The organism is Variovorax sp. Varisp85 (genome assembly GCF_047304045.1).
Lineage (GTDB): Bacteria > Pseudomonadota > Gammaproteobacteria > Burkholderiales > Burkholderiaceae_C > Variovorax.
Window position 1 is genome coordinate 1 of the sequence record NZ_JBGLYN010000029.1, and the last position, 56,274, is coordinate 56,274.

49 protein-coding genes, 4 tRNA genes and 1 riboswitch (1 of these 54 only partly in view) are annotated in these 56,274 nt (G+C 67.0%); of the genes, 20 read left to right on the top strand and 33 right to left on the bottom strand.

Annotated elements, in window-relative coordinates:
• Positions 1-111 precede the first annotated feature (111 nt).
• The 7 genes from cobO to ACCC97_RS13605 form a co-directional block, all read right to left on the bottom strand.
• Positions 112-681: a cob(I)yrinic acid a,c-diamide adenosyltransferase gene (cobO, locus tag ACCC97_RS13575; protein ID WP_007829710.1), complete on the bottom strand. Its 570-nt coding sequence runs from the start codon at positions 679-681 to the stop codon at positions 112-114.
• A gap of 79 nt (positions 682-760) precedes the next feature.
• On the bottom strand, positions 761-1,543 hold the full coding sequence (locus ACCC97_RS13580) for an ABC transporter ATP-binding protein (protein ID WP_413333299.1): 783 nt from the start codon (positions 1,541-1,543) through the stop codon (positions 761-763).
• A complete protein-coding gene (locus tag ACCC97_RS13585; RefSeq protein ID WP_413333358.1) occupies positions 1,540-2,565 on the bottom strand; it encodes a FecCD family ABC transporter permease in 1,026 nt (341 codons plus the stop codon). The genes ACCC97_RS13580 and ACCC97_RS13585 overlap by 4 nt, the downstream gene beginning before the upstream one ends.
• Positions 2,562-3,434, bottom strand: a complete 873-nt coding sequence (locus tag ACCC97_RS13590) for an ABC transporter substrate-binding protein (RefSeq protein ID WP_413333301.1) — start codon at positions 3,432-3,434, stop codon at positions 2,562-2,564. Before ACCC97_RS13590 ends, ACCC97_RS13585 begins: the two co-directional genes overlap by 4 nt.
• Positions 3,431-4,030 (bottom strand): bifunctional adenosylcobinamide kinase/adenosylcobinamide-phosphate guanylyltransferase, encoded by a 600-nt coding sequence (locus ACCC97_RS13595; protein WP_413333303.1) that lies wholly within the window; start codon positions 4,028-4,030, stop codon positions 3,431-3,433. Before ACCC97_RS13595 ends, ACCC97_RS13590 begins: the two co-directional genes overlap by 4 nt.
• Complete coding sequence (locus ACCC97_RS13600) at positions 4,014-5,423, bottom strand: cobyrinate a,c-diamide synthase (protein ID WP_413333305.1); 1,410 nt, start codon at positions 5,421-5,423, stop codon at positions 4,014-4,016. Before ACCC97_RS13600 ends, ACCC97_RS13595 begins: the two co-directional genes overlap by 17 nt.
• A complete protein-coding gene (locus tag ACCC97_RS13605; RefSeq protein WP_413333307.1) occupies positions 5,408-7,324 on the bottom strand; it encodes a TonB-dependent receptor domain-containing protein in 1,917 nt (638 codons plus the stop codon). Before ACCC97_RS13605 ends, ACCC97_RS13600 begins: the two co-directional genes overlap by 16 nt.
• Before the next feature lie 87 nt (positions 7,325-7,411).
• A riboswitch (cobalamin riboswitch) is annotated at positions 7,412-7,672 on the bottom strand.
• Positions 7,673-7,727: 55 nt separating this feature from the next.
• Between ACCC97_RS13605 and ACCC97_RS13610 the strand changes: the two genes are divergently transcribed.
• The 5 genes from ACCC97_RS13610 to ACCC97_RS13630 all read left to right on the top strand — a co-directional run bounded on the left by ACCC97_RS13610 (position 7,728) and on the right by ACCC97_RS13630 (position 11,730).
• On the top strand, positions 7,728-9,449 hold the full coding sequence (locus ACCC97_RS13610) for a ClcB-like voltage-gated chloride channel protein (RefSeq protein ID WP_413333309.1): 1,722 nt from the start codon (positions 7,728-7,730) through the stop codon (positions 9,447-9,449).
• Between the two features lie 103 nt (positions 9,450-9,552).
• A complete protein-coding gene (locus ACCC97_RS13615; RefSeq protein ID WP_007829722.1) occupies positions 9,553-9,777 on the top strand; it encodes a hypothetical protein in 225 nt (74 codons plus the stop codon).
• Positions 9,774-10,106, top strand: a complete 333-nt coding sequence (locus ACCC97_RS13620; RefSeq protein WP_007829725.1) for a cell division protein ZapA — start codon at positions 9,774-9,776, stop codon at positions 10,104-10,106. The genes ACCC97_RS13615 and ACCC97_RS13620 overlap by 4 nt, the downstream gene beginning before the upstream one ends.
• 293 nt (positions 10,107-10,399) lie before the next feature.
• Positions 10,400-11,227 carry a sulfite exporter TauE/SafE family protein gene (locus ACCC97_RS13625; protein ID WP_007829727.1) on the top strand — a complete coding sequence of 276 codons (828 nt, stop codon included), beginning with the start codon at positions 10,400-10,402 and terminating at the stop codon, positions 11,225-11,227.
• Between the two features lie 77 nt (positions 11,228-11,304).
• On the top strand, positions 11,305-11,730 hold the full coding sequence (locus ACCC97_RS13630; protein WP_007829729.1) for a universal stress protein: 426 nt from the start codon (positions 11,305-11,307) through the stop codon (positions 11,728-11,730).
• A 12-nt stretch (positions 11,731-11,742) separates the two neighbouring features.
• Here the strand turns inward: ACCC97_RS13630 and ACCC97_RS13635 are convergent, their stop codons facing one another.
• Positions 11,743-12,705: a helix-turn-helix domain-containing protein gene (locus ACCC97_RS13635; RefSeq protein ID WP_413333310.1), complete on the bottom strand. Its 963-nt coding sequence runs from the start codon at positions 12,703-12,705 to the stop codon at positions 11,743-11,745.
• Positions 12,706-12,895: 190 nt separating this feature from the next.
• On the opposite strand from ACCC97_RS13635, the gene ACCC97_RS13640 reads away from it, so the two are divergent.
• Entirely contained in the window at positions 12,896-13,918 is a 1,023-nt protein-coding gene (locus ACCC97_RS13640; protein WP_413333312.1) for a carbon-nitrogen hydrolase family protein, read from the top strand.
• A 17-nt stretch (positions 13,919-13,935) separates the two neighbouring features.
• Positions 13,936-15,000: a phenylacetaldoxime dehydratase family protein gene (locus ACCC97_RS13645; protein WP_413333313.1), complete on the top strand. Its 1,065-nt coding sequence runs from the start codon at positions 13,936-13,938 to the stop codon at positions 14,998-15,000.
• A gap of 6 nt (positions 15,001-15,006) precedes the next feature.
• Here the strand turns inward: ACCC97_RS13645 and ACCC97_RS13650 are convergent, their stop codons facing one another.
• From ACCC97_RS13650 to ACCC97_RS13680, 7 genes are all read right to left on the bottom strand, one after another.
• Positions 15,007-16,545, bottom strand: a complete 1,539-nt coding sequence (locus ACCC97_RS13650; RefSeq protein WP_413333315.1) for a malonate--CoA ligase — start codon at positions 16,543-16,545, stop codon at positions 15,007-15,009.
• A gap of 17 nt (positions 16,546-16,562) precedes the next feature.
• Positions 16,563-17,339: an enoyl-CoA hydratase/isomerase family protein gene (locus ACCC97_RS13655; RefSeq protein ID WP_413333317.1), complete on the bottom strand. Its 777-nt coding sequence runs from the start codon at positions 17,337-17,339 to the stop codon at positions 16,563-16,565.
• Positions 17,336-18,322 carry a Bug family tripartite tricarboxylate transporter substrate binding protein gene (locus ACCC97_RS13660; protein ID WP_042672844.1) on the bottom strand — a complete coding sequence of 329 codons (987 nt, stop codon included), beginning with the start codon at positions 18,320-18,322 and terminating at the stop codon, positions 17,336-17,338. The genes ACCC97_RS13655 and ACCC97_RS13660 overlap by 4 nt, the downstream gene beginning before the upstream one ends.
• Positions 18,323-18,407: 85 nt before the next feature.
• Complete coding sequence (locus ACCC97_RS13665; RefSeq protein ID WP_056592479.1) at positions 18,408-19,874, bottom strand: malonyl-CoA decarboxylase; 1,467 nt, start codon at positions 19,872-19,874, stop codon at positions 18,408-18,410.
• 46 nt (positions 19,875-19,920) lie between these two features.
• Entirely contained in the window at positions 19,921-20,589 is a 669-nt protein-coding gene (locus ACCC97_RS13670; RefSeq protein ID WP_007829742.1) for a GntR family transcriptional regulator, read from the bottom strand.
• 119 nt (positions 20,590-20,708) lie between these two features.
• Entirely contained in the window at positions 20,709-21,539 is an 831-nt protein-coding gene (lgt, locus tag ACCC97_RS13675) for a prolipoprotein diacylglyceryl transferase (protein WP_413333319.1), read from the bottom strand.
• A gap of 133 nt (positions 21,540-21,672) precedes the next feature.
• On the bottom strand, positions 21,673-22,632 hold the full coding sequence (locus ACCC97_RS13680) for a LysR family transcriptional regulator (RefSeq protein WP_413333321.1): 960 nt from the start codon (positions 22,630-22,632) through the stop codon (positions 21,673-21,675).
• Positions 22,633-22,733: 101 nt separating this feature from the next.
• Between ACCC97_RS13680 and ilvD the strand changes: the two genes are divergently transcribed.
• A complete protein-coding gene (gene ilvD, locus ACCC97_RS13685; RefSeq protein ID WP_007829745.1) occupies positions 22,734-24,428 on the top strand; it encodes a dihydroxy-acid dehydratase in 1,695 nt (564 codons plus the stop codon).
• Between the two features lie 113 nt (positions 24,429-24,541).
• Here ilvD and ACCC97_RS13690 read toward each other — a convergent pair whose 3' ends face one another.
• Positions 24,542-24,793 (bottom strand): TIGR04438 family Trp-rich protein, encoded by a 252-nt coding sequence (locus tag ACCC97_RS13690; RefSeq protein ID WP_007829747.1) that lies wholly within the window; start codon positions 24,791-24,793, stop codon positions 24,542-24,544.
• Positions 24,794-24,898: 105 nt separating this feature from the next.
• On the opposite strand from ACCC97_RS13690, the gene ACCC97_RS13695 reads away from it, so the two are divergent.
• On the top strand, positions 24,899-25,213 hold the full coding sequence (locus ACCC97_RS13695) for a c-type cytochrome (protein WP_007829749.1): 315 nt from the start codon (positions 24,899-24,901) through the stop codon (positions 25,211-25,213).
• A 12-nt stretch (positions 25,214-25,225) separates the two neighbouring features.
• On the opposite strand, the gene ACCC97_RS13700 is transcribed toward ACCC97_RS13695, so the two are convergent.
• Together ACCC97_RS13700 and acs are read right to left on the bottom strand one after the other, a co-directional pair.
• Positions 25,226-25,726, bottom strand: coding sequence for a LapA family protein (locus ACCC97_RS13700; protein ID WP_413333323.1), 501 nt, complete (start codon positions 25,724-25,726; stop codon positions 25,226-25,228).
• A gap of 141 nt (positions 25,727-25,867) precedes the next feature.
• On the bottom strand, positions 25,868-27,865 hold the full coding sequence (gene acs, locus ACCC97_RS13705; protein WP_413333325.1) for an acetate--CoA ligase: 1,998 nt from the start codon (positions 27,863-27,865) through the stop codon (positions 25,868-25,870).
• Between the two features lie 146 nt (positions 27,866-28,011).
• Between acs and ACCC97_RS13710 the strand changes: the two genes are divergently transcribed.
• Positions 28,012-28,647, top strand: a complete 636-nt coding sequence (locus tag ACCC97_RS13710) for a YqhA family protein (protein ID WP_007829761.1) — start codon at positions 28,012-28,014, stop codon at positions 28,645-28,647.
• Here ACCC97_RS13710 and ACCC97_RS13715 read toward each other — a convergent pair.
• Positions 28,644-29,552 carry a LysR family transcriptional regulator gene (locus tag ACCC97_RS13715; RefSeq protein WP_413333327.1) on the bottom strand — a complete coding sequence of 303 codons (909 nt, stop codon included), beginning with the start codon at positions 29,550-29,552 and terminating at the stop codon, positions 28,644-28,646. The genes ACCC97_RS13710 and ACCC97_RS13715 overlap by 4 nt on opposite strands.
• A gap of 114 nt (positions 29,553-29,666) precedes the next feature.
• On the opposite strand from ACCC97_RS13715, the gene ACCC97_RS13720 reads away from it, so the two are divergent.
• Complete coding sequence (locus tag ACCC97_RS13720; protein WP_413333329.1) at positions 29,667-30,284, top strand: NAD(P)-dependent oxidoreductase; 618 nt, start codon at positions 29,667-29,669, stop codon at positions 30,282-30,284.
• A 122-nt stretch (positions 30,285-30,406) separates the two neighbouring features.
• On the opposite strand, the gene fumC is transcribed toward ACCC97_RS13720, so the two are convergent.
• Positions 30,407-31,804 carry a class II fumarate hydratase gene (fumC, locus tag ACCC97_RS13725; protein ID WP_413333331.1) on the bottom strand — a complete coding sequence of 466 codons (1,398 nt, stop codon included), beginning with the start codon at positions 31,802-31,804 and terminating at the stop codon, positions 30,407-30,409.
• A 498-nt stretch (positions 31,805-32,302) separates the two neighbouring features.
• Here fumC and proV point away from each other — a divergent pair, with 498 nt between their 5' ends.
• The 6 genes from proV to ACCC97_RS13755 are packed head-to-tail and all read left to right on the top strand — an operon-like array spanning position 32,303 to position 39,009.
• Positions 32,303-33,556 (top strand): glycine betaine/L-proline ABC transporter ATP-binding protein ProV, encoded by a 1,254-nt coding sequence (gene proV / locus ACCC97_RS13730; protein WP_413333333.1) that lies wholly within the window; start codon positions 32,303-32,305, stop codon positions 33,554-33,556.
• A 21-nt stretch (positions 33,557-33,577) separates the two neighbouring features.
• Positions 33,578-34,738 (top strand): glycine betaine/L-proline ABC transporter permease ProW, encoded by a 1,161-nt coding sequence (proW, locus tag ACCC97_RS13735; RefSeq protein WP_413333335.1) that lies wholly within the window; start codon positions 33,578-33,580, stop codon positions 34,736-34,738.
• 23 nt (positions 34,739-34,761) lie between these two features.
• Entirely contained in the window at positions 34,762-35,766 is a 1,005-nt protein-coding gene (gene proX, locus ACCC97_RS13740) for a glycine betaine/L-proline ABC transporter substrate-binding protein ProX (protein ID WP_413313860.1), read from the top strand.
• A 57-nt stretch (positions 35,767-35,823) separates the two neighbouring features.
• A complete protein-coding gene (locus ACCC97_RS13745; protein ID WP_007829775.1) occupies positions 35,824-37,377 on the top strand; it encodes a fumarate hydratase in 1,554 nt (517 codons plus the stop codon).
• A gap of 58 nt (positions 37,378-37,435) precedes the next feature.
• Positions 37,436-38,224, top strand: a complete 789-nt coding sequence (gene murI, locus ACCC97_RS13750; RefSeq protein ID WP_413333337.1) for a glutamate racemase — start codon at positions 37,436-37,438, stop codon at positions 38,222-38,224.
• A gap of 5 nt (positions 38,225-38,229) precedes the next feature.
• On the top strand, positions 38,230-39,009 hold the full coding sequence (locus ACCC97_RS13755; protein ID WP_007829777.1) for a hypothetical protein: 780 nt from the start codon (positions 38,230-38,232) through the stop codon (positions 39,007-39,009).
• A 6-nt stretch (positions 39,010-39,015) separates the two neighbouring features.
• Here the strand turns inward: ACCC97_RS13755 and ACCC97_RS13760 are convergent, their stop codons facing one another.
• From ACCC97_RS13760 to tig, 9 genes are all read right to left on the bottom strand, one after another.
• Positions 39,016-40,320: an MFS transporter gene (locus tag ACCC97_RS13760; RefSeq protein ID WP_413333339.1), complete on the bottom strand. Its 1,305-nt coding sequence runs from the start codon at positions 40,318-40,320 to the stop codon at positions 39,016-39,018.
• A 24-nt stretch (positions 40,321-40,344) separates the two neighbouring features.
• Positions 40,345-40,977, bottom strand: coding sequence for a DUF6806 family protein (locus tag ACCC97_RS13765; RefSeq protein WP_007829779.1), 633 nt, complete (start codon positions 40,975-40,977; stop codon positions 40,345-40,347).
• Positions 40,978-40,997: 20 nt separating this feature from the next.
• Positions 40,998-41,089: transfer RNA gene (locus ACCC97_RS13770), tRNA-Leu, on the bottom strand.
• 99 nt (positions 41,090-41,188) lie between these two features.
• A tRNA-Cys gene (locus tag ACCC97_RS13775) sits at positions 41,189-41,262 on the bottom strand.
• A 63-nt stretch (positions 41,263-41,325) separates the two neighbouring features.
• Positions 41,326-41,401 (bottom strand) — tRNA-Gly (locus ACCC97_RS13780).
• Between the two features lie 61 nt (positions 41,402-41,462).
• On the bottom strand, positions 41,463-43,904 hold the full coding sequence (lon, locus tag ACCC97_RS13785) for an endopeptidase La (protein WP_413313857.1): 2,442 nt from the start codon (positions 43,902-43,904) through the stop codon (positions 41,463-41,465).
• Between the two features lie 23 nt (positions 43,905-43,927).
• The gene (gene clpX / locus ACCC97_RS13790) at positions 43,928-45,193 is read right to left on the bottom strand and encodes an ATP-dependent Clp protease ATP-binding subunit ClpX (RefSeq protein ID WP_007829783.1); all 1,266 of its coding nucleotides are present in this window, start codon (positions 45,191-45,193) and stop codon (positions 43,928-43,930) included.
• Positions 45,194-45,303: 110 nt separating this feature from the next.
• Positions 45,304-45,912: an ATP-dependent Clp endopeptidase proteolytic subunit ClpP gene (gene clpP, locus ACCC97_RS13795; RefSeq protein WP_007829785.1), complete on the bottom strand. Its 609-nt coding sequence runs from the start codon at positions 45,910-45,912 to the stop codon at positions 45,304-45,306.
• Positions 45,913-46,024: 112 nt separating this feature from the next.
• Entirely contained in the window at positions 46,025-47,341 is a 1,317-nt protein-coding gene (gene tig / locus ACCC97_RS13800; RefSeq protein ID WP_007829791.1) for a trigger factor, read from the bottom strand.
• 267 nt (positions 47,342-47,608) lie between these two features.
• Here tig and ACCC97_RS13805 point away from each other — a divergent pair, with 267 nt between their 5' ends.
• Positions 47,609-48,529, top strand: a complete 921-nt coding sequence (locus ACCC97_RS13805; protein WP_413333340.1) for a hypothetical protein — start codon at positions 47,609-47,611, stop codon at positions 48,527-48,529.
• 84 nt (positions 48,530-48,613) lie between these two features.
• On the opposite strand, the gene ACCC97_RS13810 is transcribed toward ACCC97_RS13805, so the two are convergent.
• The 4 genes from ACCC97_RS13810 to ACCC97_RS13825 form a co-directional block, all read right to left on the bottom strand.
• Positions 48,614-48,700: transfer RNA gene (locus tag ACCC97_RS13810), tRNA-Leu, on the bottom strand.
• Between the two features lie 101 nt (positions 48,701-48,801).
• Positions 48,802-51,963, bottom strand: coding sequence for an efflux RND transporter permease subunit (locus ACCC97_RS13815; protein ID WP_413333342.1), 3,162 nt, complete (start codon positions 51,961-51,963; stop codon positions 48,802-48,804).
• Positions 51,960-53,159 carry an efflux RND transporter periplasmic adaptor subunit gene (locus tag ACCC97_RS13820; protein ID WP_007829802.1) on the bottom strand — a complete coding sequence of 400 codons (1,200 nt, stop codon included), beginning with the start codon at positions 53,157-53,159 and terminating at the stop codon, positions 51,960-51,962. Before ACCC97_RS13820 ends, ACCC97_RS13815 begins: the two co-directional genes overlap by 4 nt.
• Positions 53,160-53,252: 93 nt before the next feature.
• Positions 53,253-55,097: a potassium transporter Kup gene (locus tag ACCC97_RS13825; RefSeq protein WP_413333360.1), complete on the bottom strand. Its 1,845-nt coding sequence runs from the start codon at positions 55,095-55,097 to the stop codon at positions 53,253-53,255.
• A gap of 151 nt (positions 55,098-55,248) precedes the next feature.
• Between ACCC97_RS13825 and hpnC the strand changes: the two genes are divergently transcribed.
• The gene (gene hpnC, locus ACCC97_RS13830; protein WP_413333344.1) at positions 55,249-56,163 is read left to right on the top strand and encodes a squalene synthase HpnC; all 915 of its coding nucleotides are present in this window, start codon (positions 55,249-55,251) and stop codon (positions 56,161-56,163) included.
• Positions 56,160-56,274 carry the 5' end (the start) of a presqualene diphosphate synthase HpnD gene (gene hpnD / locus ACCC97_RS13835; RefSeq protein ID WP_007829807.1) on the top strand. Its footprint extends 725 nt past the window's final position, so the window shows 115 of its 840 coding nt (coding positions 1-115); the start codon lies at positions 56,160-56,162; its stop codon lies beyond the right edge, outside the window. The genes hpnC and hpnD overlap by 4 nt, the downstream gene beginning before the upstream one ends.

Below are 56,274 nucleotides of genomic sequence, written 5' to 3' on the forward strand. Positions count from 1 at the left end.
GCCTTGCGCAGCGAAATAAAGGAGGAGGCCGCAGGCCGGGGGACATTCGCGGAGCAAGGTACCCCGTCGGCGTGATCACGCCCCGAACGACGACGACGACAGCTATTCACCTCAGTCCTCGATGCCGCGCTGCGCCGGGATGCCCGCCTTGAAGGCATGCTTGACGAGCGTCATCTCGGTCACGGTATCGGCCAGCTCGATGATCTCCGGCGGGCAGCGCCGCCCCGTGAGGACCACATGCACATGCTTGGGCCGCGCTCGCAATGTTTCGAGCACGCCTTCGAGCGGTAGCCAGCCATAGATCAGCGGGTAGGTGATTTCGTCGAGCACCACGAGGAAGTGCTCGCCCGACAGGATCGCCGCCCTGGCCTTCTCCCAGCCGTCGCGCGCGAGCTGGCCCGAACGTTCGAGGTCCTGGCTCTTCCAGCTGAAGCCGTCGCCGAGGCCTTCGATCGGGATGCCGATCTGTTCGAACATGCGGTGCTCGCCGAAGCGCGCCGATGGCACCTTCATGAACTGGTAGATCTTCACGGCCTTGCCGCGGCCGTGCGCGCGCAGCGCAAGGCCGAAGGCCGCGGTGCTCTTGCCCTTGCCGTCGCCGGTGTTGACGATGACGAGGCCGCGGCGTTCGCCTTCGGGCTTCTCGTAGGGCTTCTCGCTGGGAGGGGCTTCTATTTGCATGGGTTCTCTTGTCAGTTTCGGGGCTGCTGTTTCGGGGTGTGCGCGCACCCCGAACAACGCGCAAAAAACACAGCGCACGTCATAGCGGCAACGCAATCCACTGGTCCGCCACCCGGTGCACGCGGATGCGGTGGTCGAACACCTGTTCCAGTGCGGCGTGAGTAGTGGGGTCGCCGCAGCCGCCATGATGAACCACGCGGCCGCGGTCCATCACGACGAGCTCGTCGGCGGCCAGTGCCATCGGCAGCTCGTGCAGCACGCTGACCACGGTGCGGCCTTCGGCGACAAGCGCGCGCGCAGTCTGCATCCAGTCCGCCTGGTGCGGCGGGTCGAGGTTGGCGAGCGGCTCGTCCATCAGCAGCAGTTCGGCCTCGACCGCGAGCGCGCGCGCCAGCAGCACGCGCTGGCGCTCGCCACCGGAAAGCTGGCCCAGCGGACGATCGCGCCAGTCCCAGGCCTGCGTGCTGCGCAGGGCACGCTCCACGGCCTCGCGGTCGGCGGTACTGGGCGCAGCCAGCCAGCGTTGGTGCGGCAAGCGGCCGAGCATGGCGACGTCGTAGACCATCAGGTCGTCGGCGCTGCCCTCGCCCGTGCCGCTCTGGCCCAGCCACGAGAGGCGCTGGGCGCGGATGCGCGCCGGCACCTTGCCCTGCGCCTCGCCGAAGAGCCGCACTTCGCCGCGGTGTGTGAGCAGGCCCGCGAGCGCCTTGAGCAGCGTCGACTTGCCCGCGCCGTTCGGGCCGACGATGCTGGTCCAGCGGGCGGTGGACAGCTGCAGGTCGATGTCGTGCAGCACCTCGGTAGCGCCCAGCGTAGCGCTCACGCGGCGTGCTTCGAGGGCCGGTGTGTGCCGCTCGCTCATGCCACGCCACTCCGCGCGCCGCGTCGGTGCATCAGCCACAGCAGGTAGCTGCCGCCCAGCACCGCCGTGAGCACGCCCACCGGCAGTTCCTGCGGCGCGATCAGCCAGCGCGCCAGCAGGTCGGCCGCCATCAGCAGCAAGCCGCCCATCAGCGCCGACAGGACGATCAACCGCGCGTGCGTGGTCTTGACGACCGAGCGCACGAGGTGTGGCGCGGCCAGGCCGACGAAGGCGATCAACCCGGTCTGCGCCACCGCCGCACCCGTGGCCAACGCCAGCACCACGACCAGCGCCGCGCGCATCGCGCCCAGCGGCAGGCCCAGGCTGCGCGCCGTGGCCTCGCCGAGCGCGAGCCCGTCGAGCACCGGCGCCAGCGCCCAGGCCAGCAGCAGGCAGACCGCGCCGACCATGGCCATCACCGCGCAGGCGCTCCAGCCGACGAGGCCGGTGCTGCCCAGGATGAAGCCCTGGATCGCCTGCAGGATGTCGGCCGAGGCGATGGTGATGAGGTCTTTCGCGGCGCCGAGCACCACGCCGACGATTACCCCGGCCAGCAACAGCCGCAGCGTCTGCTGCACGCCGCGCGCCAGCATCAGCGTGAGCATCACCGCCAGCACCGCACCGAGGAAGGCCGCGCCGGTCAGCCCGAGCCGCATCACCCACTGCGTGCTGGCGGCCGAGCCGCCGAACATCAGCAGCGCCAGTGCCACGCCGAGCGAAGCGCCCGAGGCACTGCCCAGCAGGTACGGATCGGCCAGCGGGTTGCGGAACAGCCCCTGCGCGACCGCACCCGCCAGCCCCAGCAGCGCGCCGGCCAGCCATGCACCGAGCGTGCGCGGCAGGCGGATCTCCCACACGATCTGCAGCGCCACCGGGTCGTGCCGCGCCGCGAACAGGCTTTCGAAACCGGTGCTGCCGATGCCCAGCCCCAGCGCCATCAGCACCGCGCCGAGTACCAGCAGGCCCGAGCCGAGCAGCAGGACGCGGCGCAGGTGGGCCGTATGCCTGAGCGCCGCGTTCACCGCTTGCCGCCCTTGTCGCTCAGGCACTGCGCCATCAGGCGCGCAGCCTCGTCCATGCGCGGGCCGGGACGCACGAGCACGTCGGATTGCGCAGCGTCGAAGCGGCAGATGCGGCCTTCGCGCACCGCGCGGATGCCGGCCCAGCCGGGGCGCTGCTCCAGCCCTTGCGCACTGCGCACGCTGACCATGATGAGATCGGGATTCGCGCGCACCACGTACTCGGGGTTGAGCTTGGGAAACGGCCCCAGCGATGCCGGCACGATGTTCTTCTCTCCGAGCCGCTTGAGCGTCTCGCCGATGAACGACGACTCGCCCGCCGCATACGGCGCGCTGTTCACTTCGAAATACACGCGCAACCCCTTCGCACTCGCGGGCACCGACTGCGCGGCGGCCGACACGCTGGCATCGATCACGCGCCAAACCTTGGGCGCTTCATGCGTGCCGAGCACCTGGTCGAGCTTGTCGAGCACGCGCTGCACATCGGCGTGGCTCTTGGGTTCGAGCACCAGCACCTTCAGGCCCAACGCTTCGAGCCGCTGCGTGACGCGCGACGACTTGGCGAGCAGCACCGCGTCGGGCCTGAGCGCGGCGATGGCTTCCACGTTCGGGTCGATGCCGCCGCCGAGCTGGGGCAGCGCCCTCACCTGTTCGGGCCAGTTGGAGTAGCGGTCGACGCCCACCAGCCGGCCGCAGGCGCCGAGCGCGCAGACCGATTCGGTCAGCGCCGGCAGCAGCGAGACGATGCGCTGCGGTGGTTGCGGGAGGCTCACGGTTGCGCCACGTTCGTCGATCACGTCGAGGGCGTGCGCGCCAAGCGCGAACAGGGCCAGGCCCAGCGCAGCCAGTGGAATGCGGATCGTCTTCCTCATGCAGCGGGCGCTTTCAGGCTCAACGGCAGTCCGGCCGCCATCAGCGTGACGCGACCGCAGGCGGCGGCCACGTCCTGGTTGAGCCGGCCGAGTGCGTCGACGAAGGCGCGCGTCTCGCGGCCCAGCGGAATCACGCCCAGTCCGATCTCGTTGCCGACCAGTACCACCGGCCCGCGCGCCTCGCGCAGCGCGGCCAGCAGCATCGCCACGTGCGTTGCCGGGGTGCGTTTCACGGGCCGAGCGTCTTCAGAGGGCATCGGCATCAGCAGGTTGGTGAGCCACAGCGTGAGGCAGTCGATCACGACCAGCGTCTCGGGCGAACTCTGCGTGACGACGGCGCGCGCGAGTTCGATCGGCTCCTCGATGGTGCGCATGCCGGGCACGCGCTCGGCACGGTCGGCCTGGTGGCGCACGATGCGCTCCAGCATCTCGTCGTCGTAAGCCTGCGCGGTGGCGATCAGCACGGCGCGGTGCGTGCGAGGCTCGGCGGCGAGCCAGTCGATGGCGCGCTGCTCTGCCCGACGCGACTTGCCGCTCTTCTGGCCGCCCAGGATGAATTCGTGCTCGGCGGTCTTCGGCTTACTCGGTTGCGGCATGGCTCTCCAAATCGATGGGCATGGCGCCGAAAAGGCGGGCCGTGGCTTGCGGACTGGAGGCAAACCACGCGTGGAAATAGCTCGCGCGCACCGGGCCGCGCACGTACAGCGCCTCGCCGCTGCGCGCGCCCACGGCCTGCGTTGCGCCGGGCCGGGCCGTGTGGGCGGCAGGCGCGAGCGTCGTTTCGCAGCGCGAATAGTGGAAGGTGTGGCCGCGCAAGGTGTCGCTGCCGAGCGTGAGCTGCTGGGGTCCGAGGCCGGCGAGCCGCTTCTGCATCGTCACGCGGCCGGGCAGCAGGCCCCAGAGACGGTGGACCTGTGCATCGTCCTGCGTGGCCAGTTCGTCGAACAGCGCCATCATGCCGCCGCACTCGGCCCAGACCGGCTTGCCCAATGCAGCATGCGCGGCGAGCGATTCGCGCATCGTTGCGCAGGCGGCCAGCGCTTCAGCGTGCAGCTCGGGATAGCCGCCGGGCAGCCAGACGGCGTCGCAGGCCGGCAGGGCATCGCCCGCAAGTGGCGAGAAGAAGGAGAGCCGCGCGCCCAGCGCAGTGAGCACGTCGAGGTTCGCGGGATAGATGAACGAGAAGGCCGCATCGCGCGCGATGGCGATGGTGCGCCCGGCCAGCAACGCCGGGATCGCTGCTTCAGGTTCAGTCGCTTCGAAGCGCACCTGCGGCAGCTGACTGGCCTGCATCCGGCCGAGCGGCGTGGCGGCCAGCACATCGGCCGCCGCATCGAGCCGCGCCATCGCATCGCCGAGTTCGGTGGCGGCAACGAGGCCCAGGTGCCGCTCGGGCAGCGTGAAGCCTGCGTCGCGCGGCAAGGCGCCGAGCCATTGCGAAGGCTCGCGCAATGCGTCCTTCAGCATGCCCGCATGCCTTTCGCTGGCCACCCGATTCGCCAGCACGCCAGCCCACGGCAATCCGGGCCGGAAGTTCTGCAGCCCGTAGGCCAGCGCGCCGAAGGTACCGGCCATGGCGTGCGCATCGATCACCGCGAGCACCGGCAGGCCGAAACGCTCGGCAAGGTCGGCCGCGCTGGGCGTGCCGTCGAACAGACCCATCACGCCTTCGACGATCAGCAGGTCGCATTCGGCCGCTGCGGCGCGCAGGCGCGCCCGGCAATCGGCCTCGCCGGTCATCCAGAGGTCGAGCGAATGCACCGGCGCGCCGGTGGCCAGCGCCAGCCAGTGCGGATCGAGGAAATCGGGCCCGCACTTGAAAGCGCGCACCCGGCGGCCCTGGCGCGCATGCAGCCGCGCGAGCGCCGCCGCGACGGTGGTCTTGCCCTGCCCCGAGGCCGGGGCAGCCACCAGCACGGCGGCGCACGAGGCCGCCTCGGCACCGGCGGCGCCGCTTCGTGGCGAGGGTTGGCTTAGTGAGGCGTCCACTTGAGACCGACGTACGCAGTGCGGCCGGCATTGGCGTACAGCCGCGCGTACTGGTAGTCCTTGTTGCCCACATTGTCAACGCGCGCCACGAGGTTGAGGTCACGCGTGATCTGCGTGGAGGCCGACAGGTTCAGCACGGTGTAGCCGCCGAGCTTCACGCTGTTGGCTGCATCGTCGTAGCGGCGGCTCGATGTCTGCACCTCGGCGCCCAGCGTCCAGCCGGCAATGCGCCAGTCGGCGCCCAGGGTGGCGTGGCGCTGCGCGCGGCGGGCCAGCAGGTTGTGGGTGGCGAGGTCGCGCGGGTCCTGGAAGTCGAACGAACTGCGCAGCGTGACGTCGCCCAAGCGCTGGCTGCCCGACAGCGTGACGCCCTGGTAGCGGGCGCGCGCGGTACTCGAGTAGCAGCCGAACGAGGAGGCGCAGCCCTTGGCCGTTCCATCGAACCCGATCAGGTTGCGCACGCGGCTGCTGTAGACGACGATGCCCGCCTGCGTGGCGCCTTCGGTGTACTGCAGGCCCAGCTCGACGTTGCGGCTCGATTCCGGCTTGAGCGTGGCCAGGCCGAATTCGCTGAAGCGCTGATACAGCGTGGGCACGCGGAAGGCCGTGCCCGCAGAAGCCGTGAAACGCAGCGATGGCGTGATGGCATAGCCGTAGGCCGCGCTGCCGGTGGTCTTGCCGCCGAACTCGCTGTCCTTGTCGTGGCGCACGTGCAGCTGCAGCGAATGCGGGCCCTGCACGAAGCCGTAGCCGAGCGAAATTGCATCCTGCGAACGATCGCGCGACAGCAGCTTGGATGTAGTGGTGGGCGCGTTTTCGAGTGCGTCCTCGCGGCGTTCGAGCGTGGCCGTCACCAGGTGCGGGCCGAAGCGGAACTCGTTCTGGAACAGGTAGCCGCGCAGGTTGGTTTCGGTGCGGTAGAACGAAGGCTGCGTCTTGTAGACCGACTGCGAATCGGTCACCTGCACGCGGGTGCTGTAGACGTCGTTCCACTTGGCCGACCAGGTCAGGCCGGCGGTGCGCAGGGTATTGGTCGACTCGTCGTCGCGAAACAGGATCGGCGGCCTGGTCCTGTAGGATACGGCGGCGTCGTAGCCGGCCTTGGCCTCGCTGGTGAGCAGCGTGGCATCGATGCGCTGGTCGGGCGTGATCTGGAAGCCCAGCTTCACGTTGCCCGAGGTGCTGGTGTAGCCGTCGCGGTCGGGGCTGGCGTAGCCGTCCTTGACCACGTTGCGCTTGTTGGCGGGCTGCACGTTGTAGCCCTTGCTTTCTTCATGCGCCACGCCGAACGAATAGTCGAACAGGCCCGACTTGCCGCTCACGCCGCCTTCGATCTTGCGCAGGCCGTTGCTGCCGAAGCCGATGCCCGCGTAAGGCGCCACACCCTCTTCGCCGCGCCTGGTGAAGAGCTGGATCACGCCGCCGATGGCATCCGAGCCATAGACCGCGGCGGCCGGGCCGCGCAGCACTTCGATGCGGTCGATCTGCGAGAGCGGAATGCCTTCCCAGCCGGCGCCTCCGGTCGATTGCGAGTCGATGCGCACGCCGTCGAGGTAGACCGCCGTGAAGCGCGTTTCCGCGCCGCGGATGTACAGGCTGGTGGCGTTGCCCAAGCCGCCCGAGCGCGAGATCTCGATGCCGGGCAGGCGCGAGAGAACGTCGGCCACGCCGGTCGCGCCGCTGCGCTCGATGGTTTGCCGGTCGACGATGGACACGTCGCCCACCAGGTCCGACAGCGCCTGCGGCGTGCGGTTGGCCGTGACCACCGTTTCGCCGAGCGTGGGGGCCTCCTGTGCATGGGCCAGGCCGCCGAAGGCGGTAGCCAGCGCCAGCGGCAGGCAGGCGTGGCGGAAACGGCGCGCAGGAGCGCGGCCGCGAGAAAAGCAAACGTGGGAAATCATGGAATGAGCCGAACGAACGTCAATACCCCTCGCCGGCCTCCCCGCCGGCGCCTGGGCGCCATGGCCGCCCCATGCAACGATCACGCATGCGGCAGCCGCCTTGTTGGCCGGTATCCGGGCTGGCAGAACGACCCCTGCCGCCTTCCCAGGCGCCTGTTTCAGGGCACCCAGTGGCTTCGATGGAAAGGGGTTGGCGCCTTGCGGCGCCGTCTGCTTGACCGTTGCGGGGGCAGCGCAGGCGGCTTCGGCCTTGTTCCGACCTGATGAGGTCGGGGGCTTCCACTCCTGCTTCCCGTTGAACCGCGGCGCGTGAACCACGCCGCAGGCACCAACGGGCAGGATTTTAGAGCCTGCCGGCGGCGGGTTAATTCGAAAGTTGCGGTCGCCGCTAACATCGGCGGCCATGATGCGGCCCGCCTCGGTTTTCCTGGATCTTCGTTCAGCGCTGCAGCGTCTCTTCGGCATCTCGGGCTGGCAGTCGATGCTGCTGTGGTCCATCGGGGCCGGCCTGCTGGGCACGCTGGCGACCGAAGTCTTCCGCGCGGCGCTCCTTGCCTTCGAGCACCTGGTGCTCGGGCCGGGCGAAGGGCTGGTGGCGATGGCGAAGCACCTGCCGTGGTGGGCGCGCATTGCCTGCCCCACGCTGGGCGGGCTGGTGGCCGGGCTGCTGCTCGTGCTGGCGAAACGCGTCGCGCAGCGCAGCGCCACCTCCGACTACATGGAAGCCATCGTGCTCGGCGACGGACGCATCCCGGTGGCGCAGACGCTGGCGCGCAGTGCGTCGTCGCTGGTGAGCATCGGCAGCGGCGGCTCCATCGGGCGCGAGGGCTCGATGGTGCAGCTGGCGGCGCTGGCGGCTTCGCTGTTGGGGCGGGTGTTCCGCTTTCCGGTCGAGCGGCTGCGGCTGCTGGTGGCCTGCGGCGCGGCGGCGGGCCTGACCGCGGCCTACAACGCGCCCATCGCCGGCGCCTTCTTCGTCGCCGAGATCGTGCTGGGCTCGATCGCAATGGAGAACGTGGGGCCGATCATCATCGCCTCGGTGGTCGCCAACGTGGCGATGCGGGCGCTGCCCGGCTACCAGCCGCCGTACAGGATGCCGGCGTTCCCGGAGATCCATGGCGCCGAGGTCATGCTGTTCTGCGTGCTCGGCGTGCTGCTGGGCTTTGCGGCGGTCGGCTTCCTGCGTGCGCTGCAGGGCAGCCGCGCACTGTTCTCGCGATTGCTGCTGACGCTGCCGTGGCGGCTGGCTTTGGGCGGCTTGGTGATGGGCGTGGTGTCTGTGCCCGTGCCCGAGGTCTGGGGCAACGGCTACAGCGTGGTCAATGCGGTGCTGCACACGCCCTGGCCGTGGACGTTGATCGCGATGGTGCTGGCAGCCAAGGCGGTCGCCACGCTGGCCACGGCCGGTTCGGGCGCGGTGGGCGGCGTGTTCACGCCCGCGCTGTTCTTCGGCTGCATGGTGGGTGCGCTGTTCGGCCAGGGCGTACAGGCGCTGTGGCCGGCCGCAAGCTCGGCGCCGTTCGCCTATGCCATCGTCGGCATGGGTGCGTTCCTGGCGGGCGCGACGCAGGCGCCGCTGATGGCGATCCTGATGATCTTCGAGATGACGCTGAGCTACCAGGTCATGCTGCCGCTGATGGCGGCGAGCGTCATCGCATATTTCGTCGCGCGCTCGGCCAACGCCGGCTCGATGTACGAGATCACCCTGCGCCGCAACGAACAGCGCGACGCACAGATGCGCTTGCGCGGGCTGCACATGCGCGACCTGGTGCAGCCGGCCGAAACGGTGGTCAGGCCCGAGGCGGACCGCGAGGCGATGAGCAAGCTCTTCCTGCAGCACCCCGTGAAGTACCTGTACGTGGTCGATGCGGACAACCGCTATCTCGGCGTGGTGCCGCTGTCGGCTCTTGGTACGGCACCTGCCGAGACGACCGCGAGCGCCTTGCTCTCACAGGCCATCCTGCCGCTGACCGCCGACACTGGCCTGGGCGAAGCGCTTCAGCGCTTCCTGGACCACCTGGGCGAGCGACTGCCGGTGATCGAGAGCACGGCCAACCCGGTGCTGCTGGGCGTGGCAGCGAAGAGCGCGCTGCTCGCCACCTACGTGCGGCTGAGCGAGCCATGAAAGGTTTGATCGACGGACTGCGAGGTCGCAGAATCCGGATTGCGCCGCGTGCCGCGCCAGGCCTCGGCGGGACCGCCTCCCCGTGAAACTACAATCGCCAACCATGCCCGCCTCCAGCCCCATCGACCAGATCGCCGAGCGTGTTGAACGACTGCTCGTGCGTCACGAAGAGGTGCAACGCACCAATGCGTTGCTGCAGGAGCAGGTCGATGCGCTCACGCGCGAACGCGACGGCCTGAAGTCGCGCCTCGCCGCGGCTCGCACGCGTCTCGATGCCCTGCTCGAACGGCTGCCGGCTGAACCACCTTCCGAAGATTCCCCCGCATGAAGCAGATTGAAGTACAGATCATGGGCCAGAGCTATCTGCTCGGCTGCCCCGATGGCGGCGAGGCGCAGCTGCGCGAAGCCGTCGAACGCGTGGACGCGGCCATGTGCAAGATCCGCGATGCGGGAAAAGTCAAGGCCCGCGATCGCATCGCGGTGCTGGCCTCGCTGAACCTGGCGTTCGATCTGGCGGCACAGCAGCAGGCCGCAGCCGCACCAATGGCGGCGCCCGCCGTTGCCGCCACAGCAGACAGCGGCGATGCCGACCCGAAGGCCGCGCAACTCATTCAAAGACTCGATCAGGCCCTGGCCGGCGATGGACATTTACTCTGAATGAATCCCGCAGGGAGACAGACGAAGCGTAAAATCCACTCCGTCTGCAGACTGTGTCGGGCTTAATATTTCCTTGTTCCAATGCTCTCCGGAGCCGGGCTTGGTACATCGCTCGACGGGCGTGATCATCTCGCGTCAGATGAACCCGAAGTCCTGCTGCCCTCGCCCACCTGAACCCTGGTTCAGGATGCGGGTCCGGCACATCACCTGCAGACACCTATTCCTGCCACGGCCCCCTGCATCCACTGCATGGGGCCGTTGCTTTTTCCAAACTCCCCTCGCCTGACCTTCCCGTGAACTTCGCTGCCCTGCTCGACCCCATCCTGATTGCCGAACTCGCCGCCCTGGGCCTTGGCACCGGTTTTCTCGCGGGCCTGCTGGGCATCGGCGGCGGCATGCTGATGGTGCCGTTCATCACGATCATCATGGGCCATCGCGGCGTGCCGGCCGACCTCGCGGTGAAGATGGCGATCGCGACCTCGATGGCGACGATCATCTTCACGTCGGTGTCGAGCGTGCGCGCGCATCACAAGCGCGGCGCGGTGCGCTGGGACATCGTGCGGCGGCTCGCGCCCGGCATCGTCATCGGCAGCCTGGTGGGCAGCCTCGGCGTGTTCTCGCTGCTCAAGGGCACGGCGCTCGCCATCTTCTTCGCGCTGTTCGTGGGCTTCTCGGCCACGCAGATGTTCCTCGACAAGAAGCCCGCGCCTACACGGCAGATGCCGGGTGCGGGCGGCCAGCTCGCGGCGGGCGGTGTGATCGGCTTCATCTCGGGCCTCGTGGGCGCGGGCGGCGGCTTCATCAGCGTGCCGTTCATGACGTGGTGCAACGTGTCGATCCACAACGCGGTGGCGACCAGCGCGGCGCTGGGCTTTCCGATCGCAGTGGCGAACGTGCTCGGCTATGCGGTCAGCGGCCAGTCGGTGCAGGGCTTGCCGGCGGGCTCCTTCGGCTACATCTGGCTGCCCGCGCTGGCTGTGATCGCCATTTGCAGCGTGTTCACCGCGCCGTTGGGCGCGAAGGCCGCGCACAGCCTGCCGGTGAGGAAGCTCAAGCGCGTGTTCGCGAGCATCCTGTACCTGCTGGCGGCCTACATGCTCTGGAAGGGGCTGCACGGCTGATCCGTCGGGCGAAAAAGCCCTTCGCGCCCGAGGTCCGTCCCATTGCGGCGCGCAGGACCGCGCCGTATAACGGCCTCATGAAAATCCTCATCGCCGTCGATGGCAGCGCCTACACCCGCAAGGCGCTCGACTACCTGTTGTCCAACCGGGGCATGTTCGTGGACGGGCATCAGCTGGTGGTGGTGAACGTGTGCACCGGCATCTCGGGCCACGTCTCGCGCCACCTGAGCAAGGAGATCGTCGCGGACTACTACGCGGAGGAAAGTGCCAAGGTGCTCGACCCCGTGAAGGCGCTGTTCGCCGAGAGCGGCGTGAGCAACTACACGGTGGAATCGCGCCACGGCCACGTGGCCGAGGAAATCCTCAAGTCGGCCACTGCAGCGCAAGCGGGGCTGATCGTGCTCGGCACCCACGGCCATGGCATCTTCGGCCGCGCGCTGATGGGCTCGGTCGCCACCAAGGTGATCGCCGAGACGAACACCACGGTGCTGCTGGTGCAGTAGTTTTCTTCGTCGCTACTGCGTGCGCTGCTGCCGCCATTCGCGCGGCGAGCAGCCGAAGCGCTCCTTGAACGCGCGGCTGAAATGCGCCGCGTCGTTGAATCCCCGGCTGTAGGCGATGTCGGCCACGGGGCGGCCCGCGAGGCGCGGCTCCAGCAGGTCGCGGCTGCATGCCTCCAGCCTGCGCTCCCAGATGTACTGCGAGGGCGTGAGCGGCTCGCTCTTGAACGCGCGGTGGACGTGGCTCACCGACACGCCCAGCCCGGCCGCCAGCGTGCTCACCGACAGCGATGGATCGGCTAGCTGCTCGTCGATGCGCCGCTTCACGCGCGCGAGGTGGTAAGCCGCGAGATTGCTCAGCGAAGGCGCGCTCGCCACCGGCAAGGTCTGCAGCCCGGCCACCAGGATGTTCTGCACGCCGTTGGCCACCGCGAGGGCCGATGCCGGCTGCAGCGTGTCGATGTCCTCACGCAGCGTGCGGATCATGCTCAGCAGCAGGTGCCCCGCGCCTTCGCGTCCCGAAACCGTGGTGGCCGTCAGCGCCTCGGTGTCGCGCAGCTCGCTGCGCAGGCGCTCGCCGGGCAGCTTGAGCACGATCTGCTCGAAGGACTGGTCGAACAGCAGTTGGTAGGGCCGCGTGCTGTCGTACAGCGCGAAGTCGCCGGCCGACAGCACCGCATCGCGGCCGTCCTGCCGCACCACGCCCTGGCCGCGCGCCTGGATGCTCACGAGGAAGTAGTCGTCGCTGGAATGCGAGATATGCCCCGGCGTGCGCATCACCTTCTGCGGCCCCGAGGTGACGACCGACACGTCGAGCCCGGGCAGCGTGTGCTGGCGGATGCTGCCTTCGAAATCGCCGGCCTCGCCCTCGCGCACCGGGTCGCAGCCGAGCTGCACGTAGACGTTGCAGATCATGTCGGTCCAGTAGGCGAGCCGCTGGTCGCGCGGGACGGCGTCGGTGCTGAGCAACTGGGTCATCGGGGGTTCCTCGGAAAGCCTGGACAGCAGGAGCAGGCAAGGCATGCAACGCTGGAACAAGAACGCCGCCAAACCGGGTCAAGGCGTTCCGGCGGCGCGAATCTACGCTTCAAGCAACCCGCATGCCACAGCGCAAACCCGGTGCTTGCGGCCCACGCCCCGTTACTTCCATTGCATCTGGAGAAGCTTCATGCCGACCACCGTTCATCCCAAGCTGCGCGTTGCAGCAGTACAAGCCTCGCCCGTGTTCCTCGACCTCGACGGCACCATCGACAAGACCATCGACCTCATGGCGCAGGCCGCGAAACAGGGCGTGAAGCTCGTCGCCTTTCCCGAGACCTGGGTGCCCGGCTACCCATGGTGGATCTGGCTCGACTCGCCGGCCTGGGGCATGCAGTTCGTGCAGCGCTATCACGACAACTCGCTGGTGGTCGGTTCGGCCGAGTTCGACCGCGTCAGGGAGGCCGCGCGCAAGCTCGGGATCTGGGTGTCGCTGGGCTACAGCGAGAAGGCCGCGGGCAGCCTCTACATCGCACAGGCGCTCATCGACGACCAGGGCGACACGGTGCAGACGCGGCGCAAGCTCAAGCCCACGCACGTGGAGCGCACGGTGTTCGGCGAAGGCGACGGCTCCGACCTTGCCGTGGTCGAGACACCGCTGGGCAACATCGGTTCGCTCTCGTGCTGGGAGCACCTGCAGCCTCTGAGCAAGTACGCGATGTATTCGCAGAACGAGCAGATCCACTGCGGCGCCTGGCCGAGCTTCTCGCTGTACCGAGGCGCTGCCTACGCGCTGGGGCCCGAGGTCAACAACGCCGCGAGCCAGGTCTATGCGGCCGAGGGCCAGTGCTTCGTGATCGCGCCCTGCGCCACCGTGTCGAAGGCCATGAGCGAACTGATGTGCACCGATGCCGGCAAGCAGCAGATGCTGCGCACCGGCGGCGGCTATGCGCGCATCTACGCACCCGACGGCTCGCCGCTGGGCACGCCCTTGGCGGAAGACGAGGAAGGCCTGGTCGTTGCGGACATCGACCTCGGCATGATCTCTCTCGCCAAGGCTGCCGCCGACCCCAGCGGCCACTACTCGCGGCCCGATGTCACGCAGCTGCTGCTCAATAAGACGCGCCGCGAACCGGTCGTGGTGCAGCAGGCGGCGTCGCCGGGGCCCAAGGCCGAGCCCGAAGGCGCCGTGTCCGAGCCGGTCGCAGCCTGAAGCAGCGGAGGCACGCCATGGAATCCGCCATCGACGAGCACCTGAAGTGCCCCCGCACGCGCCATCGCCGCGTGGAAAACGACTACGTGCCGCCCTACCCCGTGTGGTCGGCGCGGGCCCCGGTCGCGGTGAAGCAGGTGGTGATGGGCTACTTCGGCGTGCAGTCGCGCGGCGCTGAAATGCAGGGCCGTGCCTGCGCCGCGCTGATGAAGATCGCACGCGACTTCGCCCTGCCCGACGGCCCCGGCCATCACGACCTGACGCATTACGTCGACGCCGAAGGCTTCGACAACATGATCGCCATCGCCTATTGGAGCGATCCCGCAGCCTACGCGCGCTGGTGCGCGACGCCCGCGGTCGACGCCTGGTGGCGCTCCGACGAGCGGCTCAGGGAAGGCCTGGGCTACTTCCGCGAGATCGCCTCGCCGCGCGTCGAGCACTTCGAGACCATGTTCAACACACCCGACCGCTTCGAAGGGGTCGGTGTGGTGATGGGCGGGGTCAGCGGCGAGCTGCAGGAGCACGGCTACTGGGGTTCGATGCGCGACCGCATCCCGCTCTCGCAGACCGACGCGATGGCGCCCTCGGGCATGCGCGCGGTGATCGCGGGTACGCCGGCGCCGGGGCAGCGCGTTCGCATCGCGGGCCACGAGAACCTCGCGATGATCCGCTCCGGCCAGGAATGGACCGAGACCACCGGCCAGGAACGCACGCTCTACCTGCAGGACATGGAACCGGTGCTACGCGAAGGCATGGACTTCCTGCGCGACCAAGGGTTGGGCATCGGCTGCTACAGCAACCGCTATATGCGCCACCTCGACGCGCAGGGAGCGACGCTGCAGAAGTCATTCGGCCTGAGCTACTGGCGCGCGCTGGCCGACATGGAGCGCTGGGCCGAGTCGCACCCCACGCACGTCGCGATCTTCGGCAGCTTCATGCGCTACGTGCAGGCGCTGAACTTCCAGCTGCAGCTGCGCGTGTACCACGAGGTGTCGGTGCTCAAGGCCGACGAGCAGAGCTACGAGTACGTCAACTGCCACGCGGGCAGCGGGATGATGAACGGGCTCGCGCCCGCTTCGTAGGCAGTCTCAGGCGGCGAACAGCCCCTTGTGCTCAGCGCGCAGCAGCGCCTTCTGCACCTTGCCCATGGTGTTGCGCGGCAGCTCCGGCACCACGAAGCAGCGCTTGGGGATCTTGAAGTTCGCGAGCTTCGACTTGAGTTCGGCCACGATGGCATCGGCATCGAGCGAGGAGCCCGCCTTGGGAATGACGATGGCCACGCCCACCTCGCCGAAGTCGGGGTGCGGCACGCCGACCACGGCGCTTTCCGCCACACCGGCCATCTCGTTGATGTAGCCCTCGATCTCCGCCGGGTACACGTTGTAGCCACCGCTGATGATCAGGTCCTTGCTGCGCCCGACGATGGTGATGTAGCCCCGGCCGTCGATCTTGCCCACGTCGCCGGTCTTGAAGAAGCCGTCGGCGGTGAACTCTTCCTTCGTCTTCTCGGGCATGCGCCAGTAGCCCGCGAACACGTTGGGGCCGCTGACTTCGATGTTGCCGATCTCGTCGGTGGCGCAGCTGCGGCCGCTGTCGTCGCGTACGCGCAGTTGCACGCCCGGCAGCGCAAAGCCGACGGTGCCGCCGCGGCGTTCGCCCTGTTCCGGCCTGTAGGGGTTGGACGTGAGCATGGCCGTCTCGCTCATGCCGTAGCGCTCGAGGATGGTGTGGCCGGTGCGCTCGCGCCATTCGTCGAAGGTCTCGATCAGGAGCGGCGCCGAGCCCGCGACGAACAGCCGCATGTTGCGCACCGCCTCGCGCGTGAGGCCCGGCTCGGCCAGCAGCCGCACGTACAGCGTGGGCACGCCCATGAACACCGTCGCCTCGGGCAGCTTCGCGCCGACACGCTTCGGCTCGAACTTCGAGAACCACAGCATCTTGCTGCCGTTGAGCAGCGCGCCGTGCAGCGCCACGAACAGGCCATGCACGTGGAAGATGGGCAGCGCGTGGATCAGCACGTCGCCTTCGGTCCAGCCCCAGTAGTCCTTCAGCACCTGGGCGTTCGACAGCAGGTTGCCGTGCGTGAGCATCGCGCCCTTGCTGCGGCCGGTGGTGCCGCTGGTGTAGAGGATGGCGGCCATGTCGCCGGTCTTGCGCTGTGCCACCGTGTGCCGGTCGCTGCACTGCGCGGCCATTTCGAGCAGCGTGCCGGTGCGGTCGTCGTCCAGCGTGAAGACGTGCTTCGTACCCGCCGCGGCGGCAATCGGCGCGACCCACGAGGCATTGCGGCTGGTGCACACCACCACGGCCGGCTCGGCGTTGCCGATGAAGTATTCGATCTCGGCGCTCTGGTAGGCCGTGTTGAGCGGCAGGAACACATAGCCCGCGCGCAGCGTGGCAAGGTACAGCAGCATCGCCTCGACCGACTTCTCGACCTGCACCGCGATGCGTGCGCCCTTCTCCAGGCCCAGCGCGTCGAGCAGGTTCGCGATCATGGCGCTGGCGCGCTCGATGTCGCGCCACGAATAGAACAGGCCGTTGTCGGTCTCGACGGCGATGCGGTCGAGGTCGGCGGGAAATGCCGCGCGCAGGGCGGCGAACAGGTTGGCGTTGGCGGTCTTCTTCATCGGACGGTTTCTTCTCTTCAGAAATTCGGGGGCCGCTTCGCGAGAAAGGCGGCGATGCCTTCGCGGTGCTCCGCGGAGTCGGCGTAGTCGTAGGCACTGGCAAGCAGGCCGTCGGCGGATGGGGCGCCGGCACGCAGCGCGGCAAAGGTCTTCTTGTGCAGGCGTGCGGCCTGCGGCGCGAGCGCGGCGATGCGTGCGGCATGGGATTGCACCGCGAGCGCCACTTCGTTGTCCGGCAGCACCTGCAGCAGAAAGCCCGCGTCGTACAGACGCTGCGCCCCGTGCACGCCGGCGGCCAGCAGCATGTCGCGCGCGAGCACATCGCCGATGGCGCCATGCACCAGCGCGGCTTCGCGCGGTGCCATCGGAAAACCGAGCCTGGCGATGGGCGCGCCGAACTTCGCCGACGCGCCGGCCAGGCGGATGTCGCAGCAGCTGGCGATCTCGACGCCCGCGCCCATGCAGGCGCCCTCGATCTGCGCGACAAGCGGCAGCGGGCAATCGAGCATGGCCTGCAGCGCGGCCCACACTTCGTTCTCGTGGAACTCGCGCAGGCTCGGCTCTTCGAAGCGAAACGACGGATATTCGGAAATGTCGCCACCCGCGCAGAAGGCTGCGCCCTCGCCGCGCACGACGACGCAGCGCAGGCCATCGTCGTCACCGCCGAGGCCGTCGAACACGGCGCGCAGCTCGCGCCACATGGCGCGCGTCATGGCGTTGAGGCGCCCTGGGTTCGACAAAGCGACGACCGCGATGGCGCCTTCCCGGCGCAGCGAAATGCAGCTATCGGTCATTCGAGCTTGGCGCCTGATGCCTTCACCACCGCGGCCCAGCGCCTGATCTCGGCATTGACGAAGCTGCCGTAGGCGGTGGTGGTGAGGTTCGGGATCTCGGAGCCGTTCTGGGCCCAGATGGCTTTCAGGTCATCGGTGGCGAGCGCCTTCTTCATGTCGTCGATCGCGCGCGCCTGCGCTTCGGCTGGCGTGCCCTTGGGCGCCCACAGCCCGTACCACGTGGTGACGGTGTAGTCGGGCAGGCCCACTTCGGCCGCGCAGGGCACGTCGGGAAAGGCGGGGTTGCGCTTGCTGCCCGCGACCATCAGCGCCTTGATGCGGCCACTCTTGATGTGCTGGGCCGAGGAGCCCAAACCGTCGAACATCAGGTCGACGTTGCCCGAGATCAGGTCGGACAGTGCCGGGCCCGCGCCGCGGTACGGAATATGGGTGATGAAGGTGCCTGTCTGGAGCTTGAACAGCTCGCCCGCCAGATGGTGCGAGGTGCCCGAGCCGGCCGAGCCGTAGTTGAACTTGCCGGGGTTGCGCTTGGCCAGCGCGATGAACTCCTGGACCGTGTTGACCTGCACGCGCTTCGGGTTGATCACCACCACCTGCGGCACGTTGGCCAGCAGCATCAGCGGCACGAAGTCTTTCTCGATGTCGTAGTCGAGCTTCGGGTAGATCGACGGCGCGATCGCATGGTGCACCGCGCCCATGAACAGCGTGTAGCCATCGGCAGGCGCCTTGGCGGCGATGCTCGCGCCCAGTGTGCCCCCTGCCCCACCGCGGTTGTCGATGACCAGCGTCTGCCCCGCGATGCGCGAGAACTGGCCCGAGAGCGGCCGCGCGAACGCATCGGTCCCGCCGCCGGCCGGGAACGGCACGATCATCGTCACCGGTTTCGTCGGCCAGCCCTGCTGGGCCCGGGCAGCACCGCAGAGAACGGCCGCACCGGCGGCAGCCGCGCGCAAGACGTCACGGCGTTGAAAGCTTGGATTCATTTGTCTCATCTCCAGTTTGTCGTTGTGGATCTTGCCGCCCGATGCGGTGTCCGGCGTACTGTTTGCCACCGGCCTGCGAACGCCATCAGCCTTTTTTGAAGTACAGGCTTTCGATGTCTCCCGATACAGCCACCTTGCCGTCCGCCAGCCAGGTGCGATGTTTGTCCAGGCGTTTGAGGTCGTAGAGATAGTTGACCATGAGCCCGTACGACTGCTTGTGCCCCTTGGGCGACGGGTCGCCGGCCCAGTTCAGGCGCTCCACGCGGGCGCCGTTGCCCAGGTGGAAGCGCGCGACCGGGTCGGCCGGCGTGCCGTCGACCAGCGCGCGGCCGAGGTATTCGGCGGCGGCCTGCATCAGCCATTGGCGCAGCGGCGACTTCGCGTCGAAGGTGGCGGCAGAGTCCGCCGCGGCGAGCAGGCGCTCGGCGGTCGGCGGCAGCGAGCCGACGAGGCGGCCGAGTTCGGCTTCGCGCTTCTCGTCCAGGCGCGGCAGCAGGTCGACGACGTTCTTCGCGAGCCAGGTCCGAAAGCCCGGAATGGGCGACAACGTGGCGAAGGTCTTCAAGCGTGGCAGTTCGTCCTGGAGCGTCTCGACCACGCGCTTGATGAGCGAGTCGCCGAAGCTCACGCCGCGCAGGCCGTTCTGCGTGTTGCTGATCGAATAGAAGATGGCGGTGGTGGCCCTGGCCGGCAGCACGGGCACGGCAGCCTCGTCGAGCAGCGGCGTGATGCCGTCGCTGATGCGGTCGACCAGCGCCACCTCGACGAAGATCAGCGGCTCGTTGGGCAGGCGCGGATGGAAGAAGCCATAGCAGCGGCGGTCGCTGTCGTCGAGCCGGTTCTTCACGTCGGACCAGCTCTTGATGTCGTGCACCGCCTCGTAGCGGATGAGCTTCTCGATCAGCGAGGCCGGCGAGTCCCAGTCGATGCGGCGCAGTTCGAGGAAGGCCACGTCGAACCAAGTGGAGAACAGATGCTCCAGCTCGGCATCGAGCGCAAGAAGGCGCTTGTCGGCCTTCAGGCACGGCAGCAGGTCCGCGCGCAGATCGACCAGGAAGCGCATGCCTTCAGGCTCGACCGCGAAGCGCTGCAGCAGGCGCATGCGCGGCGACACCAGCGCGCGGCGCAGGCGCAGCTCGGCCTGGCCTTCGTCGGGCGTGCCCACGGCAGCCTGGTGCTGGTTGCGGGCGGTCTCGAGCTTTTGCGCGTCGGCGGCGAAATGCTCGCTCATCAGGGCCCAGTAGTCGCGGCGCTCCTCGGGCGTGGCGGCACGGTAGGCGTCGGCGATGGCATGCGCGCGGCGGCCGCCCTCGACCTCGCTCACGCGCGGATCGATCACGGCCTGCAGGTCGGCCAGCACGCGGCGCAGCGCGCGCGGCGACAAGGCTTCGTCGGCCTTGCGCAGCGTGGCCTGCAGGCGCTCGGCGGTAGAACGTGCGCTGGGCTTGGGCGCGCTCTTCGACGCGCCCTTGGCGGCGCCTTCCGACGCCACCGGCACCTTGGACTTTTCGCCAGAACGCAGCCGCGCCTGGAACCATTCGGTCGCACTCATCGGGGCACTCCAATGCTTGGGGGGGCGGGCATGGCGCGTTCGGCGGTCACGGCATTACCCTGGATTTCTGCTGGCGCGCGACTTCACGCAGCGCTTCGCGCTGGCGCGTCATGTGCGTGCGCATGGCGGCGTCTGCGCCTTCGCTGTCGCGCGCCTTGAGCGCCGCGAACACGGCCAGGTGCTCGGACAGGCTCTGGTCGAGCCGCCCCGGCGCATGCAGCTGCTGCAGCCGCGCGAGTTTGAGGATCTTGCGCAGGTCGCCGATCACCTGCGCCAGCCACTTGTTGTCGGCGAGCTTGATGATCGCCTCGTGAATGATGTGGTTGGTGGCGTAGTAGTCATTGATGCGGCGCGCCCTGGCGTGGCGCACCAGCCGCTCGTGCAGCGCATCGAGTTCGTTGAGCTCGGCGTCGCTGGCGTTGCGCGCGGCCTCGTAGGCACAGCGGCCCTCGAGCAGCGCGATGACGGGAAAGATCTCGTCGAGATCGCGTTCGGTCACCTCGTTGACGAAGCAGCCGCGCCGCGGCTCGTGCCGCAGCAGGCCCTCTGCGGTGAGCACCTTGAGTGCCTCGCGCAACGGGGTACGGGAAATTGAGAGCCGCTCGCACAGCGCCGCCTCGTCCACGAAGCTGCCGGGCGCCAGCGTGCCGTCGAAGATCTGCTCGCGCAGCGTGGCAGCGACTTCGTCGTGCAGGGAGTTGGGAACCAGGCGCATGGGAATCGCGTAATTTCCTGTAATTACGCGTAATTCTGAGCCCGCGGAACATTTGGCGCAAGAGCCGCGCACGCCCTGCGCGGCTGGGACTTACCCTGCAAGCTTCCGGCTGAACGAACTCACGCCTGCGCGGGGGCGGTCTTGTTGTTGGCGCGGCCGAACCAGAACCACAGTGCGATGCCGGCGATCACCATCGGCACGCTGAGCCATTGCCCCTGGCTCAGGTTCAGCGCGCGCAGGCCGAGGAAGTCGTCGGGCTCGCGGAAGTACTCGGCCACGAAGCGCAGCACGCCGTAGCCGATGAGGAACACCGCGGCCACCTGCCCCTGCTTGCGCTCCTTGCGCGCATAGAGCCACATCACCACGAAGAGCAACAGCCCCTCGAGCAGGAACTGGTAGACCTGCGAGGGATGGCGCGGCAGCATCGATCCGCTTTGCGGGAACACCATGCCCCAGGGCAGATCGGGGCTGCTGAAGCGGCCCCACAGTTCGCCGTTGATGAAGTTGCCCACGCGGCCGGCGGCAAGCCCGGTCGGCACGCAGGGCGAGACGAAGTCCATCACCTGCCAGAACGGCCGCGCACGCGAACGCGAGAACCAGACCATGGCACCGATCACGCCGAGCAGCCCGCCATGGAAGCTCATGCCGCCCTGCCACACGTAGAGGATTTCGAGCGGATGCGTCAGATAGAACTCGGGCTTGTAGAACAGGCAGTAGCCCAGCCGCCCGCCGACGATGACGCCCATCACGCCGAGAAAAAGAATGTCCTCGATGTCCTTGCGCTGCCACACCACCGCGCCCACCAGCGAGCGGTACGGCTCGTGATGCAGCCGGCGCGTGCCGAGAAAATAGAACAGCGCAAACGCGGCCAGGTAGGTCAGGCCGTACCAGTGGATGGCCACCGGCCCGAGCTGCAGGGCGATGGGATTGATCTGCGGATACATGAGCATCCGCAGATTGTGCCCGGAGCGAATGACTCGCTCCCAGGCTTCGCGCACTTCGCGTCGCTTCGCCCTCCCCCTGCCGGGGGCAACACCTGCGGCCCGGCAAAGCCGGTTCCGCGGTGTTCTGCGAATTTGCTGGTCAGCGAGCGGACCCTGCGCCCTGCTTGGCCCCCGCCGTGCGCTCGCGCACGAACGCCACGAACCGCGCCAGCGCTGGGTGCGCAGCCTGCGCCGGCCATACGAGGCTCGTCTCGCAAGCCGGCAGCGCCACGCGGCGCCGGCCCACGCCCTTGAATTCGCCGGCCTGCCGGTAGACGACGCCAGCGCGCCGAAACTGCATCACGCTGTGCGGCACCCAGGCCACGCCGATGCCACCCGACACGAGGTTGACGATGGTCTGCATCTGGATCGCCTCCTGTGCCACCTGGGGCACTCGGCCAGCTGCGTGATAGAGGTCGAACACCGCATCGTGCAGCGACGGCACGATGCGGCGCGGAAAGATCACCAGCGGCTCGGCCAGCACCTCTGCCAGCGGCACGGGCCGTGCGCGGGCGAGCCGGTGCTGCGCCGGCAGGGCCAGCACCAGCGCCTCTTCCTCCACCGGCAGGCGGGACAGGCCGGGCGGCGCCGCGCCGGGCGAATGCAGCATCAGCCCGGCATCGATCTCGCCGCGCGCAAAGGCTTCGAGCTGCACGTCGCCGGTGGCCTCGACCAATTCGAGCGCAACCTCCGGGCACAGCACGCGGAACTCGCGCACCCAGGCCGGCAGCTGCTCGAAGCCGACCGTCGAGACGAAGGCGATGCGCACCCGCCCCACCTGCCCCGCCGCTGCCGCCCGTGCCCGCACGGGAAGCGCCTGCGCGCGCGCCAGCAGCTCGCGCACGTCGGGCAGCAAGGCCTCGCCGGCGGGCGTGAGCGCCACGCGTCTTCGCGTGCGGTCGAACAGCACCACGCCCAGCGTCTTCTCGAGCTGGGCAATGGCCTGCGTCACCGGGGGCTGCGTCATGTGCAGCCGCAGCGCGGCGCGGCCGAAGTGCAGCTCCTCGGCCACGGCCACGAACTGCCGCCAGGCCCGCAGGTCGATCAGGGCTTCATTCATATGCGAAGCATATCAATCCGTGCTCGAAAACGGATTGGAACCAATCAATCAGAAGTCCGATACTTGGGTTCCCCCCGATCCCCCACGACAGAAGAGACACCATGGACACCAAGCCGATCCAGATCAACCGCCGCAGCGCCAACATCGTCGAAGGCAAGAGCCGCGCGCCCAACCGCTCCATGTTCTACGCCATGGGCTACGAGGAAGGCGACTTCAAGAAGCCGATGGTCGGCGTCGCCAACGGCCACAGCACCATCACGCCCTGCAACTCGGGCCTGCAGAAGCTGGCCGACGCTGCCATCGCCGGCATCGAGGAAGCCGGCGGCAACGCACAGGTGTTCGGCACGCCCACCATCTCCGACGGCATGGCCATGGGCACCGAGGGCATGAAGTACTCGCTGGTCAGCCGCGAAGTCATTTCCGACTGCATCGAAACCTGCGTCGGCGGCCAGTGGATGGACGGCGTGCTGGTGGTCGGCGGCTGCGACAAGAACATGCCCGGCGGCCTGATGGGCATGCTGCGCGCCAACGTGCCGGCCATCTACGTGTACGGCGGCACCATCCTCCCCGGTCGCTACAAGGGGCAAGACCTGAACATCGTGAGCGTGTTCGAGGCCGTGGGCCAGAACGCCGCGGGCAACATGAGCGACGAAGACCTGCACGAGATCGAGAAGCGCGCCATTCCCGGCACCGGCTCGTGCGGCGGCATGTACACGGCCAACACCATGTCCAGCGCCTTCGAGGCGCTGGGCATCTCGCTGCCCTACTCGTCGACCATGGCCAATCCGCACGATGAAAAAGCCAACTCGGCCAAGGAATCGGCCAAGGTGCTGATCGAAGCCATCAAGAAAGACCTGAAGCCGCGCGACATCGTGACCAAGAAGGCCATCGAGAACGCAGTGGCCGTGATCATGGCCACGGGCGGCTCGACCAATGCGGTGCTGCACTTCCTGGCGATCGCGCACGCGGCCGAGGTCGAATGGACCATCGACGACTTCGAGCGCATGCGCAAGAAGGTGCCGGTGCTGTGCGACCTGAAGCCATCGGGCAAATACCTCGCGGTCGACCTGCACCAGGCGGGCGGCATTCCGCAAGTGATGAAGGTGCTGCTGAACGCAGGCCTGCTGCACGGCGATTGCATCACCATCTCGGGCCAGACGATTGCCGAAGTGCTGAAGGACGTGCCCGATGTGCCGCGCGCCGACCAGGACGTGATCCGCCCGATCGACAAGCCGATGTACGACCAGGGCCACCTCGCCATCCTGAAGGGCAACCTCTCGCCCGAAGGCGCGGTCGCCAAGATCACCGGCCTGAAGAACCCCGTCATCACCGGCCCGGCGCGCGTGTTCGACGACGAGCAGTCAGCACTGCAGGCCATCCTGGCCGGCAAGATCGTGGCCGGCGACGTGATGGTGCTGCGCTACCTCGGCCCCAAGGGCGGCCCGGGCATGCCGGAAATGCTGGCACCCACGGGTGCGCTGATCGGCGCGGGCCTCGGCGAAAGCGTCGGCCTGATCACCGACGGCCGTTTCTCCGGCGGCACCTGGGGCATGGTGGTCGGCCATGTGGCGCCCGAAGCGGCCGCCGGCGGCACCATCGCCTTCGTGAACGAAGGCGACTCGATCACCATCGACGCGCACAAGCTGGTGCTCGAACTGAACGTGCCCGAAGCCGAGATCGCGAAGCGCCGCGAAGGCTGGAAGGCACCGGCACCGCGCTACACGCGCGGCGTGCAGGCGAAGTTCGCGTTCAATGCGTCCAGCGCCAGTTCGGGCGCAGTGCTCGACAAGTTCTGATCGGGGCTATTGCGTGAAACACCGAGGAACCGGCTTCGCCGGGCCTCAGGTGTTGCCCCCGGCAGGGGGAAGGCGAAGCGGACACGAAGTGCCGCGCAGCCTGGGGTCGAGCCCTACTTCCGGCGCTGCCCGTTGCCGGTCTTCATGCCCATGTTGGTCTTCTGGCGATCGATACGATCCTGCTTGCGCCGGTCTTCCCGCTCGATGACCCTGCGTTTGGTATAGCCCGACGAATCGGCCCAGGCCCACCATGCGACGGCCATTGCAAACGGGGACAGCACGATCCACCAGCTCCAGCCGGCGACCATGCCCACTTCCAAATACTTGAGGGCCAATCCAAGCAGGCCCAGCGCCAGAAACCACATCGCGAATCCCTCCGGGTTGTATTGGCACGCACCCGTACGACGTGCACGGCGCTACCTACAATCGCGTTGAGTCGAATGTAACTCAGCCCTTACGAAATACGCCCCATGAAAAGAGTCTTGTTGTCGGCAGCCCTCGGCCTCGGCCTTGTCGGACTCGCCGCACCCGCCTTCGCCGACCTCGCCCTGGCAACCTCGAAGAACTGCATGAGCTGCCACGCGGTCGAGCGCAAGGTGCTCGGCCCGGCATTCAAGGACGTGGCCGCCAAGTACAAGGACGACAAGGGTGCCGTCGACACTCTTGCCAGCAAGATCGTCAAGGGCGGCTCCGGCGTATGGGGGCCGGTGCCGATGCCGGCGAACAACCAGGTCAGCGAAGCCGACGCCCGGAAGCTCGCAGCCTGGGTGCTGTCGACGAAGTAGGTTCCGGGGGCATCACGCCTGCGGGTTGATGTCCACCGGCAGCGGCCTGCGCTCGATGCGGTCTTCGAGTTGGCCGATGTGCGCGGCCACGGTGTTGTCGGTCTGATCCGAGCGCAGGCGGATCGCGGTTTCGAGCTGCTCCAGGCGCGCCAGCATCGCCGCCTGCCGGTCGGCGTTCTGCGCCATGTGCTTGTTCTCCTGCGCCTCCAGGAAGTTGCGCAGTTCGGTGAAGCGCGAGGCCTCGGCCTTGTCCGCAAGGTCGCGCTGGACCTGCATTTCCTTGGTGTGGCGCTTGGTGTCGATCAGCACTGAGCTGTGCAGGTACAGCACATAGACGAGGAAGAAGGCAGCCAGCACCACCGTCAGCCCCAGCATGATCAGGCCCAGCGGCGCCGAGACGGTCATGAAACCCAGCCATACGTTGGTGGGTGCGGACAGCGTGCCCCAGTTCAGCGCGGCGAGCGCTGCGATGAGCAGCACGATGACAAGAAGAAAAGCGGATCTCACGCCCATGGGGGCCTCCTTCGGAAAGATCGGACACATCGGAAACGCCCATGCGCGTCGAGGCGCACGGTGCTCCGGATGGTTTTACCTCAGCGAAGGGCCCGGTTCGGCGTGGATGGCCGCTTAAACGGCCATGTCCTACAGCACCGTTCAGTTGGTCTGTGACAACTGTTCCAGAATGGCCGGATTCTCAAGCGTCGAGGTGTCCTGCGTGATCGCCTCGCCCTTGGCGATGCTGCGCAGCAGGCGCCGCATGATCTTCCCGCTGCGCGTCTTGGGCAGGTTGTCGCCGAAGCGGATGTCCTTGGGCTTGGCGATGGGACCGATCTCCTTGGCCACCCAGTTGCGCAGTTCGTTGGCGATCTGCTTGGCTTCCTCGCCGGTCGGGCGGGCACGTTTCAGCACGACGAAGGCGCACACGGCCTCGCCCGTCACGTCGTCGGGACGGCCGACCACCGCGGCTTCGGCCACGAGGTCGGTCTTGGACACGAGGGCCGACTCGATCTCCATCGTGCCCAGGCGGTGGCCCGACACGTTCAGCACGTCGTCGATGCGGCCCGTGATGCGGAAGTAGCCGCGGTCGGCGCTGCGCACCGCACCGTCGCCGGCCAGGTAGATGGTGCCGCCCATTTCCTCGGGGAAATAGCTCTTCTTGAAGCGCTCGGGATCGTTCCAGATGGTGCGGATCATCGAGGGCCACGGCCGCTTGATGACCAGCATGCCACCGGCGCCGTTGGGCAGGTCCTTGCCGGTCTCGTCGACGATGGCGGCCATGATGCCCGGCAGCGGCAGCGTGCACGAGCCCGGCACCAGCGGCGTGGCGCCCGGCAGCGGCGTGATCACATGGCCGCCGGTCTCGGTCTGCCAGAAGGTGTCGACGATCGGGCAGCGCTCGCCTCCGATATTGCGGTGGTACCACATCCAGGCTTCGGGATTGATGGGCTCACCGACCGAGCCGAGGATGCGCAGGCTCGTCAGGTCCCAGTTCTTCGGATGCACCTTCTCGTCGCCCTCGGCCGCCTTGATGAGCGAGCGGATCGCGGTGGGCGCCGTGTAGAACACCGACACCTTGTGCTTCTCGATCATCTGCCAGAAGCGGCCCGCATGCGGGAAGGTAGGAATGCCCTCGAACACCACCTGCGTGGCGCCGGCCGCGAGCGGGCCGTAGGCGACGTACGTGTGGCCGGTGATCCAGCCGATGTCGGCGGTGCACCAGAACACGTCTTCGGGGCGGATGTCGAAGGTCCAGTCCATCGTGAGCCTGGCCCACAGCAGGTAGCCGCCGGTGGCGTGCTGAACGCCCTTGGGCTTGCCGGTGGAGCCCGAGGTGTAGAGGATGAAGAGCGGGTGCTCGGCATTCACCGGCACCGGGGCGCATTCGGTGCCCTGCCCTTTCAGCGCCTCGGCAAAGGTCTTGTCGCGGCCTTCGACGCGCGTCCATGCGGTGGGCGTGCGCTCGTAGACGAACACGGTCTTGATCGATTCGCAGCCGCCCAGCGCGATGCCGTCGTCCACGATGGCCTTGAGCGGCAGTTCCTTGCCGCCGCGCATCTGGTAGTTGGCCGTGATGACCGCCACCGCGCCCGCATCGATGATGCGCTCCTGCAGCGCCTTGGCCGAGAAGCCGCCGAACACCACGCTGTGGGTGGCGCCGATGCGCGCGCAGGCCTGCATGGCGATCACGCCCTCGACCGTCATCGGCATGTAGATGACGACGCGGTCGCCCTTCTGGATGCCCGCGGCCTTCAGCGCGTTGGCGAACTGGCTCACGCGGGCCAGCAGCTCCTTGTAGGTGACGTTGGTGACGGTGCCGTCGTCGGCTTCGAAGACGATGGCGGTCTTGTTCTCGACCGGGGTGCCCATGTGCCTGTCGAGGCAGTTGGCGCTGGCGTTGAGCTCGCCGTCGCCGAACCATTCGTAGAACGGGGCCTTCGATTCGTCCAGCGTCTTCGTGAAGGGCTTGGTCCATTGCAGGTTGCCCTTGGCCAGGCGGGCCCAGAACCCTTCGAAGTCCTCCTCGGCCTCCTTGCACAGGGCCTCGTAGGCGGCCATGCCGGAGATGCGGGCGCCTTCGGTGGCGCGGGCGTCAGGGGGAAATACACGGTTCTCGACGAGGACGGATTCAATGTTCTTCGATGCGCTGCTCATGCTTTTTGTCTCCTGGAAGGTGCGGCCGTAATGTCGGTGGCCGCACTTACGGGTCACTGACGGGTTCGATGTTAGTTCGCAGGGTTATCACGAGTACGACACAGGGGCACACCTAGAATCCGCGGTCTTTCATCTCTCGCCCGCCAATGTCCGCTACCGATCCTTTCGACACCCGGAACCCGCCCGTACCAGCCCGTGGTTCGCCGCTGCGCCCCCTGCCCAAGCTGATTTTCGCGAGCCGCTGGCTGCAGTTGCCGCTCTACCTGGGCCTGATCGTGGCGCAGGCGGTGTACGTGGTGCACTTCCTGGTCGAGCTGCTGCACCTGGTCGAAGCCGCCTTCGGCAGTCAGGATGCGCTGCAGGCGCTGATCACCAGCATCGGCTACAAGACCACGGCGCCGGTGGGCACGCTCAACGAGACGGTGATCATGCTGGTGGTACTTGCGCTGATCGACGTGGTGATGATCTCGAACCTGCTGATCATGGTGATCGTGGGTGGCTACGAGACCTTCGTGAGCCGCATGGACCTCGAAGGCCACCGCGACCAGCCCGAATGGCTGAGCCACGTGAACGCCTCGGTGCTCAAGGTGAAGCTGGCCACCGCCATCATCGGCATCAGCTCGATCCACCTGCTGAAGACCTTCATCAACGCGGACAACTACACCGACCGCGTGCTGATCGCGCAGACCGCGATCCACATCGCCTTCCTGTTCTCGGCCATGGCCATCGCCTATACCGACAAGCTGATGAACGAAGCCGCAGCCGCCAACACGCACCACTAAGGCGTGTCCCAGGCCGGCGTTTCAGTGAAGCGCGCGGCCAGGAAATCGAGCATCGTGCGCAGCGTGGCCGGCATGTGCTTGCGCGAGGCATATACCGCGTACATGCCCACCACCTGCGGCTCGAAATCGCCGAAAAGCCGCACCAGTTCCCCTTCATGCAGCAGTGGCGCCGCCAGATAGGTCGGCAGCATCGCGATGCCTGCCCCGGCCCGGGCCAGGCACATCAGGCTGGCTGCATCGTTGGCCGAGACATTGCCGCCCACGGCCACCGAGGCCGGCTCCCCCGTGCCCTTGCGCGTGAAATTCCAGAGGCTGCGCCCGAAGTACGAATGCGTGAGGCAATTGCGCTGCGCCAGCTCTTCCACGCGCAGCGGCTGGCCGTGCTCCTTCAGGTACGCCGGTGACGCGCACACGACCGAGCGGCAGTCGGTGAGCCGGCGCGCGATCAGGTTGGGGTCGATCTCCGCGGCCACGCGAATGGCCAGGTCGATGCGCTCGTCGACCAGGTTCACGGCCCTGTCGAGCAGCACCAGGTCGACAGCCACACCCGGGTAGAGCCGCACGTAGTCGGCCACCGCATCGGCCAGTTGCGCCTGCGCGAACGAGGTGCTGGCCGTGATGCGCAACTGCCCACGCGGCGCCTCGGCCGGATGCCGCACCGCGGCCTGCATGTCGCCGGTGAGCTCGAGCACCTGGCGGCAGCGCGGCAGCAGTTCTTCGCCAGCGGCTGTGAGGCTCAGCCGGCGCGTCGTGCGGTGCAGCAGGCGCGCACCGGTCCATTGCTCCAGCTCGGCCACGTAGCGCGTGACGACCGGCCGGGACAGGTCGAGCTTGTCGGCCGCGGCCGAAAGGCTGCCCGAATCGACCACGTTCACGAACACGCGCATTGCATTCAATCGGTCCATTCGAACGATTTTAGGAATAAACAAGCGCGCAAATCGAGGTATTTCTTTCGAAAACAGAAACCTAAGATGCGATTCATTCCATCCGATCCTTTCGATCTTTCACAGGAGTCCCTCATGAGCCACATCGCCATCATTGGAGCCACCGGACGCGCCGGCGGCCGCCTTCTCGAAGAAGCCCTGCGCCGCGGCCACACGGTCACTGCCATCGCGCGCAAGGCCAGCGCCAAGCTGGCGGGCCGCGCCAACGTGAAGGCCGTCGACCTCGACGTGCTCGACGGCGCCGCACTCGAGAAAGCCCTGGCCGGCCATGACGCCGTGTTCAGCGCCGCGCACTTCTCCACCGTGCCGCCTGCGGCCATCATCGAACCCGTGAAGCGCGCGGGTGTGAAGCGCCTGCTGGTGGTCGGCGGCGCCGGCAGCCTGTTCGCGGCGCCCGGCCTGAAAGTGATCGATACGCCGAACTTCCCCGACGCCTACCGCGCCGAAGCCTCGGCCGGCGGCGTGTTCCTCGAGGCGCTGCGCAACGAGAAGGAACTCGACTGGACCTTCCTGTCGCCCTCCGCCGAGTTCGTCGAAGGCGAGCGCACGGGCAAGTTCCGCCTGGGCAAGGACGACCTGCTTGTGAGCGCCGAAGGCCGCAGCTGGATCACGTTCGAGGACTACGCAATCGCGTTCATCGACGAGCTCGAAAAGCCGGCGCACTCGCGCCAGCGCTACACCATCGGATATTGAAGCTCGCCCCCAGGCTGCGCGCACTTCGTGTCGCTTCGCCAACCCCCTACCGGGGGCGGGACGGCCCCGCTTCGGGCGGCCGTGCGCGGCGGCCCCCGCGAGTGACGGCCCCCACCACGGCATCAGCGGCCGGTCATGTTCTCCGGCACCACCCACTGATCGAACTGCTCGGCCGTGAGGTGGCCGGATGCAATCGCCGCCTCGCGCAGGCTCGTGCCTTCCTTGTGCGCCTTCTTCGCGATGTACGCCGACTTGTCGTAGCCGATGTGCGTGTTCAGCGCCGTCACCAACATCAGCGAGCGCTGCACCAGCTCCATGATGCGTTCACGATTCGGCTCGATGCCCACGGCGCAGTGGTCGTTGAAGCTCACCATGCCGTCGGCCAGCAGGCGCACGCTCTGCAGGAAGTTGTGCGCCACCATCGGGCGGAACACGTTCAGTTCGAAGTTGCCCGAGGCGCCGCCGATGTTGATGGCCACGTCGTTGCCGAACACCTGCGCGGCGAGCATCGTGACGGCTTCGCTCTGGGTCGGGTTGACCTTGCCCGGCATGATCGACGAGCCGGGTTCGTTCTCCGGGATGCTCAGTTCGCCGATGCCGCTGCGCGGGCCGCTGGCCAGCCAGCGCACGTCGTTGGCGATCTTGTTCATGCTGGCAGCCAGCGTCTTGAGTGCGCCGTGGGCGTGTACCAGCGCGTCGACGCTGGCCATGGCTTCGAACTTGTTCGGCGCGGTGACGAAAGGCAGGCCCGTGAGCTTGGCCAACTCGGCGGCCACCTTCTCGGCATAACCCTTGGGCGCATTGAGCCCGGTGCCGACGGCCGTGCCGCCCAGCGCCAGTTCGCACAGGTGCGGCAACGCGGCACGCACATGCGCCTCGCCGTGCGCCAGTTGCGCCACGTAGCCCGAGAACTCCTGGCCCAGCGTGAGGGGCGTGGCGTCCTGCAGGTGGGTGCGGCCGATCTTCACAATGTCGGCGAAATCCTTGGCCTTCTGGTCGAGTGTGCCGCGCAGCTTGGCGATGGCCGGCAGCAGCTTGTGCGTGATCGCCTCGACGGCGGCCACGTGCATTGCGGTCGGGAACACGTCGTTGCTCGACTGGCTGCGGTTGACGTCGTCGTTCGGATGCACGAGGCGCCCTTCCCCGCGTTCGCCGCCGAGGATTTCGCTCGCCCGGTTGGCCAGCACCTCGTTGACGTTCATGTTGGTCTGCGTGCCCGAGCCGGTCTGCCAGACCACCAGCGGGAACTCGCCCGGGTGCTTGCCGGCGATGACTTCATCGGCCGCTGCCACGATGGCGTTCGTCTTCTTCTGGTCCTGCAGGCCCAGCGCGTGGTTGACGACGGCCGACGCGCGCTTCACCTGAGCCAGCGCCTTGATGATCTCGCGCGGCTGCTGCTCCCCGGAGATGTCGAAGTTCTGCAGCGAGCGCTGCGTCTGCGCACCCCACAGCTTGTCGGCCGGCACGTCGATCGGTCCAAAGGTATCGCGCTCGGCACGGGTCTTGGGGGAAGTCGTCATGGTGAAAAAGCTCCGCAGTCTTGGATGGTCGCGCCGCCTGATCGGGCGCGAGGCCGAGTATCGGCCAATAAGAATAGCTCGCATCTGACGGGGCCATTGGGCCGCCGCCGACATTACGTTACGCCCGTTGGGTTGACTCGCGTCATGTCAAAAAGTTATAATCATCAGCTTCAGACGACCAACAAGTCATGTTGATCGGCCCTGCACTACTCGCGGATCTCCGAATCCCGTCGCGGTGCAAGGTTCTCCCCGCCGGGCCCTGCCCGGCAAACCGGCCGGATCGTTTCCGGCCCCACTGCCACGCCACCTTTCGGCGGGCACTGGTTTCGTCGCCACGTCGTCTTCAGTGCCTGTCGGCAGCCCCAGAGGCTCGCCGGGCCATTGCACGCGTTTTCCTCACGCGCTCTCTGTTCGGACAGTCCCATCGGCTGATGGCGTGACCGTTGCCGTCCTCCGGGGCGGTGCTGTGTCCAACCTTCACACAAGGAGCCCCGGCATATGGCCAAAGGAATTCTCATCGACCATGTTTTCAAGGTGTTCGGCGACGCGCCCGGGCAGGCCCTGGAACTCGTGCGGCAAGGTTTCTCGAAGAAGGAAATCCTCGCCGAGACAGGCCAGTCGATCGGCGTGTTCGATGCCACCTTCGAGATCCAGGCCGGCGAGATCTTCGTGATCATGGGCCTCTCGGGATCGGGCAAGTCGACGCTGGTGCGCCTGTTGAACCGGTTGATCGAGCCGACCGCCGGGCGCATCGTGATCGATGGCGCCGACATCAACGAGCACTCCGACGCCAAGCTGCGCGCGCTGCGCCGCAAGGACATCAGCATGGTGTTCCAGTCGTTCGCGCTGATGCCGCACATGACGGTGCGCGAGAACACCGCCTTCGGCCTCGAACTGTCGGGCACGAGCAAGAAAGAGCGGCTCGCGCAAGCCGATCAGGCGCTCGCGCAAGTAGGCCTTGCAGGCTGGGGCGACAGCTATCCCGATGAGCTTTCCGGCGGCATGCAGCAGCGCGTGGGACTGGCGCGCGGGCTGGCCTCGGACCCGTCGATCCTGCTGATGGACGAGGCCTTCTCGGCGCTCGACCCGATCATCCGCACCGAGATGCAGTCGGAGCTGCTGCGACTGCAGAAGGAACAGCGCCGCACCATCGTCTTCATCTCGCACGACCTGGATGAAGCGATGCGCATCGGCGACCGCATCGCGATCATGAAGGACGGCCAGGTGATCCAGGTCGGCACGCCCGACGAGATCCTGCGCTGCCCCGCCGACGATTACGTGCGCAGCTTCGTGCGCGGCGTGGATGCGGCGGCGGTGTTCAAGGCAGCGGACATCGCGCGCAAATCGCTCACCGTCGTGTGCGAGCACCCCGAGCGCGGTGCGCGCGCGGCGCTCAAGGTGCTGGAAGACCAGGACCGCGACTTCGCCTACGTGACCAGCCCGAACAGGCGCTACCTGGGCGTGGTGTCGGCGGACACGCTGCGCAGCGCGCTCGATGGGCATTCGGGTCCGCTGGGGCTGCAGCACGCGTTCCTCGACGACCTGCCGCGCATCGACGCCGAAGCCCCCGTGGCGGGCCTGATCGGCCAGCTCGCGCAGGCACCGTGCGCGCTGCCGGTGGTGGCCAGCGACGGCCGCTTCTGCGGTGCGATCAGCAAGACGACGCTGCTCAAGTTCCTCGACCGCGACACGCCGCCGATCGAGCCCGTCTTGCCCAACGCCGCCCCCGCGCTCGCCGCCGAGCCGCACTGAATTCACGGAGGACCTTGAACGATGAACGACAACACACTTCCTTCCGACCTGGGCACGCCGGTGCTGGACACGCCTGCAGCCCCCACCTTCGTCGATCCGTGGGAAGCACTCTCAGCCGCGCCCGACACCTCTGCCACCAGCGCCTGGCTCGATGCCCCTGTCGACACGGCCCACCAGCTGGCCGGATCGGCCAATGCCGCGACTGACGGCTTCCAGCTGCACCGCCTCTGGGACGGTTCCTTGCCCGTCGAATCCTGGATCAACCAGGGCCTCGGCTGGGTGGTGGAACATTTCCGGCCCTTCTTCCAGACCGTGCGCCTGCCCATCGACAGCACGCTGAACTGGGTCCAGGGCCTGCTCACCGGCTTGCCCACGCTGGCGATGATCGCGTTGATCGGCCTCTTCGCCTGGCAGTTCGCCGGCCGCGCGCTGGCCGTCGGCACCACGGTCGCGCTGCTGCTCGTGGCGATGCTGGGCATCTGGCCCGAAGCCATGGTGACGCTGTCGCTGGTGCTGACCTCGCTCGTGTTCTGCATGTTCATCGGCCTGCCGCTGGGCGTGCTGCTGGCCAGCAGCGACCGGGCCCAGCGCCTCATGCGCCCGCTGCTCGACGCCATGCAGACCACGCCAGCATTCGTGTACCTCGTGCCGGTGGTGATGCTGTTCGGCATCGGCAACGTGCCGGGCGTGATCGTGACGATCATCTTCGCGCTGGCGCCGCTGGTGCGCCTGACCAGCCTGGGCCTGCGCCAGGTGCGGCCCGACCTCATCGAGGCCGCGCGCGCCTACGGCGCTTCGCCATGGCAGATGCTGGTGAAGGTGCAACTGCCGTTGGCCATGCCGTCGATCATGGCGGGCATCAACCAGGCGCTGATGCTGTCGCTGTCGATGGTGGTGATCGCCTCGATGATCGCCGTGGGCGGCCTGGGCCAGATGGTGCTGCGCGGCATCGGCCGGCTCGACATGGGCCTGGCGACGGTCGGCGGCCTGGGCATCGTGCTGCTGGCGATTTCGCTCGACCGGCTGACGCAGGCGATGGGCAAGTCGCGCCGCAGCGCGGGTCGCCGCTGGTGGCACACCGGGCCGGCCGGCTTCTCGCTGCGCGTGCTGCAGCGCTTGCTGGGCACGCCGTCGCGCGGTGCGAACGCGCCTGCTCCCGCCTTGTCCACGCAAGCGCAATGACCCGCCACGGAGGAATTCAACGCATGAAGAAAACCACTTTCATCGCACGCAGCTTTCTGGCCCTCGGCTTCGTCGCCTTCGGCATGGCCGCGCAAGCCGCCAACGACCTCCCCGGCAAGGGCGTGACCGTGCAGCCGCTCAAGAGCTCGCTCGCCGAGGAGGCGTTCCAGACGCTGCTGGTGATGCGCGCGCTCGAAAAGCTCGGCTACACGGTCGAGCCCATGAAAGACCTGGAGCCCGCCACCGAACACCTCGCCATCGCCAACGGCGACGCCACCTTCATGGCCAACCACTGGAGCCTGCTGCACGCCGACTTCTACAAGAACAGCGGCGGCGACGCCAAGCTGTGGCGCAGGGGCGTGTACTCCGACGGCGCGGTGCAGGGCTACCTGATCGACCGCAAGACAGCCGAGCAATACAACATCACCAACATCGCGCAGCTCAAGGACCCGGCCATTGCGAAGCTGTTCGACACAGACGGCGACGGCCGTGCCGACCTGACAGGCTGCAATCCCGGCTGGGGCTGCGAACTCGCGATCGAAAAACACCTGACGGCCTATCAGCTGCGCGACACCGTCACGCACAAGCAGGGCAGCTATGCCGCGCTGATGGCCGACACCATCGCCCGCTTCAGGCAGGACAAGCCGGTGCTGTACTACACCTGGACGCCCTACTGGGTGAGCGCCGTGCTGCGTCCGGGCGCGGACGTGGTGTGGCTGCAGGTGCCGTCCTCTTCGTCGCAGGGCGACGGCGCCGACACGCGGTTGCCCAACGGCAAGAACTACGGCTTCCAGGCCAACCAGGAGCAGATCGTCGCCAACCGGGCTTTCGTCGAGAAGAACCCCGCGGCCGGCAGGCTGTTCGAGGTGATGAAGCTGCCGATCGGCGACATCAATGCCCAGAACCTGCGCATGAGCCAGGGCGCCAATACCCAGCAAGACCTGGAGCGGCACACCGATGGTTGGATCAAGGCGCATCGGCCGCTGTTCGACGGCTGGATCGAGGAAGCCCGGGCGGCGGCGAGGTAGGCGCGCCGGCTGAGATAATCGGGGGGCGTTCCACACTCCAAAAAACACCCCCCCACCATGACGACCACGATCCAGCAGGCCGACCTGATCGAATCGATCAGCGCCGCGCTGCAGTACATCAGCTACTACCACCCCGCCGACTACATCGCCCATTTGGCCCGCGCCTACGAGCGCGAGCAGAGCCCCGCGGCCAAGGACGCCATCGCGCAGATCCTGACCAACAGCAAGATGAGCGCCACGGGCCACCGCCCGATCTGCCAGGACACCGGCATCGTCAACGTGTTCCTCAAGGTGGGCATGGACGTGCGCTGGGGCGGCTTCACCGGCAGCCTGGACGACGCCATCAACGAAGGCGTGCGCCGCGGCTACAACCACCCCGACAACACGCTGCGCGCCTCGGTCGTGGCCGATCCGCAGTTCGACCGCAAGAACACCAAGGACAACACGCCCGCGGTGATCTTCACCGAGATCGTTCCCGGCAACACCGTCGAAGTGACGGTCGCGGCCAAGGGCGGCGGCAGCGAGAACAAGAGCAAGCTGGTCATGCTGAACCCCGGCGACAGCGTGGTCGACTGGGTGCTCAAGACCGTGCCGACCATGGGCGCCGGCTGGTGCCCGCCGGGCATGCTGGGCATCGGCATCGGCGGCACGGCCGAGAAGGCCGCGCTGATGGCCAAGGAAAGCCTGATGGACGACCTCGACATGCACGAGCTGCAGGCCAAGAAGAAGTCGGGCGCCGAACTCAGCAAGGTCGAGGCGCTGCGCATCGAGCTGTACGAGAAGGTCAACGCGCTGGGCATCGGTGCGCAGGGCCTGGGCGGCCTGGCCACCGTGCTCGACGTCAAGATCCAGATGTACCCGACGCACGCGGCCAGCAAGCCAGTGGCGATGATCCCCAACTGCGCGGCCACCCGCCATGCACACTTCGTGATGGACGGCAGCGGCCCGGTGTACCTCGATCCGCCGTCGCTCGACCTGTGGCCCAACGTCAACTGGGCACCCGACGAAAAGAAGAGCAAGCGCGTCGACCTCGACAAGCTCACGCCCGCCGAAGTGGCGAGCTGGAAGCCCGGCGACACCCTGCTGCTCAACGGCAAGATGCTCACCGGCCGCGATGCCGCGCACAAGCGCATCCAGGACATGCTGGCCAAGGGCGAGAAGCTGCCGGTGGACTTCACCAACCGCGTCATCTACTACGTCGGCCCGGTCGATCCGGTCGGCGATGAAGCCGTGGGCCCCGCCGGCCCCACCACCGCCACGCGCATGGACGGCTTCACCGAGATGATGCTGGCCCAGACCGGCCTGATCGCGATGATCGGCAAGGCCGAGCGCGGCCCCGTCGCCATCGAGGCGATCAAGAAGCACAAGAGCGCCTACCTCATGGCTGTGGGCGGCGCCGCCTACCTCGTGAGCAAGGCCATCAAGACCGCCAAGGTGGTGGGCTTCGCCGATCTGGGCATGGAAGCGATCTATGAATTCGACGTGGTCGACATGCCCGTGACGGTGGCGGTCGATGCCGGCGGCACCAGCGCGCACATCACCGGCCCTGCCGAGTGGCAGAAGCGCATCGCCAGCGGCGAGTTCAAGACCATCATGATGGAAGAAGCTTGAGCGCCGCTCGGCCGCCCGCAGGCGCTCGCACCGCAGTGCGCAGCACGGAGGTTTCCGAGTGACCGCTGTAGGCGTCTTCGACAGCGGGGTCGGCGGCCTCAGCGTGCTGGCCGCGCTGAGGGCCGAGCTGCCGCAGGAGAACTTCATCTACTTTGCCGATACGGCCTATGCGCCGTACGGCGAGCGCGGGGACGCCTACGTGATCGAGCGCTCGCGCTCGGTGGTCGAGCATCTGCGGCGCGAGCATGCAGTCAAGGCGCTCGTGGTGGCTTGCAACACAGCCACCACGGCCGCCATCCACTTGCTTCGGGCCGAGCATCCCGACCTGCCCATCGTGGGGCTGGAGCCCGGCCTCAAGCCCGCGGTGTCGGCCAGCCGCACCGGACGCGTGTCAGTGATGGCCACGCGAGGCACCCTGGCCAGTGCCAAGTACGCGGCCCTGCGCGCTTCGTTCGCCGGATCGGCAGACGTACGCTCCGTGCCGTGCGACGGGCTCGTGAAGGCCATCGAAGGCTTCGACGCTGCGGGTATCGCGGCGCTGTGCGAGCGCTACATGAAAGAGGCCGGGCCTTTCGGCGACGGCCCCGATGGTGTCGACACCGTGGTGCTGGGCTGCACCCACTACCCGCTCGTGAAAGACGAATTGAGCCGGCATGCACCGGCGACGCTGCGCTTCATCGACACCGGCGTGCCGGTCGCGCAGCAGGCGCGGCGCCTGCTCGCGTCGGCAGGTCGACTCGCGGATGGCGGCGTCGGCAGCCTGCTGCTGCAAAGCAGCGGCAACGTCGCCGTGCTCGAAGCGGCGGCCGCCCGCTGGCTCGGGCTTCCCACGGCCACCGAAGCCTGACCTCGATGCGCCTGCTGCGCCACGCCGCTCTTCTCTTCTGCCTCTCGGCCGCCGGGCTGAGCCACGCGGCCTGCGAAAGCGGACTGGCCGAGCGCATGCACGCCAAGCTGCATCCCCACCGGCCGCTCGACGAGCGGCTCGCGGCCTGCAAGGTCTGGCCGGCTTTTCCGGGGCGCAGCATCGTCGTGCTGCCCATGCCGCGCGAAACGACCGACCACGGCGCCAAGGTCTTCGATCTCGAGATCCTGCTGATCCAGCGCCCCGACAACGGCAACACCGAACGCGACACCGTCATCGCCCGGCTCCTCCAGCCCGAGGCGCTCGACGAGGACGCCACCACCTCGATCCAGGACATCCGCATCGACACCTCGCGCTACGTGCTGTCGCCCGAGGCCCGCGCTTTCGGCCTGCGCGTGCGCTACCGCGGCAGCAACGCGCCCGGCAGCCCGCTGGCCAGCGAAACCGTGCGGCTCTACGTGCACCATGGCAAGCAGTTGCGCGAGGTTCTGCAGGAGATTGAGCTGGACCACGACCATGGTGGATGGGACGCCACCTGCACCGGCCACTTCGACAAGCTGCGCACCATGTTGTCCGTCGGCAAGGGCAGCAGCAACGGCCTTGCCGACCTGCAGCTGTCGCGTACGCTGCTGCAAAGCCGCGCGCAGGAGCAGGAAGACCAGGGCTGCGTGGAAAAGGCATTGCCCCCGAAATTCAACACCGTCACGCTGCGCTACGACGGCGAACGTTTCAAGGTGCCGAAGTCGCTTCGCCAGCAGGTGCCCTGAGCGCCTTCAGGCCGGGCTGCGAAGAGCGGCGGCGCGGCCCCGCTCCATGCGGATTGGCAACAGGAGCAGCAACCCCGCCACGAACAGCACCGCCGTCGAGAGAATCGCGATGCGCTGGTTGCCGCCCGTCATCCAGGTGATCGCGCCGAAGCTCAGCGGACCGATGATGCTGGCGAGCCGGGTCGCGAAGGTCCAGAGCCCGAAGAACTCCGCGAGCTGCTTCGGCGGCGCCAGATAGCCCGTCATGGCACGGCCGGCCGACTGGCTCGATCCCATGGCCAGCCCCGCAATGGCGGCCGCCCACCAGAAGCCGCCCTTGGTCGTCACCAAGGCGGCGATCACGCAGACCGCGATCCAGGCGACCAGCGTGGCGGCCAGCGAAATCTTGTGGCCGATGCGGTCCTGGATGTAGCCGAAGCCGAAGGCGCCCAGCGCCGCCGCGATGTTGAGCACGAAGATCAGCACCATGGTCTCGCTCGCGACGAAGCCGATCACCTGCTCCGCGTAGATCGCAGCAAGCGTGATGGCGACCGCCACGCCGCCCTGGTAGCAGACCGTGCAGGCCAGCAGCCACATGAAGTCGCGATAGGCCCTGGCCTGGCGGTATGTGGCGCGCAGTTGCTGCCATGCACCGAGTTCGGCATCCGCCGTTCGAGGCTGCGCACGCTCGGGCAACAGCACGAAGGTGGCGCAGGCGGCCGCACCGTAGATGGCTGCCGTGATGAGCATCGTGACCGGGACGAAGTGCGCCGCCGGCAAGCCCTTCGATTGCGACCACAGCACATAGGCCAGGCAGATGCCCAGGGCCAGCATGCCGCCGACATAGCCGAAGGCCCAGCCCCACCCGCTCACCTTGCCCATGCCCTCGGCCGTGGCGAGTTCGGGCAGGAAGGCACCCGTGAGGGACTCGCCATAGGAATAGAAGGCGTTGGAAACGATCACCAGCCCCATCGCCAGCGCAACGCCGAAAGCACCCGAGAAGCCGGGCGTGATTGCAAGCGCTGCCGTTGCGAGGACGCAGCCGACGGTCGCGAAGACGAGCACCCGCTTCTTGGCCGCGCGCAAGTCGGCCCAGGCGCCGATGGCCGGCATCGTGAGCATCACGATGGCATAGGAGAGGCTGAGCGCGGCCGTCCATGCGAAGGCGGCCCAGGGCGCGCCCCTGGCGATGCCGCCCACGAAGTAGGCCGCAAACACTGCCGTGATGACGACCGTGGTGTAGCCCGAATTGGCGAAGTCGTACATCGCCCAGCCGAACACCTCGCGCTTGCGTACCCCGGGGCGCAGCGCGGAGGCGGGAAACAGGGCCATGAGGCCTTGTCTATGAAGGGCGGATCAATGCAGGTGGCGCGGACGGCGGCCGCCGCCGTGGCCACCGCCGCTGCCGGGACCGCCCGTGCCGCGCGGACGCTTGCCGATCTCGAGCGAGTTCACGAGCGCGTCGAAACGGTCGCTGAAGAGGCGGTCGATCTCGGAGACCACGCCACCCAGTTCAGCGCCGTCGAAGTGGCGCTCCATGAGATTGACGACGTCTTCCACCAGCAGATCGCGCTGCACCTGCATGATTGCGGCCGGGTTCGGGCCGACGAACAGCATCAGGAAGTCGTCACGCGATTCTTCCTCGGGGTCGCCCTCTTCCTCGTCGAAGTCGGTGTCGTAGAAGGTGACCTCGATGGCCGCACCGCGCTCGGAGAGCTCGTTCAGGGCCATGCACATCTCGTCGAGGGCCTGGCGGAAGTCTTCATCGCCGGGCACGGTCCAGCACATCTGCAGCGTGTGGTCCTTCTGCTCGAAGCGGATGCCGGGCTCTTCTTCGTAGGTGCTGGTGGCACCGTCGGCCAGCGATTTGGCGCCGGCGTACTTCCAGAGGGGCTTGAGCGCCTCCTGGATCTGGTCGAAGGTCACGTCCGAACGCAGCGGCACGTCGCCGTGCACATGGATCTCAAATGGAGCGTTGTAGCGAGGCATCGAATGCTCCCTTGTAAGTGTGGTACCCGGAACGGGGGTCGAACCCGTATGCCCCGATTAAGGAAGCGGCGGATTTTAAGTCCGATGTGTCTACCAATTTCACCATCCGGGCGTCAGGTTGAACATCGACGATAACCCAAACAAAACAAGCCCCGGCAACATGGGTTGGCGGGGCTTGGTCGTCGGGGTCGAATCGAATTGAACGAGAAGGTGGAGGCGCGACCCGGAGTCGAACCGGGCTAGACGGATTTGCAATCCGTTGCATAACCGCTTTGCTATCGCGCCACGCAGAAATACGAAATCGACCTAGCGAAAAAAAGGGAAGCTGCTGCTTCCCTTTTTCAAAACTGGAGCGGGAAAAGAGTCTCGAACTCTCGACCTCAACCTTGGCAAGGTTGCGCTCTACCAACTGAGCTATTCCCGCGTTTCGAGCCTCGAATTATATATCAGTTTTTCGAGGCTCCACAAGTTTTGCGATCAACCAGTCAGTGCTTGACCGAACCTTCCGCGGCGGGTGCCGCCGCGCGCTGCTTGGCCAGTTCGGCCACGGCAGCAGCAGATGCAGCCACCTCTTCGTCGGACAGCGGCTCGGGCATCTTCTCGAGCGCGATCTCGAGGACCTTGTCGATCCACTTCACGGGCACGATCTCGAGGCCGTTCTTCACGTTCTCTGGGATGTCCTGCAGGTCCTTGGCGTTTTCCTCCGGGATCAGCACGGTCTTGATGCCACCGCGCAGTGCCGCCAGCAGCTTTTCCTTCAGGCCGCCGATGGCGGTGACCTCGCCGCGCAGCGTGATCTCGCCGGTCATCGCGACGTCGCCGCGCACGGGGATGCCCGTGAGCGCCGACACGAAGGCCGTCGTCATCGCCGCGCCCGCGCTCGGGCCGTCCTTCGGCGTCGCGCCATCTGGCACGTGGATATGGATGTCGCGCTTTTCGAACACCTCGTCCTTGATGCCCAGGCGGCGCGAGCGGCTGCGCACCACGGTGCGTGCAGCCTCGACCGATTCCTTCATCACGTCGCCCAGCGAACCGGTACGGCTGATCACACCCTTGCCGGGCATGGTCACGGCTTCGATCGTCAGCAGGTCGCCGCCGACTTCGGTCCACGCAAGGCCGACCACCTGGCCGACCTGGTTCTGCTTCTCCGCGAGGCCGAAGCTGTACTTGCGCACGCCGAGAAACTCGTTGAGGTTCTTGCCGTCGACCGTGACCTTGGGCGTGAGTTGCTTGAGCAGCAGGCCCTTCACCACCTTGCGGCAGATCTTGGACAGTTCGCGCTCGAGCGAACGCACGCCCGCTTCACGCGTGTAGTAGCGCACGATGTCGCGCACGGCCTCTTCGGTGACGAAGAGCTCGTCGTCCTTCACGCCGTTGTTCTTCATCTGCTTGGGCAGCAGGTACTTGATCGCGATGTTGGTCTTCTCGTCCTCGGTATAGCCCGAGAGGCGGATGACCTCCATGCGGTCGAGCAGCGCCGGCGGGATGTTCATCGAGTTCGAGGTGGCGACGAACATCACGTCGCTCAGGTCGAAGTCGACTTCCACATAGTGGTCGCCGAAGGTGTGGTTCTGCTCGGGGTCGAGCACCTCGAGCAACGCGCTCGACGGGTCGCCGCGGAAGTCGGTGCCCAGCTTGTCGATTTCGTCGAGCAGGAACAGCGGATTGCGCGTGCCGATCTTGCTCAGGCCCTGCAGCACCTTGCCCGGCAGCGCGCCGATGTAGGTGCGGCGATGGCCGCGGATCTCGGCTTCGTCGCGCATGCCGCCCAGCGCCATGCGGGTGTACTTGCGGCCGGTCGCTTTCGCGATCGACTGCCCCAGCGAGGTCTTCCCGACACCCGGTGGGCCCACGAGGCACAGGATGGGTGCCTTCACCTTGTCTACGCGCTGCTGCACCGCGAGATATTCAAGGATGCGATCCTTGACCTTCTCGAGGCCATAGTGGTCGGCATTGAGCACCGCCTCGGCATTGGCGAGGTCGTGCTTGATCTTGGTCTTCTTGCTCCAGGGCAGGCCGATCAGCACGTCGATGTAGTTGCGCACCACGGTGGCTTCGGCCGACATGGGCGACATGAGCTTGAGCTTCTTGAGTTCGCCTTCGGCCTTCTTCAGGCCTTCCTTGGACATCTTGGCGAGCTTGATCTTCTTCTCGATCTCCTCGATGTCCGCGCCCTCTTCGCCTTCGCCGAGCTCCTTCTGGATGGCCTTGACCTGCTCGTTGAGGTAGAAGTCGCGCTGGTTCTTCTCCATCTGGCGCTTCACGCGGCCACGGATCTTCTTGTCGACGTTGAGGATGTCGACCTCGCGCTCGAGCTGCCCGAACAGATTCTCCAGGCGTGCCTTGACGTCGTCGAGGTCAAGCACGGCCTGCTTGTTGTCGAGCTTGAGCGGCAGATGGGCGGCGATGGTGTCCGCGAGGCGGCCCGGATCGTCGATGCTCGAAATCGAAGTGAGGATCTCGGGCGGGATCTTCTTGTTCAGCTTGACGTACTGGTCGAACTGCTGCATCACCGCGCGGCGCAGCGCCTCGACCTCGGTGCCCTTCTCGCCGCCTTCGGGCGCCACGACGGGCGTCACGTTGGCCGAGAAGTGCGTCTCGCCGTCATCGATGCGGTTCACGCGTGCGCGCTGCTGGCCTTCGACCAGCACCTTCACGGTGCCGTCGGGCAGCTTGAGCATCTGCAGGATGGTCGAGACGCAGCCGACTTCGAACATGTCCTCGACCGAGGGCTCGTCCTTGGCGGCGGCCTTCTGCGCCACCAGCATGATGCGGCGCTCCGCCTCCATGGCCAGTTCGAGCGCCTTGATGCTCTTGGGGCGTCCCACGAAGAGCGGGATCACCATGTGGGGAAACACCACGACGTCGCGCAGCGGCAGCAGCGGCAGGTCGAGGGCTTCGGAAGGCAGAGGGGTGTGGCCAGACATGCAGATCCTTCGGGTCTTTGGCTTTAGGCCTTTTTCGCCGCTTCGCGGTACACGAGCAGCGGGGGCTTGTTTTCGTCGATGGTCGATTCCTCGACCACCACCTTGTCGACATTGGTCGCGTTCGGCAATTCGAACATGGTGTCGATCAGCGACTGTTCAAGGATCGAGCGCAGGCCGCGTGCGCCGGTCTTGCGGGCCAGCGCCTTGCGTGCGATCGCCTTGAGCGCCGCCGGACGGATCTCCAGATCCACGCCTTCCATCTGCAGCAGCTTGGTGAACTGCTTCACCACCGCGTTCTTCGGCTCGGTCAGGATCTGGACCAGCGCATCCTCGCTGAGTTCCGCGAGCGATGCGACCACGGGCATGCGGCCCACCAGTTCGGGAATCAGGCCGAACTTGATCAGGTCTTCAGGCTCGACTTCGCGGAACACCTCGGTGATGCTGCGCTGGGCCTTGCTCTTGACCGCGGCGCCGAAGCCGATACCCGAGGCCTCGGTGCGGTTTTCGATGACCTTCTCCAGGCCCGCGAACGCACCGCCGCAGATGAACAGGATGTTGGTCGTGTCGATCTGCAGGAAGTCCTGGTTCGGGTGCTTGCGCCCGCCTTGCGGCGGCACGCTGGCCATCGTGCCTTCGATGAGCTTGAGCAGCGCCTGCTGCACGCCCTCGCCCGACACGTCGCGCGTGATCGAGGGGTTGTCGGACTTGCGCGAGATCTTGTCGATCTCGTCGATGTAGACGATGCCGCGCTGGGCGCGCTCGACCTCGTAGTTGCAGCTCTGCAGCAGCTTCTGGATGATGTTCTCGACGTCCTCGCCCACGTAGCCGGCTTCGGTCAGCGTGGTGGCGTCGGCCATCACGAAAGGCACGTCGAGCATGCGCGCGAGCGTCTGCGCCAGCAGCGTCTTGCCCGAGCCCGTAGGGCCGATCAGCAGGATGTTGCTCTTGCTGAGCTCCACGTCGTCGCCCTTGGCCTTTTCCTTGTGGCGCAAGCGCTTGTAGTGGTTGTAGACGGCCACCGACAGCATGCGCTTGGCCGGCTCCTGGCCGATCACGTAGTTGTCGAGGTTGGTCTTGATCTCGAGCGGCGTCGGCAGGTCGCTGCGTGCTTCACGCGCTTCTTCGCCCGCTGGGAGCTCGTCGCGGATGATCTCGTTGCAAAGGTCGATGCACTCGTCGCAGATGAAGACCGAAGGGCCCGCGATCAGCTTTTTGACCTCGTGCTGGCTCTTGCCGCAGAACGAGCAATAAAGCGTTTTTTCGCTGGAGGAGCCTTTTTTATCGGCCATGGACTTTTGCCTCGTTACAGGGTAGGGACAATGATAACTAAACAAAAACGGCGTTTCCCGTGTGGAAAACGCCGTTTTTTGCCTTTTGCGCCACAGGGCGCCGGACAGTTTTAACCGCGCTTGGCGACGACCTGGTCGACCAGACCGTATTCCTTGGCCTCGTCGGCCGTCAGGAAATAGTCGCGTTCGGTGTCGGTCTTGACTTTTTCCAGCGGCTGGCCGGTACGTTCGGCCAGGATGCGGTTCATCTGGTCCTTGGTGCGCAGGATGTCGCGCGCATGGATCTCGATGTCGGTGGCCTGGCCGCGTGCGCCGCCAAGCACCTGGTGGATCATGATCTTCGAGTTGGGCAGCGAGAAGCGCTTGCCCTTCTCGCCGGCCGCCAGCAGGAAGGCGCCCATGCTGGCCGCGAAGCCGAGGCACATGGTCGACACGTCGGGCTTGATGAACTGCATGGTGTCGTAGATCGCCATGCCGGCGCTCACGCTGCCGCCCGGGGAGTTGATGTAGAACGAGATGTCCTTGTCCGGGTTCTCGCTCTCGAGGAACAGCAGCTGCGCCACGACGAGGTTGGCCGTCTGGTCGTTGACCTCGCCCACCAGGAAAATGATGCGCTCCTTGAGGAGGCGCGAATAGATGTCATAGGACCGCTCGCCGCGGCCCGATTGCTCGATGACCATCGGGACCATGCCGAGGCCTTGGATTTCCTGTGCGCTCATGAATTTGCTCTCCGAGAAATGGAATCGTTCGCTGTTTCTGAACTGTACGCCTGAGTGAAATGGGGCTCGTGCCGCAAAGCACAAGCCCCATTGGCGTTACCGGAGCGGCGGATCAACCCTGCTGCTGCGCCATCAGCTCGTCGAACGACACCGACTTTTCGTTGACCTTGGCCTTGCCCAGGACGAAATCGGTCACGTTGTTCTCGATGACCACGGCTTCGACTTCGGCCAGGCGGTTGTTGTCGCTGAAGTACCAGCGCACCACGTCGGCCGGCTTTTCGTAGCTGGCGGCCAGCTCGTCGATGTGGGCCTTGATCTGCTCGGGCTTGGCCTGCAGGTTGTTGGCGCGCACCAGTTCGGCGACCACCAGGCCCAGGCGCACGCGGCGCTCGGCTTGCGGGCGGAACACTTCGTCGGGGATCGGAGCCTTGTCGGCGTCCTTGATGCCGCGCTGCTTCAGTTCGGCGCGGGCGCCTTCGACCATGCGGTTGACTTCCGACTGCACGCTGGCGTTCGGCAGGTCGAGCTCGGCGTTGGCCACCAGGGCGTCCATCACGGCGTTCTTGTTGCGCGCCAGCAGGCGGAACTTCACTTCGCGCTCGAGGTTGCGCTTGATGTCGGCGCGCAGGCCTTCGACGGTGGCTTCGGCAATGCCGAGCGACTTGGCCAGTTGTTCGTTGACTTCGGGCAAGTGCGAGGCTTCGATCTTCTTCAGGGTGACCATGAAGTCGGCCTGCTTGCCGGCCACATCCTTGCCGTGGTAATCGGCCGGGAACGACAGCGGGAAGGTGCGGCTGTCGCCGGCCTTCATGCCGCGCACGGCGTCTTCGAATTCCTTCAGCATCTGGCCTTCGCCGACCACGAATTGGAAGTCTTCGGCCTTGCCGCCCTGGAAGGGCTCGCCGTCGATCTTGCCTTCGAAGTCGACGGTCACGCGGTCGTCGTCCTGCGCAACGGCGTCTTGCGCGCGCTGGGCGAAGGTGCGGCGCTGCTTGCGCAGGATGTCGAGCGTCTTGTCGATGGCTTCGTCGCCCACTTCGGCCGAGAGCTTCTCGACTTCGGCGCCGGTCAGGTCGTTGATCTTGACTTCGGGGAACACCTCGAACACCGCATCGAAGGCCAGCTCGCCTTCGGGCGACTCTTCCTTCTCGGTGATGCGGGGCTGGCCGGCCACGCGCAGCTTGGCTTCGTTGGCGGCCTGCGAGAAGGCCTCGCCGACCTTGTCGTTCATGACTTCGTAGTGCACCGAATAGCCATAGCGCTGGGCCACCACGTTCATCGGCACCTTGCCGGGACGGAAGCCGTCCATCTTGACGGTGCGCGCGAGCTTCTTGAGGCGCGAATCGACTTCGTTCTGGATGGTGCCGACCGGCAGGGTCAGCGTGATCTTGCGTTCGAGCTTCTCGAGAGTTTCAACGGTCACGGTCATGATGTCTTCCTGGTAAGGGGGCCGGTGCGCGGGGCCTGCATCTTTTTTATCAATACAGATCAAGGACTTACACGCGCTGGCGGGATTTATGCGGAGGCACGCACGTGCCGCCTGCAAAACTGGGCAACCCAGGATTCTAATCCGCCGGGAAAGCGGGTTTTCACGGGGGCCTGGCGCGGCGCGAACGATGGTCAGGCTTGACCAATATTCCAGCCGTAAAGTCAGTTCCGATTCCTCCCCTCTCCATAGGAACGCACAGGAAAAATCATGCTTCAGCGACTGTTCGCCGCCCTCGCCTTCACCCTTGTCGTGGCATTCGGCATGCCCTCGTTGGCACAGGCGAAGGCCGATTCGCCCACTCCGGCCGAGCCCACCATCCAGCAGATCTACGAGGCCGCGAACGGCGGCAGGATGGCCGAGGCCGACACCATGATCGCAAAGGTACTGAAGGACCACCCCAAAAGCGCCAAGGCCCATTTCGTCCAGGCCGAACTGCTCGCGGCGCAAGGCAAGTTCGACGGCGCGCGAAGCGCGCTGGCCCAGGCGAAGGCGCTCGCGCCCGACCTGTCTTTCGCCAAGCCCGAGGCCGTCGAGCGGCTCACGAGCAAGCTCGACAAGCCCGCCGCCACGCCGACCCGGACCGAACCCGCGCGCATGAGCACACCAGCCCCGGCCCCGCCGCAGACCGAAGCCAAGAGCGGCTCGACGCCATGGCTGCCGATTGCGCTCGTGGGCTTGCTGGTCGTGGGTTACCTCGCCTTCCGTCGCCGGGTGGCGCCGCCTGTGGCCCAAGCCCCGTCGTACGGCCCTGCAGCGGGCGCACCAGGCGCTGGATACGGAAGCTACGCGCCGGGCGGCAACTGGACGCCCGCGGCCCCACCCGCAGCCGCTCCCGGCATGGGCCTGGGCTCGGCGCTGGCCACCGGTGCGGCGGTGGGCGTAGGCGCGGTGGTGGCCCAGGAGGCCGTGCGCCACTGGATGAACAACCGGTCGGACAACACCGACCGGAACGACACTTCTCACATCGCAGACAGCGGCAACGCAGAGATGGGCCGCAGCCTCTGGCCCTCTTCCTCGCCCTCCGCCGACCAGGCGCCCGAACGCATCGTCGACAACGACTTCGGCATCACCGATACCGGTTCGTGGGACGACGGGGGCAGCAGCGGCGGCGACAACAGCGACTGGTGAAGGCGCGCAAAAAAAGAAAAAGCCCCCGTCTCTCTCGAAACGGGGGCTTCGTCAATGCCCGATGGAACGGGCTACTCGGCAGGCTGGTGCGCGGGGCCGGACTCGAACCGGCACGTTCTTGCGAACGTCAGGACCTAAACCTGGTGCGTCTACCAATTTCGCCACCCGCGCAATGCCAATCTTTCAGGTGAATGCAAAAGCGGACGGCCTCTTCGCGCCGTGGAACCTCACGGGCCAAAGACCATCCGCTTGAAATCGGTCAGCTTTCGATTTTAGACGCTAATCGGCGCCTCTTTCGGCTCCCGCTTCACACGAAATGCCGCGGCATACATTGCGGGCAAGGCCAGCAGCGTCAGCACCGTCGCGACGATCAGGCCGCCCATGATGGCCACGGCCATCGGCCCCCAGAACACGCTGCGCGACAGCGGAATCATGGCCAGCACCGCCGCCGCGGCCGTCAGCACGATCGGCCGCAGCCGCCGCACCGCCGACTCCACGATCGCGTCCCACGCCGGCACGCCCGCCGCGCGGTCAAGCTCGATCTGGTCGATCAGGATCACCGCGTTGCGCTGGATCATGCCCATCAGCGCGATCACGCCCAGCAGCGCCACGAAGCCGAAGGGCCGGTTCAGTACCAGCAGCGCGCCGGCCACGCCGGCGATGCCCATCGGGCCGGTGACGAACACCAGCAGCGAGCGGCTGAAGCTGTGCAGCTGCAGCATCAGCAGCGTGAACACCAGGAACAGCATGATCGGCACGCCCGCCACGATCGAGGCCGAGCCCTTGCTGCTTTCTTCCACCGCGCCCGCCACCTCGATGCGGTAGCCGCCCTGCCCGGCCTCTACCCAGCCGGCCTCGAGTTGGCGCAGTTTCGGCAACAGTTGCGCCGTCACGGTCGCGCCCTGCAGCCCCTCGATCACGTCGCCCTGCACGGTGATGGCGTAGTCGCGGTTCTCGCGCCACATCACGCCCGGCTCCCAGGTGAACACCGGCTTGGCGATCTGCGTGAGCGGGATCGAGCGGCCCGAGGTGGTCGGGATGTAGGCGTTGCCGATATCCGAGATGGCCTGGCGCTCGTCGGGCGCCTGGCGCAGCACGATGTCGATCAGCAGGTCGTTCTCGCGGTACTGGCCCACTGTCGTGCCGCTGAACATGGTCTTCGAGGCCTGCGCAATGGCCTGGCTCGTCACGCCGAGCGCGCGCGCCTTGGCCTGGTCGACTTCGAGGCGGATCACCTTGACCGATTCGTTCCAGTTGTCGTTCACGCCGCGCATGTTGGCGTTCTCGCGCAACACGGCCTTCACCTCGTCGGCGTGGCCGCGCAGCTGCACCGGGTCGGTGCCGATCACGCGGAACTGCACCGGGTACGGCACCGGAGGCCCGTTGGGCAGCAGCTTGACGCGCCCGCGCACCTCCGGAAATTCCTGCGCCAGCACCTGCGGCAACTTCAGGCGCAGCGTCTCGCGCACCTTCAGGTCCTTGGCGAGCACGATCAGCTGCGACACGTTGGTCTGCGGAAACACCTGGTCCAACGGCAGATAGAAACGCGGCACGCCCGAGCCGATCCAGGTGCTGACCGTCTTCACGCCAGCTTCCTGCATGAAACGCTTCTCGACGCGCTTGGCCACCTCTTCGTTGGCCGCGAACGAGGTGCCCTCGGGGAACCAGATGTCGACCAGGATCTCGGGCCGGCTCGAATCCGGAAAGAACTGCTGCTGCACCTTGCCCATGCCGAAGATGCCGAGCGCGAAGATCAACACCGTGGCGCCGATGGTCATCCAGCGGTGCTGCACACACCAGTTCACCGCGCGGCGAAAGGCGTTGTAGAAGGCCGTGTCGAACAGCTCGTGCGGCGGCGCCTCGGGGTCGTGCGGTTTCACCTTCAGCAAGAGCGTGCCGAGGTAGGGCACGAAGTACACAGAGACGATCCACGACAGCACCAGCGCGATCACCGTCACTGCGAAGATCGCGAAGGTGTACTCGCCCGTCACCGACTTGGCGATGCCGATAGGAAGGAAGCCCGCGGCCGTGATGAGCGTGCCCGTGAGCATCGGCTTGGCCGTCACGTCGTAGGCGAAGGTGGCGGCGCGGACCTTGTCGTAGCCCTCTTCCATCTTGCGCACCATCATCTCGACCGCAATGATCGCGTCGTCCACCAGCAGGCCGAGCGCGATGATCAGCGAGCCCAGCGATATCTTGTGCAGCCCGATGCCGAAGTAGTTCATCGCCAGGAAGGTCACGGCCAGCACCAGCGGAATGGTGATCGCCACCACCAGCCCGGGTCGCATGTCGATGTACCAGCCAAAGCGCCCGCCCTTGTGCAGGCCGAGCGAAATGATGCTCACGGCCAGCACGATGGCCACGGCCTCGATCAGCACGCCGACGAACTCGTTGACCGAGCTGGCCACCGACACCGGCTGGTCCTGCACCTGCGCCAGCTTCACGCCGGCCGGCAGGCGCTGGTCGATGGTGGCGGTGGTGGCCTTGAGCGCCTTGCCCAGTGCGATGATGTCGCCGCCCTTGGCCATCGACACGCCAAGTGCGATCACTTCCTTGCCCTGGTGGTGCACCTTGACCGCCGGCGGATCGATGTAGCCGCGATGGATGTCGGCGATGTCGCCGAGCTTGATCTGGCTGCCCGAGCTGCCGCGGATGGGCATCTCGCGCAGCTGGTCGACGCTGGTGAACTGACCGGCCACGCGCACCTGCACCACGTCGAGCGGCGACTGGATCGAGCCCGCGCTCTCGATCGCGTTCTGCGAGCCGAGCTGCGCCAGCACTGCGTTGAAATCGAGCCCCAGCTGCGCCAGGCGCTTCTGCGAGATCTCGATGTAGACCTTCTCGTCCTGCACGCCGAACTGGTCGACCTTGGCCACGTCCTTCACGCGCAGAAGCTGCTGGCGCACGTCATCGGCCAACGTCTTGAGCTCGGCGTAGCTGAAGCCTTCGCTCTCCAGCGCGTAGATCACGCCATAGACATCGCCGAAGTCGTCATTGAAGAACGGCCCCTGCACGCCGGCGGGCAAGGTGGCGTGCATGTCGCCGATCTTCTTGCGCACCGTGTACCAGACGTTGGCCACTTCGGTGGACTTCGACGAGTCCTTGATGTTGAAGATGATCTGCGACTCGCCGGGCTTCGAGTAGCTGCGGATCTTGTCGGCGTACGGCGCTTCCTGCAGCGTGCGTTCGAGCTTGTCGGTGACCTGCTCGGCCACCTGCTGCGCGGTGGCGCCGGGCCAGTAGGTGCGCACCACCATCGCACGGAAGGTGAACGGCGGGTCCTCGTCCTGGCCGAGCTGGAAGTACGCGAAGGCACCCAGCACCATCAGCACCACCATCAGGTAGCGCGTGAGGGGCGCGTGGTCCAGCGCCCACTTGGAGAGATTGAAGCCGGCGGGCTTCTCAGCGGGGGGAGTTGCTGCGCCGCCGCTCATTTGGCGGCACCCGCTGCGATCTCCTTGTTCGTCGCAGCGACAGCCGCCACGGGCTGTGCCGAGTCCTTCGCACCGGCATTTGCGGCGGCCGCGGCCGCCTCCTTGGACTGGTAGATGGTGACCTTCTGCCCCGGCGACAGCACGTGCACGCCCGCAGCCACGACCATCATGCCGGGGGCGATGCCGCTGGCGATCACCGCCTCGTTGCCGTCAGCCGTGGCGACCTGCACAGTCTGCGAACGCACCGTCATGGTCGGCTTGTCGAGCACCCACACGGCAGAGCCCTTGCCCTCCTGGCGCAGTGCGCTGGTCGGCAGCTTCATCACCGCGGTGGTGCCATGCGCGAGCGCCTGCGGACGCGCATAGACCGTGGCGCCGAGCGGCGGCGAGGCGGCCGCATCGATGGCGACCTTGACCGAGTAGGTGCGCGTGACCGCGTCGGCGCTGGCCGCTACTTCGCGCACCTCGCCCTGCAGCTCGCTGCCGCCGGACCAGCCGCGCACCGTGACGGGCGACCCCGCCTTGATGAGCGTGGCGCGGTCTTCGGGCACCGCGAACACCACGTCGCGCGCGCCGTCCTGTGCGATGCGCACGACCGGTGTGCCGGCCTGCACCACCTGTCCCGGCTCGGCCTCGATGGCCGTGATGATGCCGGCCACGTCCGCCACCAGCGTCGTGTAGTTGGCCTGGTTGCCCTGCGAGGCGAGCTGCGCCTGAGCCTGTTCGAGCTGGGCCTGCGCGGCCTTCCAGGTGGTTTCGCGGCGCTCGAGCTCGGCGCCGCTGATGAAGTTCTGCTGGCGCAATTCGGTGTAGCGCTTCAGGTCGGCGGCAGCCAGGTCGCGGTTGGTCAGCGCGGCGGCCTGCTGGGCTCGAGCGGCCTCAGCGGCGAGCTTGTAGTCCTGCGGGTCGAGCTGGGCCAGCACCTGGCCGGCCTGCACATGCTGGCCGAGTTCAGCCTGGCGCCTGGTGATCTTGCCCGCCACGCGGAAGCCCAGGCGCGATTCGACGCGCGCCCGAACCTCGGCCGAGAACTCGGGCTGGGCATCGAATTCGCTCGTGCCCACGGTCACGAACTTGACCGCGCGCACGGGATCCTCGGCGGCGGGTTTCGGCGAGCAGCCGGCCAGAAAAATGGCGGGAAGCAGCAGCCATGCGGCACTGCGGACACGGGACGAGAGGACGGCGGAGGCGGTCATGAGACACCCTGGAAAGGACGAACCGGATCATTAATGACCCACTGGTTAGTAATCTAGGGTAAACGTGAAGCACTGTCAATGACCCGCCGGTCACTAGGTTCGTTGGCCCATCTCCACGAGGCGGTTGTCGGGCAGTTCGAAATAGTCCGAAGCGCGCCCCGCGTTGCGCTGCAGCCAGCCGAACAGGGCACGCCGGATCGGGTTCATGCCAGGCAGGGTTTCCTCGCCGATCGAGGCGCGCGAAACGAAGTAGGAGGTCTTCATCGAATCGATCGCCAGCGTCTTCTGGTAGGCCAGGATGCGGATGAATTCCGGCACGTCGGGCCGCTCCATGAAACCGTGACGCGCCGTGACCATCCAGATGCCGTCCATCAGTTGCTCTGCCTCGATGCGAATGCGCGCGTCGACGCGCGGTGTGTCGCAAGGCAGCACGCGCAGCACGATCACCTGCTCGTGCAGCACCTGGTTGTGCTTGAGGTTGTGCAGCAGCGCGTGCGGCACCGCGGTGGCGTCGGGGTTCAAGAACACCGCGGTGCCGCTCACCCGGTGCGGCATGTGCAGCGCCAGCGACTCGACGAAGGCGCGCAGCGGCAGGCTCTCGGCCGCGGCCGCCTCCAGCCCCAGGCGACGGCCCTTGGCCCAGGTGGTGAACACCACCATCACCACCGCGGCCACCGCCAAGGTGAGCCAGCCGCCCTCGGCGACCTTCAGGCTGTTGGCAACCACGAAGGTCAGGTCGATCACCGCGAAGGCTGCCACGCCGACCACCACCGCCACCTTGTTCCAGCGCCACAGCCCCCAGGCCACGATGCCGGCCAGCAGCGTGGTCGTGACCATCGTGATCGACACCGCGATACCGTACGCCGCCGACAGCGCGCTCGAGCTGCGGAAGCCCACCACCAGCAGCAGCACGCCCACCATCAGCAGCCAGTTCACGGCTGGCACGTAGATCTGCCCGATGGCCGCGCCCGAAGTCTGGATCACCCGCATGCGCGGCAGGTAGCCCATGCGCATCGCGTGTGCCGTGAGCGAGAAGGCGCCAGAAATCACCGCCTGCGAGGCGATCACCGTGGCCATCGCGGCCAGCACCACCATCGGCAGCACGCCCCACGAGGGAAAGAGCCGGAAGAAGGGGTTGTCGATGGCGCCGGGGTTGGCCAGCACCAGCGCGCCCTGCCCGAAGTAGTTCAGCACCAGCCCCGGCAGCGCGATGAACAGCCATGCCAGCCGGATCGGCCGCGCACCGAAGTGCCCCATGTCCGCATACAGCGCCTCGCCGCCCGTGAAGGCCAGGAACACCGCGCCCAGCACCGCCAGCGACTGCGCCCGGTGCTCGACAAGAAAGCCCACGGCCCGCCGAGGATCGAGCGCCGCCAGAACCTGCGGCTGCTGCAGCACCTGCCACAGGCCGGCCGCTGCCAGCACCAGGAACCACAGCAGCATGATCGGCCCGAACACCTTGCCGACCACGCCCGTGCCCTTCTTCTGTACCGCGAACAGCGCGATCAGGATCATGATCGTGATCGGAATCACCGCGCGCTGCAGCACCGGCGCCTGCACCTCCAGCCCTTCCACCGCCGAGAGCACCGAGATGGCCGGCGTGATCAGGCTGTCGCCGTAGAACATGGCCGCGCCCACCAGGCCCAGCATGCCGATCACGTTCCACACCCAGGGCTTGGTCTTCGGTCCGCCCACGGCGCTGCGTGCCAGGGCCTGCAACGCCAGGATGCCGCCCTCGCCGTCGTGATCGGCGCGCAGCACGAACACCACGTACTTCAGCGTCACCACGAACATCAACCCCCAGAAGATCAGCGAGAGCAGCCCCAGCACCGAATCGGGCGAGAACGGGATGCCGTGCTCGGGGTTCATCGTTTCCTTGAAGGCATACAGCGGCGAGGTGCCGATGTCGCCGAACACGACGCCCAGGGCCGCGATCATGAGCACCGGGCCTTTCGGGTGCGCCGCCTCGCCGTACGCGGAAACCTGGGGCCCGGAAGCCGGAGCGGATGCTTTCATGAAGCGGGGAATTCAAAGTGGCGACGCTGCGAGCATAGTGCCGGAGCGTGGCGTCGTCGCTGACAATCGTGGCGTGTCCGCCACTCCCCACCTTGCCGCGCCGTCCGCGCACTACGAGAACTTTCCGGTCGCCTCGTGGCTGTGTCCGCCGCACCTGCGCCCGCCGATCGCCGCCATCTACCACTTCGCGCGCACCGCCGACGACATCGCCGACGAAGGCAATGCCTCGCCCGGCGAACGCCTGGCCGATCTGAATGCCTACCGCGAGGAACTCGCCGCCGCCGCCCGGGGCGAGGTGCTGCCCGCATCACGCTGGCCACAGGTGTTCGGACCGCTGGCCCACAGCATCGCCCGGTACGACCTGCCCGAAGACCTGCTCGCTGACCTGCTGAGCGCCTTCATGCAGGACATCGAGAAGACCCGCGACCGCGGTACGTACGCCGACCGCGCCGAGCTGCTCGACTACTGCCGCCGCTCCGCCAACCCGATCGGCCGCCTGCTGCTGCATCTCTACGGCGTGCACGACGCGCAGGCGCTCGCGCAGAGCGACGCCATCTGCAGCGCGTTGCAGCTCATCAATTTCTGGCAGGACCCGAGCGTCGACCTGCCGCGCGACCGCTTCTACTTTCCGCTGGCCGACTGCGAGCGGCGCAGCCTGACACGCGAGAACTTCAAGGTTTTTGCACCGCTCGCGAGCGGCCCGCCTCCGCAGGAGGCCATCAACCTGATGGCCATCGTGTCGCACTGGGCGCGCGAACTCATGCACCAGGGCGCCCCCCTCGTGCACCGCCTGCCGGGCCGCGCCGGCTGGGAGCTGCGCCTCGTGGTGCAGGGCGGCCTGCGCATCCTCGACAAGATCGAGGCCCTGGGCTTCGACACCTTCTCGCAGCGCCCCACCATCGGCAAATTCGATGCGCCCGTGCTGCTCTGGAAGGCCATGCGGATGCGGAGACAATTGCGGCCCATGAAAGCAGCGCCTCCCCGATGAATCCCGAGCAATACGTACAAGACAAGGCCGCCGCCTCGGGCAGCAGTTTCTATTACGCCTTCCTGTTCCTTCCCAAGCCGCGCCGCGCCGCGATCACGGCCTTCTATGCGT

What these genes read in the sequence shown, in the direction of transcription:
- cobO (WP_007829710.1), bottom strand. Translation starts at nt 681, where the DNA reads ATGCAAATAGAAGCCCCTCCCAGCGAGAAGCCCTACGAGAAGCCCGAA.
- ACCC97_RS13580 (WP_413333299.1), bottom strand. Translation starts at nt 1,543, where the DNA reads ATGAGCGAGCGGCACACACCGGCCCTCGAAGCACGCCGCGTGAGCGCT.
- ACCC97_RS13590 (WP_413333301.1), bottom strand. Translation starts at nt 3,434, where the DNA reads ATGAGGAAGACGATCCGCATTCCACTGGCTGCGCTGGGCCTGGCCCTG.
- ACCC97_RS13595 (WP_413333303.1), bottom strand. Translation starts at nt 4,030, where the DNA reads ATGCCGCAACCGAGTAAGCCGAAGACCGCCGAGCACGAATTCATCCTG.
- ACCC97_RS13605 (WP_413333307.1), bottom strand. Translation starts at nt 7,324, where the DNA reads ATGATTTCCCACGTTTGCTTTTCTCGCGGCCGCGCTCCTGCGCGCCGT.
- ACCC97_RS13610 (WP_413333309.1), top strand. Translation starts at nt 7,728, where the DNA reads ATGATGCGGCCCGCCTCGGTTTTCCTGGATCTTCGTTCAGCGCTGCAG.
- ACCC97_RS13615 (WP_007829722.1), top strand. Translation starts at nt 9,553, where the DNA reads ATGCCCGCCTCCAGCCCCATCGACCAGATCGCCGAGCGTGTTGAACGA.
- ACCC97_RS13620 (WP_007829725.1), top strand. Translation starts at nt 9,774, where the DNA reads ATGAAGCAGATTGAAGTACAGATCATGGGCCAGAGCTATCTGCTCGGC.
- ACCC97_RS13630 (WP_007829729.1), top strand. Translation starts at nt 11,305, where the DNA reads ATGAAAATCCTCATCGCCGTCGATGGCAGCGCCTACACCCGCAAGGCG.
- ACCC97_RS13635 (WP_413333310.1), bottom strand. Translation starts at nt 12,705, where the DNA reads ATGACCCAGTTGCTCAGCACCGACGCCGTCCCGCGCGACCAGCGGCTC.
- ACCC97_RS13640 (WP_413333312.1), top strand. Translation starts at nt 12,896, where the DNA reads ATGCCGACCACCGTTCATCCCAAGCTGCGCGTTGCAGCAGTACAAGCC.
- ACCC97_RS13645 (WP_413333313.1), top strand. Translation starts at nt 13,936, where the DNA reads ATGGAATCCGCCATCGACGAGCACCTGAAGTGCCCCCGCACGCGCCAT.
- ACCC97_RS13650 (WP_413333315.1), bottom strand. Translation starts at nt 16,545, where the DNA reads ATGAAGAAGACCGCCAACGCCAACCTGTTCGCCGCCCTGCGCGCGGCA.
- ACCC97_RS13655 (WP_413333317.1), bottom strand. Translation starts at nt 17,339, where the DNA reads ATGACCGATAGCTGCATTTCGCTGCGCCGGGAAGGCGCCATCGCGGTC.
- ACCC97_RS13660 (WP_042672844.1), bottom strand. Translation starts at nt 18,322, where the DNA reads ATGAATCCAAGCTTTCAACGCCGTGACGTCTTGCGCGCGGCTGCCGCC.
- ACCC97_RS13665 (WP_056592479.1), bottom strand. Translation starts at nt 19,874, where the DNA reads ATGAGTGCGACCGAATGGTTCCAGGCGCGGCTGCGTTCTGGCGAAAAG.
- ACCC97_RS13670 (WP_007829742.1), bottom strand. Translation starts at nt 20,589, where the DNA reads ATGCGCCTGGTTCCCAACTCCCTGCACGACGAAGTCGCTGCCACGCTG.
- lgt (WP_413333319.1), bottom strand. Translation starts at nt 21,539, where the DNA reads ATGCTCATGTATCCGCAGATCAATCCCATCGCCCTGCAGCTCGGGCCG.
- ACCC97_RS13680 (WP_413333321.1), bottom strand. Translation starts at nt 22,632, where the DNA reads ATGAATGAAGCCCTGATCGACCTGCGGGCCTGGCGGCAGTTCGTGGCC.
- ilvD (WP_007829745.1), top strand. Translation starts at nt 22,734, where the DNA reads ATGGACACCAAGCCGATCCAGATCAACCGCCGCAGCGCCAACATCGTC.
- ACCC97_RS13690 (WP_007829747.1), bottom strand. Translation starts at nt 24,793, where the DNA reads ATGTGGTTTCTGGCGCTGGGCCTGCTTGGATTGGCCCTCAAGTATTTG.
- ACCC97_RS13695 (WP_007829749.1), top strand. Translation starts at nt 24,899, where the DNA reads ATGAAAAGAGTCTTGTTGTCGGCAGCCCTCGGCCTCGGCCTTGTCGGA.
- ACCC97_RS13700 (WP_413333323.1), bottom strand. Translation starts at nt 25,726, where the DNA reads ATGGGCGTGAGATCCGCTTTTCTTCTTGTCATCGTGCTGCTCATCGCA.
- acs (WP_413333325.1), bottom strand. Translation starts at nt 27,865, where the DNA reads ATGAGCAGCGCATCGAAGAACATTGAATCCGTCCTCGTCGAGAACCGT.
- ACCC97_RS13710 (WP_007829761.1), top strand. Translation starts at nt 28,012, where the DNA reads ATGTCCGCTACCGATCCTTTCGACACCCGGAACCCGCCCGTACCAGCC.
- ACCC97_RS13715 (WP_413333327.1), bottom strand. Translation starts at nt 29,552, where the DNA reads ATGGACCGATTGAATGCAATGCGCGTGTTCGTGAACGTGGTCGATTCG.
- ACCC97_RS13720 (WP_413333329.1), top strand. Translation starts at nt 29,667, where the DNA reads ATGAGCCACATCGCCATCATTGGAGCCACCGGACGCGCCGGCGGCCGC.
- fumC (WP_413333331.1), bottom strand. Translation starts at nt 31,804, where the DNA reads ATGACGACTTCCCCCAAGACCCGTGCCGAGCGCGATACCTTTGGACCG.
- proV (WP_413333333.1), top strand. Translation starts at nt 32,303, where the DNA reads ATGGCCAAAGGAATTCTCATCGACCATGTTTTCAAGGTGTTCGGCGAC.
- proW (WP_413333335.1), top strand. Translation starts at nt 33,578, where the DNA reads ATGAACGACAACACACTTCCTTCCGACCTGGGCACGCCGGTGCTGGAC.
- proX (WP_413313860.1), top strand. Translation starts at nt 34,762, where the DNA reads ATGAAGAAAACCACTTTCATCGCACGCAGCTTTCTGGCCCTCGGCTTC.
- ACCC97_RS13745 (WP_007829775.1), top strand. Translation starts at nt 35,824, where the DNA reads ATGACGACCACGATCCAGCAGGCCGACCTGATCGAATCGATCAGCGCC.
- ACCC97_RS13755 (WP_007829777.1), top strand. Translation starts at nt 38,230, where the DNA reads ATGCGCCTGCTGCGCCACGCCGCTCTTCTCTTCTGCCTCTCGGCCGCC.
- ACCC97_RS13760 (WP_413333339.1), bottom strand. Translation starts at nt 40,320, where the DNA reads ATGGCCCTGTTTCCCGCCTCCGCGCTGCGCCCCGGGGTACGCAAGCGC.
- ACCC97_RS13765 (WP_007829779.1), bottom strand. Translation starts at nt 40,977, where the DNA reads ATGCCTCGCTACAACGCTCCATTTGAGATCCATGTGCACGGCGACGTG.
- lon (WP_413313857.1), bottom strand. Translation starts at nt 43,904, where the DNA reads ATGTCTGGCCACACCCCTCTGCCTTCCGAAGCCCTCGACCTGCCGCTG.
- clpX (WP_007829783.1), bottom strand. Translation starts at nt 45,193, where the DNA reads ATGGCCGATAAAAAAGGCTCCTCCAGCGAAAAAACGCTTTATTGCTCG.
- clpP (WP_007829785.1), bottom strand. Translation starts at nt 45,912, where the DNA reads ATGAGCGCACAGGAAATCCAAGGCCTCGGCATGGTCCCGATGGTCATC.
- tig (WP_007829791.1), bottom strand. Translation starts at nt 47,341, where the DNA reads ATGACCGTGACCGTTGAAACTCTCGAGAAGCTCGAACGCAAGATCACG.
- ACCC97_RS13805 (WP_413333340.1), top strand. Translation starts at nt 47,609, where the DNA reads ATGCTTCAGCGACTGTTCGCCGCCCTCGCCTTCACCCTTGTCGTGGCA.
- ACCC97_RS13815 (WP_413333342.1), bottom strand. Translation starts at nt 51,963, where the DNA reads ATGAGCGGCGGCGCAGCAACTCCCCCCGCTGAGAAGCCCGCCGGCTTC.
- ACCC97_RS13820 (WP_007829802.1), bottom strand. Translation starts at nt 53,159, where the DNA reads ATGACCGCCTCCGCCGTCCTCTCGTCCCGTGTCCGCAGTGCCGCATGG.
- ACCC97_RS13825 (WP_413333360.1), bottom strand. Translation starts at nt 55,097, where the DNA reads ATGATCGCGGCCCTGGGCGTCGTGTTCGGCGACATCGGCACCTCGCCG.